This is a genomic window from Brumimicrobium aurantiacum, from assembly GCF_003402975.1.
GTDB classification, from domain to species: Bacteria; Bacteroidota; Bacteroidia; order Flavobacteriales_D; family Crocinitomicaceae; genus Brumimicrobium; species Brumimicrobium aurantiacum.
Genome location: NZ_QURB01000009.1, coordinates 115,343 through 172,816 on the forward strand (window position 1 = coordinate 115,343; position 57,474 = coordinate 172,816).

Annotated in this window: 61 protein-coding genes (2 of these 61 only partly in view); 26 read left to right on the plus strand and 35 right to left on the minus strand. The window is 33.8% G+C overall.

Annotated elements, in window-relative coordinates; genetic code table 11:
* From DXU93_RS13320 to rsgA, 15 genes are all read right to left on the minus strand, one after another.
* On the minus strand, positions 1 to 776 hold the 5' portion of the coding sequence (locus tag DXU93_RS13320; RefSeq protein ID WP_116881796.1) for an ABC1 kinase family protein. Its footprint begins 886 nt before the window's first position; the window shows 776 of its 1,662 coding nt (coding positions 1-776); the start codon lies at positions 774 to 776; the stop codon falls past the left edge of the window.
* Between the two features lie 61 nt (positions 777 to 837).
* Complete coding sequence (locus tag DXU93_RS13325; protein ID WP_116881797.1) at positions 838 to 1,173, minus strand: MliC family protein; 336 nt, start codon at positions 1,171 to 1,173, stop codon at positions 838 to 840.
* Between the two features lie 99 nt (positions 1,174 to 1,272).
* Positions 1,273 to 1,863, minus strand: coding sequence for an HD domain-containing protein (locus tag DXU93_RS13330; protein ID WP_116881798.1), 591 nt, complete (start codon positions 1,861 to 1,863; stop codon positions 1,273 to 1,275).
* Positions 1,864 to 1,996: 133 nt separating this feature from the next.
* On the minus strand, positions 1,997 to 2,632 hold the full coding sequence (locus DXU93_RS13335) for a nitroreductase family protein (RefSeq protein ID WP_116881799.1): 636 nt from the start codon (positions 2,630 to 2,632) through the stop codon (positions 1,997 to 1,999).
* Between the two features lie 2 nt (positions 2,633 to 2,634).
* The gene (locus DXU93_RS13340; RefSeq protein WP_116881800.1) at positions 2,635 to 3,057 is read right to left on the minus strand and encodes an organic hydroperoxide resistance protein; all 423 of its coding nucleotides are present in this window, start codon (positions 3,055 to 3,057) and stop codon (positions 2,635 to 2,637) included.
* Complete coding sequence (locus tag DXU93_RS13345) at positions 3,054 to 3,482, minus strand: MarR family winged helix-turn-helix transcriptional regulator (RefSeq protein ID WP_116881801.1); 429 nt, start codon at positions 3,480 to 3,482, stop codon at positions 3,054 to 3,056. Before DXU93_RS13345 ends, DXU93_RS13340 begins: the two co-directional genes overlap by 4 nt.
* 111 nt (positions 3,483 to 3,593) lie before the next feature.
* Entirely contained in the window at positions 3,594 to 4,298 is a 705-nt protein-coding gene (locus tag DXU93_RS13350; RefSeq protein WP_165851416.1) for a DUF1826 domain-containing protein, read from the minus strand.
* A 20-nt stretch (positions 4,299 to 4,318) separates the two neighbouring features.
* On the minus strand, positions 4,319 to 5,038 hold the full coding sequence (locus DXU93_RS13355; protein ID WP_116881802.1) for a DUF3784 domain-containing protein: 720 nt from the start codon (positions 5,036 to 5,038) through the stop codon (positions 4,319 to 4,321).
* Positions 5,039 to 5,098: 60 nt separating this feature from the next.
* Positions 5,099 to 6,271, minus strand: a complete 1,173-nt coding sequence (locus tag DXU93_RS13360) for a CotH kinase family protein (RefSeq protein WP_116881803.1) — start codon at positions 6,269 to 6,271, stop codon at positions 5,099 to 5,101.
* Between the two features lie 120 nt (positions 6,272 to 6,391).
* Positions 6,392 to 6,982, minus strand: coding sequence for a hypothetical protein (locus tag DXU93_RS13365; RefSeq protein ID WP_116881804.1), 591 nt, complete (start codon positions 6,980 to 6,982; stop codon positions 6,392 to 6,394).
* A gap of 54 nt (positions 6,983 to 7,036) precedes the next feature.
* The gene (locus tag DXU93_RS13370; RefSeq protein ID WP_165851417.1) at positions 7,037 to 7,342 is read right to left on the minus strand and encodes a T9SS type A sorting domain-containing protein; all 306 of its coding nucleotides are present in this window, start codon (positions 7,340 to 7,342) and stop codon (positions 7,037 to 7,039) included.
* Positions 7,343 to 7,360: 18 nt separating this feature from the next.
* Positions 7,361 to 7,519, minus strand: coding sequence for a hypothetical protein (locus DXU93_RS15080; protein ID WP_165851418.1), 159 nt, complete (start codon positions 7,517 to 7,519; stop codon positions 7,361 to 7,363).
* 356 nt (positions 7,520 to 7,875) lie between these two features.
* A complete protein-coding gene (locus DXU93_RS13375) occupies positions 7,876 to 8,202 on the minus strand; it encodes a nucleotide pyrophosphohydrolase (RefSeq protein ID WP_116881806.1) in 327 nt (108 codons plus the stop codon).
* Positions 8,202 to 8,654, minus strand: a complete 453-nt coding sequence (dtd, locus tag DXU93_RS13380) for a D-aminoacyl-tRNA deacylase (RefSeq protein WP_116881807.1) — start codon at positions 8,652 to 8,654, stop codon at positions 8,202 to 8,204. Before dtd ends, DXU93_RS13375 begins: the two co-directional genes overlap by 1 nt.
* A complete protein-coding gene (gene rsgA, locus DXU93_RS13385; protein WP_116881808.1) occupies positions 8,655 to 9,581 on the minus strand; it encodes a ribosome small subunit-dependent GTPase A in 927 nt (308 codons plus the stop codon).
* Between the two features lie 191 nt (positions 9,582 to 9,772).
* Between rsgA and DXU93_RS13390 the strand changes: the two genes are divergently transcribed.
* From DXU93_RS13390 to folE, 5 genes are all read left to right on the plus strand, one after another.
* Positions 9,773 to 12,526, plus strand: a complete 2,754-nt coding sequence (locus DXU93_RS13390) for an outer membrane beta-barrel protein (protein ID WP_165851419.1) — start codon at positions 9,773 to 9,775, stop codon at positions 12,524 to 12,526.
* A complete protein-coding gene (locus tag DXU93_RS13395; protein ID WP_116881810.1) occupies positions 12,501 to 13,244 on the plus strand; it encodes a GLPGLI family protein in 744 nt (247 codons plus the stop codon). Before DXU93_RS13390 ends, DXU93_RS13395 begins: the two co-directional genes overlap by 26 nt.
* Positions 13,245 to 13,432: 188 nt before the next feature.
* The gene (locus tag DXU93_RS13400) at positions 13,433 to 13,786 is read left to right on the plus strand and encodes a T9SS type A sorting domain-containing protein (protein ID WP_116881811.1); all 354 of its coding nucleotides are present in this window, start codon (positions 13,433 to 13,435) and stop codon (positions 13,784 to 13,786) included.
* A 183-nt stretch (positions 13,787 to 13,969) separates the two neighbouring features.
* Positions 13,970 to 14,401: a 6-pyruvoyl trahydropterin synthase family protein gene (locus DXU93_RS13405; RefSeq protein WP_116881812.1), complete on the plus strand. Its 432-nt coding sequence runs from the start codon at positions 13,970 to 13,972 to the stop codon at positions 14,399 to 14,401.
* Between the two features lie 17 nt (positions 14,402 to 14,418).
* Positions 14,419 to 15,012: a GTP cyclohydrolase I FolE gene (gene folE / locus DXU93_RS13410; protein ID WP_116881813.1), complete on the plus strand. Its 594-nt coding sequence runs from the start codon at positions 14,419 to 14,421 to the stop codon at positions 15,010 to 15,012.
* Between the two features lie 2 nt (positions 15,013 to 15,014).
* Here folE and DXU93_RS13415 read toward each other — a convergent pair whose 3' ends face one another.
* The 3 genes from DXU93_RS13415 to DXU93_RS13425 all read right to left on the minus strand — a co-directional run bounded on the left by DXU93_RS13415 (position 15,015) and on the right by DXU93_RS13425 (position 18,217).
* The gene (locus DXU93_RS13415; protein WP_116881814.1) at positions 15,015 to 16,475 is read right to left on the minus strand and encodes a VWA domain-containing protein; all 1,461 of its coding nucleotides are present in this window, start codon (positions 16,473 to 16,475) and stop codon (positions 15,015 to 15,017) included.
* An 86-nt stretch (positions 16,476 to 16,561) separates the two neighbouring features.
* Positions 16,562 to 17,257 (minus strand): inorganic pyrophosphatase, encoded by a 696-nt coding sequence (locus DXU93_RS13420; RefSeq protein WP_116881815.1) that lies wholly within the window; start codon positions 17,255 to 17,257, stop codon positions 16,562 to 16,564.
* 93 nt (positions 17,258 to 17,350) lie between these two features.
* Positions 17,351 to 18,217, minus strand: a complete 867-nt coding sequence (locus DXU93_RS13425) for a M23 family metallopeptidase (protein ID WP_116881816.1) — start codon at positions 18,215 to 18,217, stop codon at positions 17,351 to 17,353.
* A gap of 156 nt (positions 18,218 to 18,373) precedes the next feature.
* Between DXU93_RS13425 and DXU93_RS13430 the strand changes: the two genes are divergently transcribed.
* The gene (locus DXU93_RS13430) at positions 18,374 to 20,752 is read left to right on the plus strand and encodes a choice-of-anchor L domain-containing protein (RefSeq protein WP_116881817.1); all 2,379 of its coding nucleotides are present in this window, start codon (positions 18,374 to 18,376) and stop codon (positions 20,750 to 20,752) included.
* Positions 20,753 to 20,874: 122 nt separating this feature from the next.
* Positions 20,875 to 22,431 carry an apolipoprotein N-acyltransferase gene (lnt, locus tag DXU93_RS13435; RefSeq protein ID WP_165851421.1) on the plus strand — a complete coding sequence of 519 codons (1,557 nt, stop codon included), beginning with the start codon at positions 20,875 to 20,877 and terminating at the stop codon, positions 22,429 to 22,431.
* A gap of 67 nt (positions 22,432 to 22,498) precedes the next feature.
* Here lnt and gldC read toward each other — a convergent pair whose 3' ends face one another.
* Complete coding sequence (gene gldC / locus DXU93_RS13440; RefSeq protein ID WP_116881819.1) at positions 22,499 to 22,846, minus strand: gliding motility protein GldC; 348 nt, start codon at positions 22,844 to 22,846, stop codon at positions 22,499 to 22,501.
* Positions 22,847 to 22,906: 60 nt separating this feature from the next.
* On the minus strand, positions 22,907 to 23,911 hold the full coding sequence (gene gldB / locus DXU93_RS13445; RefSeq protein ID WP_116881820.1) for a gliding motility lipoprotein GldB: 1,005 nt from the start codon (positions 23,909 to 23,911) through the stop codon (positions 22,907 to 22,909).
* A gap of 88 nt (positions 23,912 to 23,999) precedes the next feature.
* Between gldB and DXU93_RS13450 the strand changes: the two genes are divergently transcribed.
* Both DXU93_RS13450 and nadE read left to right on the plus strand, forming a co-directional pair.
* The gene (locus tag DXU93_RS13450; protein WP_116881821.1) at positions 24,000 to 24,815 is read left to right on the plus strand and encodes an outer membrane beta-barrel protein; all 816 of its coding nucleotides are present in this window, start codon (positions 24,000 to 24,002) and stop codon (positions 24,813 to 24,815) included.
* A 12-nt stretch (positions 24,816 to 24,827) separates the two neighbouring features.
* Positions 24,828 to 25,598 carry an NAD(+) synthase gene (gene nadE / locus DXU93_RS13455; protein WP_116881822.1) on the plus strand — a complete coding sequence of 257 codons (771 nt, stop codon included), beginning with the start codon at positions 24,828 to 24,830 and terminating at the stop codon, positions 25,596 to 25,598.
* A 33-nt stretch (positions 25,599 to 25,631) separates the two neighbouring features.
* Here nadE and DXU93_RS13460 read toward each other — a convergent pair whose 3' ends face one another.
* From DXU93_RS13460 to topA, 8 genes are all read right to left on the minus strand, one after another.
* Complete coding sequence (locus DXU93_RS13460) at positions 25,632 to 25,958, minus strand: 2Fe-2S iron-sulfur cluster-binding protein (protein ID WP_116881823.1); 327 nt, start codon at positions 25,956 to 25,958, stop codon at positions 25,632 to 25,634.
* Positions 25,959 to 26,156: 198 nt separating this feature from the next.
* Positions 26,157 to 27,167 carry a type IX secretion system ring subunit PorN/GldN gene (porN, locus tag DXU93_RS13465; protein WP_116881824.1) on the minus strand — a complete coding sequence of 337 codons (1,011 nt, stop codon included), beginning with the start codon at positions 27,165 to 27,167 and terminating at the stop codon, positions 26,157 to 26,159.
* Between the two features lie 18 nt (positions 27,168 to 27,185).
* A complete protein-coding gene (gene porM / locus DXU93_RS13470; RefSeq protein WP_116881825.1) occupies positions 27,186 to 28,892 on the minus strand; it encodes a type IX secretion system motor protein PorM/GldM in 1,707 nt (568 codons plus the stop codon).
* 70 nt (positions 28,893 to 28,962) lie between these two features.
* Positions 28,963 to 29,784 (minus strand): type IX secretion system motor protein PorL/GldL, encoded by an 822-nt coding sequence (gene porL, locus DXU93_RS13475; RefSeq protein WP_116881826.1) that lies wholly within the window; start codon positions 29,782 to 29,784, stop codon positions 28,963 to 28,965.
* Between the two features lie 63 nt (positions 29,785 to 29,847).
* Positions 29,848 to 31,392 (minus strand): T9SS ring complex lipoprotein PorK/GldK, encoded by a 1,545-nt coding sequence (gene porK, locus DXU93_RS13480; protein ID WP_116881827.1) that lies wholly within the window; start codon positions 31,390 to 31,392, stop codon positions 29,848 to 29,850.
* 111 nt (positions 31,393 to 31,503) lie between these two features.
* Positions 31,504 to 32,430 carry a PorP/SprF family type IX secretion system membrane protein gene (locus DXU93_RS13485; protein WP_116881828.1) on the minus strand — a complete coding sequence of 309 codons (927 nt, stop codon included), beginning with the start codon at positions 32,428 to 32,430 and terminating at the stop codon, positions 31,504 to 31,506.
* Between the two features lie 152 nt (positions 32,431 to 32,582).
* A complete protein-coding gene (locus DXU93_RS13490) occupies positions 32,583 to 33,785 on the minus strand; it encodes a formimidoylglutamase (protein WP_116881829.1) in 1,203 nt (400 codons plus the stop codon).
* Between the two features lie 23 nt (positions 33,786 to 33,808).
* The gene (gene topA / locus DXU93_RS13495; protein WP_116881830.1) at positions 33,809 to 36,244 is read right to left on the minus strand and encodes a type I DNA topoisomerase; all 2,436 of its coding nucleotides are present in this window, start codon (positions 36,242 to 36,244) and stop codon (positions 33,809 to 33,811) included.
* A gap of 247 nt (positions 36,245 to 36,491) precedes the next feature.
* Here topA and miaB point away from each other — a divergent pair, with 247 nt between their 5' ends.
* From miaB to groL, 7 genes are all read left to right on the plus strand, one after another.
* Positions 36,492 to 37,913, plus strand: a complete 1,422-nt coding sequence (miaB, locus tag DXU93_RS13500; RefSeq protein WP_116881831.1) for a tRNA (N6-isopentenyl adenosine(37)-C2)-methylthiotransferase MiaB — start codon at positions 36,492 to 36,494, stop codon at positions 37,911 to 37,913.
* A 20-nt stretch (positions 37,914 to 37,933) separates the two neighbouring features.
* Entirely contained in the window at positions 37,934 to 39,199 is a 1,266-nt protein-coding gene (locus DXU93_RS13505) for a sigma-54 interaction domain-containing protein (RefSeq protein ID WP_116881832.1), read from the plus strand.
* Between the two features lie 7 nt (positions 39,200 to 39,206).
* Positions 39,207 to 39,716, plus strand: coding sequence for an LPS assembly lipoprotein LptE (gene lptE / locus DXU93_RS13510; RefSeq protein ID WP_123776141.1), 510 nt, complete (start codon positions 39,207 to 39,209; stop codon positions 39,714 to 39,716).
* Positions 39,716 to 40,990 (plus strand): tetratricopeptide repeat protein, encoded by a 1,275-nt coding sequence (locus DXU93_RS13515; RefSeq protein ID WP_116881834.1) that lies wholly within the window; start codon positions 39,716 to 39,718, stop codon positions 40,988 to 40,990. Before lptE ends, DXU93_RS13515 begins: the two co-directional genes overlap by 1 nt.
* Positions 40,991 to 40,993: 3 nt before the next feature.
* A complete protein-coding gene (gene secG, locus DXU93_RS13520; protein WP_116881835.1) occupies positions 40,994 to 41,302 on the plus strand; it encodes a preprotein translocase subunit SecG in 309 nt (102 codons plus the stop codon).
* Between the two features lie 183 nt (positions 41,303 to 41,485).
* Positions 41,486 to 41,764 carry a co-chaperone GroES gene (locus DXU93_RS13525; RefSeq protein ID WP_116881836.1) on the plus strand — a complete coding sequence of 93 codons (279 nt, stop codon included), beginning with the start codon at positions 41,486 to 41,488 and terminating at the stop codon, positions 41,762 to 41,764.
* Between the two features lie 45 nt (positions 41,765 to 41,809).
* Positions 41,810 to 43,450 carry a chaperonin GroEL gene (gene groL, locus DXU93_RS13530; RefSeq protein ID WP_116881837.1) on the plus strand — a complete coding sequence of 547 codons (1,641 nt, stop codon included), beginning with the start codon at positions 41,810 to 41,812 and terminating at the stop codon, positions 43,448 to 43,450.
* Between the two features lie 92 nt (positions 43,451 to 43,542).
* Here groL and DXU93_RS13535 read toward each other — a convergent pair whose 3' ends face one another.
* Complete coding sequence (locus tag DXU93_RS13535; protein ID WP_116881838.1) at positions 43,543 to 44,544, minus strand: NAD(P)H-dependent glycerol-3-phosphate dehydrogenase; 1,002 nt, start codon at positions 44,542 to 44,544, stop codon at positions 43,543 to 43,545.
* A 450-nt stretch (positions 44,545 to 44,994) separates the two neighbouring features.
* On the opposite strand from DXU93_RS13535, the gene DXU93_RS13540 reads away from it, so the two are divergent.
* The 3 genes from DXU93_RS13540 (at position 44,995) to msrB (ending at position 46,856) form a co-directional block, all read left to right on the plus strand.
* Complete coding sequence (locus DXU93_RS13540) at positions 44,995 to 45,300, plus strand: hypothetical protein (RefSeq protein WP_116881839.1); 306 nt, start codon at positions 44,995 to 44,997, stop codon at positions 45,298 to 45,300.
* A 36-nt stretch (positions 45,301 to 45,336) separates the two neighbouring features.
* Positions 45,337 to 46,134 (plus strand): queuosine precursor transporter, encoded by a 798-nt coding sequence (locus tag DXU93_RS13545; protein WP_116881840.1) that lies wholly within the window; start codon positions 45,337 to 45,339, stop codon positions 46,132 to 46,134.
* 155 nt (positions 46,135 to 46,289) lie between these two features.
* Positions 46,290 to 46,856 (plus strand): peptide-methionine (R)-S-oxide reductase MsrB, encoded by a 567-nt coding sequence (gene msrB, locus DXU93_RS13550; RefSeq protein ID WP_240623463.1) that lies wholly within the window; start codon positions 46,290 to 46,292, stop codon positions 46,854 to 46,856.
* A gap of 1 nt (position 46,857) precedes the next feature.
* Here msrB and apaG read toward each other — a convergent pair whose 3' ends face one another.
* The gene (gene apaG / locus DXU93_RS13555; RefSeq protein ID WP_116881841.1) at positions 46,858 to 47,256 is read right to left on the minus strand and encodes a Co2+/Mg2+ efflux protein ApaG; all 399 of its coding nucleotides are present in this window, start codon (positions 47,254 to 47,256) and stop codon (positions 46,858 to 46,860) included.
* A gap of 226 nt (positions 47,257 to 47,482) precedes the next feature.
* Here apaG and DXU93_RS13560 point away from each other — a divergent pair, with 226 nt between their 5' ends.
* From DXU93_RS13560 to nqrF, 6 genes are read left to right on the plus strand one after another with little or no spacing between them, the layout of a single operon-like run.
* The gene (locus DXU93_RS13560; RefSeq protein WP_116881842.1) at positions 47,483 to 48,844 is read left to right on the plus strand and encodes a Na(+)-translocating NADH-quinone reductase subunit A; all 1,362 of its coding nucleotides are present in this window, start codon (positions 47,483 to 47,485) and stop codon (positions 48,842 to 48,844) included.
* 25 nt (positions 48,845 to 48,869) lie between these two features.
* Positions 48,870 to 50,147, plus strand: a complete 1,278-nt coding sequence (locus DXU93_RS13565; RefSeq protein ID WP_116881843.1) for an NADH:ubiquinone reductase (Na(+)-transporting) subunit B — start codon at positions 48,870 to 48,872, stop codon at positions 50,145 to 50,147.
* A gap of 2 nt (positions 50,148 to 50,149) precedes the next feature.
* Positions 50,150 to 50,869, plus strand: a complete 720-nt coding sequence (gene nqrC, locus DXU93_RS13570) for an NADH:ubiquinone reductase (Na(+)-transporting) subunit C (protein WP_116881844.1) — start codon at positions 50,150 to 50,152, stop codon at positions 50,867 to 50,869.
* A 4-nt stretch (positions 50,870 to 50,873) separates the two neighbouring features.
* The gene (locus DXU93_RS13575) at positions 50,874 to 51,563 is read left to right on the plus strand and encodes an NADH:ubiquinone reductase (Na(+)-transporting) subunit D (protein WP_116881845.1); all 690 of its coding nucleotides are present in this window, start codon (positions 50,874 to 50,876) and stop codon (positions 51,561 to 51,563) included.
* A 20-nt stretch (positions 51,564 to 51,583) separates the two neighbouring features.
* Positions 51,584 to 52,297 carry an NADH:ubiquinone reductase (Na(+)-transporting) subunit E gene (nqrE, locus tag DXU93_RS13580; RefSeq protein WP_116881846.1) on the plus strand — a complete coding sequence of 238 codons (714 nt, stop codon included), beginning with the start codon at positions 51,584 to 51,586 and terminating at the stop codon, positions 52,295 to 52,297.
* Positions 52,298 to 52,301: 4 nt separating this feature from the next.
* A complete protein-coding gene (gene nqrF, locus DXU93_RS13585) occupies positions 52,302 to 53,600 on the plus strand; it encodes an NADH:ubiquinone reductase (Na(+)-transporting) subunit F (protein WP_116881847.1) in 1,299 nt (432 codons plus the stop codon).
* A 155-nt stretch (positions 53,601 to 53,755) separates the two neighbouring features.
* On the opposite strand, the gene purE is transcribed toward nqrF, so the two are convergent.
* Together purE and DXU93_RS13595 are read right to left on the minus strand one after the other, a co-directional pair.
* On the minus strand, positions 53,756 to 54,235 hold the full coding sequence (gene purE, locus DXU93_RS13590) for a 5-(carboxyamino)imidazole ribonucleotide mutase (protein ID WP_116881848.1): 480 nt from the start codon (positions 54,233 to 54,235) through the stop codon (positions 53,756 to 53,758).
* 140 nt (positions 54,236 to 54,375) lie between these two features.
* Complete coding sequence (locus tag DXU93_RS13595) at positions 54,376 to 54,612, minus strand: 4a-hydroxytetrahydrobiopterin dehydratase (protein WP_116881849.1); 237 nt, start codon at positions 54,610 to 54,612, stop codon at positions 54,376 to 54,378.
* A 243-nt stretch (positions 54,613 to 54,855) separates the two neighbouring features.
* Between DXU93_RS13595 and DXU93_RS13600 the strand changes: the two genes are divergently transcribed.
* Positions 54,856 to 55,425, plus strand: coding sequence for a hypothetical protein (locus tag DXU93_RS13600; protein ID WP_116881850.1), 570 nt, complete (start codon positions 54,856 to 54,858; stop codon positions 55,423 to 55,425).
* 5 nt (positions 55,426 to 55,430) lie between these two features.
* On the opposite strand, the gene DXU93_RS13605 is transcribed toward DXU93_RS13600, so the two are convergent.
* The 3 genes in view from DXU93_RS13605 to DXU93_RS13615 are tightly spaced (at most 4 nt apart) and all read right to left on the minus strand, a layout consistent with a single transcriptional unit that may run on beyond the window.
* Entirely contained in the window at positions 55,431 to 55,961 is a 531-nt protein-coding gene (locus DXU93_RS13605; RefSeq protein WP_116881851.1) for a TspO/MBR family protein, read from the minus strand.
* On the minus strand, positions 55,921 to 56,823 hold the full coding sequence (locus DXU93_RS13610; protein WP_116881852.1) for a histone deacetylase family protein: 903 nt from the start codon (positions 56,821 to 56,823) through the stop codon (positions 55,921 to 55,923). The genes DXU93_RS13605 and DXU93_RS13610 overlap by 41 nt, the downstream gene beginning before the upstream one ends.
* Before the next feature lie 4 nt (positions 56,824 to 56,827).
* On the minus strand, positions 56,828 to 57,474 hold the 3' end of the coding sequence (locus DXU93_RS13615; protein ID WP_317126921.1) for a DUF819 family protein. It continues 1,018 nt past the right edge of the window; only the last 647 of its 1,665 coding nucleotides appear in the window; its start codon lies beyond the right edge, outside the window — the gene reads right to left on this strand; it ends in the stop codon at positions 56,828 to 56,830.

Sequence of the window (57,474 nt, forward strand, 5' to 3'; positions counted from 1 at the left end):
GTTAAATCAAGGTCCATTAATTTTAATGGAGAAACCTTAGTTACTTTTACACCCTCAACAAATTCCATTGTTAGCACCTTAGAAGAGCTATAATCTGCAAATGGAGTTGGGATTGAAATGTTTTTTATTTCAGCTAAATTTGCTTTAAGGGTAATTAAGTTTTGCGCTTCTAAATTATAATCTAACTCTTTCAATAAAACATACCTGAGTTCTTCAATGACATTGTGTGCGCCAAAACTTCGGGCTACTTCGCTAAGTTTTTCAGCTTTTTCAGAAATGTCTAAAAGGGTATCCAAATCTTCAATAAAACGCTTGCGAATTCCTGGTCTTTGAATTTTAACTGCAACAACTTCTCCTGAGTGCATAATTGCTTTATGAACTTGCCCTATTGAAGCACTCGCCATCGGATTTGGGTCAAAAAATTGAAAAGCTTTTGAAATTCTAACACCAATTTCCTCTTTAAATATTTCTTCTACTTCCTCATATTTTACTTCATCAACATCGTCTTGTAAAGTTGCCAATGAATCCATAAAATGAGGAGGAAGTAAATCTGGACGTGTTGAAAGAAGCTGACCTAACTTAACGTAAGTTGGTCCCATTTTTTTTAAATCTTCTGTCAACTCTTCCGGAGTATGATCAAATTCTGATGCAATATTTTCCTTATCTAAAGCTTGAATTTCATCACTTGGAAATGAAAAAACATCACTGTTCCAATATTTCAACATGAATTTAAAAAATCGAACGTATTTGTCATATTGATCAGGAAGAATACCCATGTTTTTTGTTTTTAAGTGTTTGAAAATTGTATTGAATATAAACTTTTTTTAGAGAATAGAGTTATTGATTTGAAAACACTTTTTTATCGTTTCTATAAAGATCGAAATGCTCCCCTTTTCCTCTTAACTCATATTGATCATTAGCATACCACATTCCAGATGCTGGTTTTTTACTTTTGAGTTTAATTTTCTCTCCGTTATTTAACTGAATAATCGCCGTATTGTTGATGTTATCGAAAAGTATGTTTAGTGTTCCATCTTCATTTTCAATTTTTGTTTGAACAGTATCTTCATTCTGTTCTGTGGAAATCGTCGTTTTGGCAGATGGAGAATATGTACAACTTACAGAAAGGAGAGTACTTAATGTTAAGACTATAATTGCTTTAATTTTTGGCATTTACTTATTTTATAAATTTTCTTTTTAAGATAATATTATATGATTTAAATAAGGTGGATAGAAATGTAAATGATGTTAAAAAAAAGAAGAGTGCTTAAGTTACTTCTCTAAAAAGCCCTTTTCAACACTGGATTCAATCAAACCTTCAGCAAAATTCCACAATACTTTCGAACCTTCTTTCATCACTTTTTGCTTTTTAAATACTGAATCATGTTTTACGCCAAACTCTTTCCATGTACCACCATCATTTGACACATTTTGTAAAAGCGGTTCTAATCGGTCCAATGACTTTGCAAATTTTGCTTCATTGCTTTCTCCAGCTTCAAACTCTTTCCATATCTGAATAAATTCATCAGCTTGAGATTTTGGTAGAATTCCAAAAATTCTTTCTGCACCTTTTTGCTCCTCTTCTGTGTTAACATGGTCCTTATTGGTGTCGTAAATAAAAGTATCGCCAGCATCGATTTCTACAATATCGTGAATCAAGACCATTTTAATGACTTTAAGAATGTCAATATTTTCATTCGAGTGTTCACTTAATACAAGTGCCATCATAGCTAAATGCCAACTATGTTCTGCATCGTTTTCTCTTCGGTCACTATTAAACAGTTTGGTTTTGCGTTGAATGTATTTGATTTTATCGATTTCTTTTATAAACTCAATTTGCTTCAATAAATTTTCTGATGTCATTTGATCTAATTTTGTATAAAAATAAAAGTAGTATAAAAAAACAATGAGGTTGCTTCAAGTATTTACTTTTGAAACAACCTCATTGTTTGAGTACACGAAAATTGCGGTGTACTGAATCGTGAATTGAAATTAATTACTTTACATCAATCACAAATTCTTCTCTTGGAATTCTTACTTTTTTCATTGGTTTGATCCAATCTTTTTCATCGTCTCCAACTCCAACATAAAGTAAAGAAACACTCTTTAAACCATGTTTTTCTAGTTCCAATACTTCATCAACCAATTTGTTATCAAATCCTTCTGCGGGACAAGTGTCAACTTTTAATTCAGCTGCTTGAGCCAAAGCAAAACCTAATCCAATGTATGATTGTCTTGAAGTGTGAGCGAAGTTTAATTGTTCAGCTTGATTCAAGTAAAGGTTTTTCAATTGATCTGTATAACTGTCAAATCTTCCTTTTGGTAAATCTCTTTCCTCGGTTGTGAAGTCATAAACATCATCAATTCTTTCAGCAGTATATTTATCCCATGCTGCGAAAACTAGAACGTGAGAACAATCTCTCATTGACTCTGGATTTAAAGCTCCAGGAACTAGCTTTTCTTTAATTTCTTGATTTGAAATTGCAATCACTCTGAACTGTTGTAGTCCTGATGAGGTTGGGGCTAGTCTTACAGCCTCAATGATTTTCTCAATGTTTTCGTCGCTAACTTTTTGCTCTGGATTAAATGCTTTTACTGCATGTCTCCATTCTAAACTGTCTAATAATGCCATTTTTATTTATTTGTTGTATTTAATTCTACTTCAATATTTCCTCTTGTTGCGTTTGAATAAGGACAAACTTGATGAGCTTTTTCGGTTAGCATTTCAGCTTCTTCTTGAGATACATCCGGAATATTCACATCTAATTTTACAGCTAATCCAAATCCTCCGTTCTCAATTTGACCAATACTTACATTTGCAGTAACACTCGTTGTTCCTGTTTTGATTTTAGATTTTTGTATTACCAAATTTAACGCACTATCAAAACAAGCCGAGTAACCAGCTGCAAATAACATTTCTGGATTAGCATAGTCATCGTTTGCTCCACCAAGTGCTTTCGGATGTTTTACTTCTAAATCTAGGATTCCATTTTCACTTTTAACATGTCCATTTCGTCCTCCTGTGGCTGTTGCGCCAATTGTATAAATTGTTTTCATGATTTTATTTTTTTGATTACTTTTTCTGTTATCCTTTTTAATTCATTTAATTCCTCCATCGAAATATTTAATGATTCAGCCACTCTTTCTGGAATAAGTTCGGCCATCTCTTTCTTTTCAAAACCTTCTGGTGTAAGCGCTATGGCCACTACACGTTCATCCGTTTTCTTTCGTTTTCGAGTAATTAATTTCTTCGTCTCTAATCTCTTCAATAGTGGAGTTAAGGTTCCGCTATCAAGATTTAATTTTTCTCCAATTTCAGATACTGTTTGTTCTTTGCTTTCCCATAAAACCATCATCACCAAATATTGTGGATATGTTAGATCCATTTCCTTTAAAATTGGTCGGTATTGATTTATGATTTCCTTGGCTAATGTGTACACCGGAAAACAAACTTGATTCGCTAATTTTAATTGATCTGTCATAGATTTAAATTTCTTCTGCGACAAATGTAGTGCAAAATTAAATTGTGCACAATCTAATTTTGTGTTTTTAACTTTTTTTTGTGAAATCTAAATTGTTATAAAACCGAATTATTAGCAGATTAGAAGTAATCTAGGCTGACCTTTATTTTCTTTTGGAGCACGATGAATACTGGGTAGGGTAGGGCTGTTTGGATGATCAATGGCTAATTTCCATAGCTCTCCAACCTGTAGTTTTTTAGGTTGAACATTCTTTTTCATTTCATAATGCAAATCGAAGAAATTTTCCTCCAAAAATATTTCAAAAGCTTGGTTTTCGTCTGTGTGAAGTTCTTTAAGTGCTTCTCTATATTTAGGAATATTAATTTTTTGTTGAACATCCTCATTGGCAACTATTTCACTTGCTGCACCATAATAAGTGCAAAGTATCGTTGCTCCAGGAATAGGTGAGCGATCAACATGGAAAGAGTAAACATCTGTAGGAAAAAATGGGAAAACATCGTCTCTATCGTATTCCTTGATCACATTAATGATTGGGTCTGCACCATTATTCTCTAAAAATATAAAGTCTGAAATCAAGTGCTTTCTAGCGAGATCTCCTTTTTTACTCAATTTTAAATTCTTCAGAACAGAAAGCTTCAATTCTACTATGCTTTCAGATGAATCAACTTTATCAATGATTTCTTGAAAATCACCTTCGAGTGTGCGTTGCCATCCGATAGCATTGATCTTTCCTTTGAAAGGTGTTTTAAAAAAATCTTCAAAATTCTTTACATATTGAATCTGTTGTTCAATGGTGGTAGGCTTTTCTTTACTCAAGGCTTTAAAGTTAGTTCTATTTATTGCTCACTTTTCAGTGCTTGAAGTTGTTCAAATAATTTTTCATTCGATTTTTCTTTCGCAGAGTAATAAATTTCTTTACCATTTTTAAGGTGAATCACGACAATTGGAAGTTTACTGGAGTTTAGTAGAAGTTTTACCTTTTCTCCATCCACTAACTTGAAATAACCTTTATAGATTCCTCCTAAAGCGTAACCATTTATTTTTGCACTTGTTTCTGGTTTCTTGTGAATAAGTTGAAAACTTTCAATTTCTGACAACTTTAAATCAACACTATACATTCCACTAATTTCGATTCTATCCGTATGAATTGTAAGTTTATTTTCTCGTAGTCCCAGAAACATAAGTACAAGTGTAAATATTAGAACACCTAAAAGAATAAAGACTCCAGCTTTGTTTCGTCGTTTACTTAATGAATCATGGTATTTACTACTTTTTAAAATAAAATAGATATAGGCTAAAATTGGATAGCAAACAGTAAATATTCCGCTGTATAATGCATTTCCGAATTGGTGAATTGAGAGTCCAACAATTAGAAGAGTGAAGGCGAGTATAATGTGAAAACGTTTGAAAAAGGATATGAATGAATGTAAGTCAAACTTCTCTTTTTCTTCATCACTCATTGTATTATAACCGGCAAGTAGGAGTCCGGCATTTTTAGGAGTAAGGATAAAAGCTATTCCTAAAAAGAGTATACTTAATATTACAGTTGTGATCATGCTGTTGTTTTTAAGTTCATAAATTGTAGTGCACAGGTGTTCACCACAAAGTTACAATTTTTATTGTTGTTTGTATTTGAAGGACTCATCAAGCTGTTTTAGTCGTATTTCCACAAACTCAATCATCAAGTCAAGCTCTTGCTGATAACTGTTGTCATCGTAATACCATTTATCGTTTAACGGCCATACTTCAGCATTCTTTTTTATCTCCTTTCGAATAATCTTGTCATTTTTCTGAATATGTTTTTTGAAATTCTCAATTGAAAAAATGTCGTTTTCTCTTAATTCTTTCCATCGAGAAGCTAGCATTTCAGAATATCCAATTGATTCGATTTCCATCAACCTTCGAATCAAAACAGAGCGTTTACAATCTAATTCTCGTTCCATCATGTTTTTTTCATTGTCACCATCTCGTCCAAAAGAATGGTCGTAATCCCAAATGGCAATTCTAAAAGGAGTACTAGCATCTATTTTATACAAATAGAAATTTTTCATGATGCCATCGCTATTATTGGAGAATAAAAGTAAAAGATTCCAGTCTATTACATTTTCAATATCAATCCATTCACTAATCTTATCTGAAAACTCTTCATCTGAAGAATGAAACAAGAATGTTTTAAACTCTTCTAGATAAGCTGTTTTGTCTCGGTAGTTAATTTTAGGAAATTTCTGATCATAATAGTTAGAAGCATTCTCTTCAGTGAACTCTTTTTCTTCTTTGAAAATAGGAGGCTCCTTGAAAATCATTGCCATGGTGTCCTGTTTCTCTAATTCCACCATTCCGCCATTAATTTTCTCCATTAAAACATATAAACCTTCATATTTATTATTGACTTTTACATTGATATAGCTCGTTTGAGCAGCAATGTTTTTTTCGCTCATTTCACGAAAAAGATCAAAACTAATTTTATGTCGCATGAAAGTTTTATCAATATAATTCGCATTTATAATCCAATCATCATCTTTAGGTAAATCAGGAAAAGAAAATTTATCATCTAATTCTAAAGAGAATGAATGTTTGAAATATTTACTTGACATTCCTCCTCTAAATTTTATCTCTCCATTCAGGGTATCTGTTTCCTCATTATGCGTAAAAACAATTTTACAATTTTCTTTTTCATCCCAACTGAATTCACTTTCTTTTAAAATATGAAGTTCAGGAATTTGGTCTTCTTGACAAGCGTTGAAGATACATATGGCCAAAATGAGAAATAGAAGTATGCTTACTTTCATATATGAATAGTCATTTTAAGGGAATAAATCCACTGATTGTATTAAGCTTATTATAAATTTAAAATTAATGATAAAGTTGAGTTAAGGGTGAATTGTCTGGATATAATTTAGCACCTTGATTTAGGTTTTTAAAATCTCCTTGAGTTTAGATCTTGCCAATGCAATCTCATAATTAAATATGATAATCATTATTAAATATGGTGATAAGATCAACAACCAAGAGAAATCAATAACTTCCTTTTCTTCTGCTTTACTTTCTTCAAAATAGTGTGCGACTTCCCTAGCAGTTTGTTCATCGATTGAATTGTCAGTAAGCAATTCCTTTACTTGATCATAATATAAGGGTTCGTCATTATTTTTGGAGAAATCAACTTGATTAAATAATCCAAATATGATAAAGAAAACGATAAAGGTTAAAACTAATTTGTGTGGTATTATTTTAACCATAACAATACTACCCGCTCCGTTGTTATCTACTGTTTCTCCTGAAACAATTGGAATAAAAGAATTGTACCCCTTTTTGAAAATTCTCCTAAATTGAAATTTATCCTTCTTAATATTTCCTTCAAAATCTTTTATTGAGTCTTTGTTATTTTGGCCAAATAAAAGATCACTCCAAACGATATTGTCTTTAATGTTTTGTTCTATTTCTATTTTGCTCAAAGATGATTTAAAAACTTCCTTTGAATAGGGAATAAGGTGTATTTTCATTTTGGTAACTTGAAGCCTTTAATTGCTGATTTTCGAATTGTAAAGGTAAGAAATCTATAGTTTAATTAGTTTTTTGACAAATTGATTATACTTAAAATAATAAACGCCTTGTGGTAGAAGTGTTAGATCAAAAGTTATTTCATTTTCATGGAAAGACACCAAATGAACTCGTTGACTTTGGTCTTTTCCTGATACATCAATTAATTTAAACGCATTGATTTTTAATTCTTCTTCCCCTAAACTTAAAGTTATAATATCATGGGCAGGATTAGGATATAAGTACGTTCCTACATCATGATTATTTTGAATTGATTTAATCTTTGAGTGTGTAGATCTTCCATCATAATCTGTTTGCTTCAACCTATAATATGATATTCCTTAAATAGGATGGGAGTCAGTTGATGTATATTGAATTATAGAAATAGAGTTTCCAGCTCCCTTAACTTGATTTACATCCTTCCAAGTTAAACCATCTTTTGATCTTTCAATGGTGAAGTAATCATTGTTTATATCAGATAATGTGCTCCATTCTAACACTACATTGCCATTCAATATCGTAGTATCAAAATAGTTTAAATCTATAGGTAAAGTGGCTGAATTATCTTTGATCCATAGCCGTAATGATTGACTACTGGCGATTTCACCAGAAGAGTAAGTCTCTCGCTGCTGATTGATTCTGGGTTGCCAGTGAAAAGTTGAGGCGTTGCCATGCGGATGAAATATTTTTCTATGTAGTTCGTTTGACGTAGGACTAGTTCCTGTAGCATTTGCAGTAAAGGCAGTTGCACCTTAAATTGGTAGTAGAGGTTTTAAATTTATAGAGTAAAAATAGGGTGAAGTTTTTAATTATGCTATTTCTTGTAATGTTAAATTATCCACTTTATTAAACTTCGTTATTTAAGTTTGTCGTTGTTATGATGTCTTTCATGGTCTCTTTTCGTCTTTTTGTCTAAGTTTTTTGAAAGTGCTTCTGAAAGGTCAACACCAGTTTGATTGGCAATGCAGGTCAAAACAAAAAGTACGTCGGCCAATTCATCACCAAGGTCTTTGTGCTTGTCACTTTCTTTTTCACTTTGCTCTCCGTATCGGCGAGACATTATTCTTGCAACTTCACCAACTTCCTCCATCAAGACAGCTGTATTGGTAAGTTCATCAAAATATCGAACGCCATGTTCTTTTATCCAATCGTCAACCGTTTTTTGTAATTCTGTGATGGTCATTATATTTTGTTTTTTGTGTCTATTGTTATTGTCACAGGACCGTCGTTTACCAATGATACTTTCATGTCAGCGCCAAATTCGCCACATTGAACAGGGCAGCCACTGTTTACAGCCAATAGGGTTTTAAATTTCTCATACATTGGTATCGCTTTGTCTGGCTTTGCTGCATGTATAAAACTAGGTCGATTACCCTTTTTTGTCTTCGCATGAAGTGTAAATTGAGATACCACTAAAAAAGAACCTTTGATATCTTGGATGTTGTGATTCATTTTTCCACTCTCGTCAGAAAAAATGCGTAATGTACTTATTTTTTTACACAACCATTCTAGGTCATCATCATTGTCATCTTCACCAATTCCAAGAAGAACAACAAGTCCTTGATTGATTTCTGCGACCTTGTTGCCGTCGATTTCAACATTGGCTTCTGTAGTTCTTTGAATTACTGCTTTCATTTATCTGTATGTTTGTGATTGATCTTCATTCATTAAATCTAGGTAGGTCTTATAACGTGTTGATTCTATTTCTCCATTTTCTACAGCATCTTTGATCACACAATGTGGCTCGTTGATGTGTTGACAATTATGGTATTTACATTGGTTTAATAAAGCCCTCATTTCTGGAAAATAATGACTCATCACTTTTTTATCAAGATCGATTACTCCAAATGCACGAATACCTGGAGTGTCAATAATATAACCACCAGTTTGTAATTTGTGCATTTCTGCAAAAGTTGTCGTGTGTTGTCCTTGTAAGTGATGAATAGAAATTTCTGCTGTTTTGATATTTAATTGATTGTCTAGTGCATTGATTAAAGTGCTTTTTCCTGTACCACTATGCCCAGCAATCATCACTTGTTTGTCTTTAATTTCATCTCTTAAAAAATCAATATTTGTTTTGTTTAAAGCTGAAATTTTTTCGCATGGATAACCGATTTCTTCATATAACTCCATAACATTTTCTACTATGGGTAAATGTTCATCCATGTAAACATCCATTTTATTGAATAAAAGAGTAACAGGGATTCGGTAGGCTTCAGCAGCTACTAAAAAACGGTCAATAAAAGCCAAATGTGTTTCTGGGGCAACAAGTGTAACTAAAAGATATGCCCTATCGACATTAGCCGCTAAAATGTGGGTTTGTTTAGACAGGTTTATTGACTTTCGAACAATGTAATTTTTGCGGGGTAAAATTTCAGAAATCATTCCTGTACCGTCTTCATTTTCTGTAATCATAACTTCATCTCCAGCAGCAACAGGATTCGTTGATTTAATTCCTTTTAAGCGAATTTTTCCACGAATTCCCGCATTGATGATTTTTCCGTCTTCAAGCTCAATGATATACCACTTTCCTGTCGATTTGATTACTTTCCCTTTTTTCAAATTCTTTTAGTTTTCTTTGTTGCCCTCAAAATTAAAGAAAAATTCCTACTATCTAATTGTAAAAAGTGAAGCTTAGTATTTATCCTTGAGATATTCTGTTTAAAATGAAAAAAATGCACTTTATCATTTTTATCTGTATAATACACTGATTTAAATTACATTTGATTTGTAATTATACAAAACAGATGAAGATGAATAAATTACTGGCCTTATGTATCATCTTGATCACTTCCTTTTCCTATGCACAGGAAATGAAGTTTTCAGGTGTAGTAAATGATACAATTAACGATCAACCTCTCGAAAATGCAGTTGTAATGGCTGTTAGACTATCTGATAGTAAACTTTTAGGATTTACAAGAACCGAAGCAGATGGAAGCTTTAATTTAAGTGGAGTTATTATCGATACGATGGAATTGGTGGTTTCTCACCATAAATTCGACGAGAAACGATATTACATTATTGGATCAGAAGAAAATAACGAAATTCACATTCCAAATATAATTTTGCCAGAACAAGCAACTCAACTCGATGAGGTTGTGGTATATGCCAACAAAGAGCCTATCTATTTTCGAGGAGATACCTTGGTTTATGTTGCCGATTCTTTTGCTACAAAAGAAAATGCCATGGTTGAAGATTTATTAAAAAATTTACCTGGTCTTGAGGTAGATGATGATGGAAATGTAAGCTCACAAGGTCAAAAAGTAACAAAAGTATTAGTTGATGGAGATGAGTTTTTTGGTTCTGATCCCACAATTGCAACACGTAACCTAACGGCAGATGGAGTGGAGAAGGTAGAAGTTTATGAGGCTGAAGATGAAACTTCAAGTAATTCGGAAGAAAAGATTCAAGTATTGGACGTGAAACTAAAGGAAGATGCCAAGAAAGGATATTTCGGTAAGGTCGCAGGTAGTGGAGGATTTAACTCCGAATATTTTAAAGACTTACCCAATGGAAGTGGGTTTTATGAAGGTGAAGTATTGGCCAACTACTTTAATAAAGACTTAAAAGTTTCTGTTTTTGCTTTGGGATCTAATACTCCAAATACCGGTTTTAGTTATCGTGATGCTTCAAGATTTGGATTAACCAACGAAATGAATGGTGGATGGCGTTCCACAATGGGAGGAAGTAATTTAAATGGTTTGCCTGAAAACTACAAAGGTGGATTTTACTTCTCTAATAAATTGACAGATAAATTAAAGTTAGGTGTTAATTATACCTATAATGATAGCCGTTTAACAACTGAACAAGTTACCAATTCAGAATACTTTTTTACTGATACAACTTATTCAAAACAAGATTCTTCTTTTAATGAGCAAATGCAACAGTCTCATACAGTAAATTTCAATCTCGAATATGATTTAAATAAATCGACAAAATTGAGTATGAAGTCAAACCTAACTGTTAGAAATGAAGAGTCTTTAAATACAAATGAAAGTAATTTCTTAAATACTGACGGACAACGTTTCAGTGCTACAAATGTTAGAAACGAATCTAAAGCTGATGGCTTAGAAGGAAATGTTGAATTGGAATTAAATAAAAAGTTCAAAAAACGATTTAGAGAACTAGATGTTCTTTACCAATTTGGTTATACTGAAATGGAAAGGAACAATGGACTCAATTCTGAGTTGTACTATGGTCAATTTGCTACTCCTGATTCTATTTTTGACCAACAAAGAAATATTGAAAATAATACAACAGGTCACCGAGTAACCATCGATTATGTAGAACCAATCACAAGAAGCTTCAGACTAAAGTTTCAATATAAGTTAGATTACTTTTATGGTCAACAAGCAACTTCAACATTCGATCGAACACCTACTGGTTATGATGCTTATGCAAGTTTGTATAGTAATGACTTCAGTAATACAAGAATGGAAAACCGTGGAGCGCTTGGTCTTTTATTTAAAGGTAGAAAACAATCCATCGAAATTGGATCAAGGGTTAGAAATGTAATGATTGATAACTTGAATAATGAATCAGGTGAAGTAATCAATCAAAATGTTGACAATATTTTACCATATTTAGAATATTCTTACAATTTCTCAAACGCTCATAAATTAAGATTTGTTTATTCAACATATTCTAGTCAGCCTAGTTTAGATCAATTACAGCCTGTGAGAGACAATTCAAATCCAAATAGTTTGGTTATTGGTAACCCAAATTTACAACCTAATTATACACACAATATGAATTTGAATTACAATAAATGGAATGCTTTGAAGCAAAGTTACCTTTATGCAGGTGCATATTTTAATTATACCGATAACGCCTTTTCAAATTCAGTTTACTATTCACCAACAGGACAATCTGTTTCAACAGCAATTAATGTAGATGGAAACATGTATGGAGGATTTTATGCTGGAGGAGGAATTCCAATATTCAAAAAGTTATTGAGTCTTCGACCACAAGCATCAGGAAACTATTACAAATCAAATTCTGAAATTAATAATGTAATGAACACCATAGAAAATTATAGTGTTGATGGTGAATTAGGAATTGAAATGCGAACAGACACAATAGAGGTTAGTATAAGTGCTGGTTTGAGTTATAATGATCCACGCAGTAGTTTGTCATCTGGTTTAAATGAAGCCTATACTGTTCAACGTTACAAAGCCTCTGTGTTCTATGAATTACCTTGGAGATTCTTTATAGAGAGTGATGCTGTTTATGAGATTAATTCGCAAAGAGCAGAAGGATTTAATGCTACACCATTTATTTGGAATGCTAAATTAAATAAACGATTCCTAAAGACAGGAAACTTGGTTGTTCACGCTTCTATATATGATATTTTTAATCAAAATATTGGAATTTCAAGAAATGTTGGAACAAACATAATTACAGATGTTCGTAGTAGAATCATAGCACGTTATTTTATGATTGGTGCTACATTGAGATTTAATAATAATAAAACTAAAGCAGATGAAGGCAGAGGTCATTGGTTCTAAATTGATTGCAATTATTGCATTTTTATATATTTCAACTTGGTCTTTTGGTCAAGTCGTTACTTCGGGTGAAATCATGTATGAAAGAAGAACAAATCTTGAAAAGCGTTATGAAGGCACTCAAACGATGGGTAGAAATAAAAGTTGGCAAAAAAAGCCGAAAATAGATGAGTTTATTCTTTATTTTACAGATTCAACTTCATTGTTTGTCCCTCAATTACCAGCAATTGGAGATGAAGACCGTGAATGGTCAACAATGAAAAATACAACTTTTCAGAATTTTAATAAAGATGAATTAAAACGAAAGTTTAGTTATTATGGAGCTCAGATTTTCTTGTCAGATTCTTTAAAAAGACGCGAATGGATCATCACAGGAAATAGAAGAGAAATTGCAGGTTATGAAACCAAACAAGCCCTGTGGGAAGCAAATGATTCAACAAGGATCTACGCTTGGTATTCAGAACAAATAAAGCCTTCTGTAGGACCAGAGTCATTTAACGGATTACCTGGTACTATATTAGGTTTGGCTATTGAAGATGGAGGTGTAGTTTATTTTGCAAAAGAGGTGAAACCATTATCTAAACCTAAGTTTCATAAAGACATGCCAGAAGGAAAAGAAAAGGATACCTACAACAATGAAACACTCTTGGAAATGTTGAATGAGTTATTCTCTGATGGTGAAAGAGGAGGTAGAATAATGGATGATATATTTATATGGTAGACTTTTCTAGTTTAGATGTTTAGTTAAAGACAAATTAATATCTCCAAAACGTTACCAAAATAGGTCTTTATGTTAACCATTCGTTATGTAGTTTAAACTTCCGTTAAGTCATTAAAAACCATTGTTTTTCAATAAGTTTGTGCAGTATATTTGCAGCAAATAATTATAAATAATAAAAACAAAAAACAATGAAAAAGTTAACAATTATTGCGGCAATGTTGATCGGAAGTATTGGAGTGTCAATGAGTGGAGTTGGTGAGCCGGTAAAGACCATCACTGTAGATAGTTCAAAAAGTGAAATTAAATTTGATGTAAATGCTTCAAAAGCTCAAATCTTAAATGTAAGTGTTCAAGGAGTAGAAGAAGATTTTACGAGTATCGCTTTGATTGATCAACGTGGAAAATCAATTTTTTACAGTTTTGTAAAATCAGATAATGAAACATTTGAAATCAATTTGAAGAATTTAACTCCAGGAAAATACTACGTAAAATTAAATATGGATAGTGAAATCAGAATGAAAACCCTAATTGTTCAAGGGTAAGAATTCTTGTTTATTAACAAACTTAAATCAAAAAACACTATATGAAATAACCAAAACTCATATTGACATATTACATTAATTTATACAACGCTTGGAGAAGGCGTTTTTTTTTGCTTTTTATTTAACGACAATAAACAATTTTCTTTCTACAACGTTTACTATCTTTGTAGCAAATTTTTAGAATTGAAAACAGTTTATATTACACGTAAAGAGCATTTCAACGCAGCCCATAAACTATGGAATGATGAATGGAGTGATGAAAAAAACGAAGCCATTTTTGGAAAATGCAGCAACAAAAATTGGCATGGACACAACTTTAATATTTTTGTTACCGTAAAAGGAGTCCCTTGTGAAGACACAGGGTTTGTAATGAACTTAAAAGACTTAAGTAAAATTACAAAAGAGTATGTTGTAGAAGCTTTAGATCATAAAAACCTAAATTTAGATGTTCCTTTTATGAAAGGAATTTTAGCATCCACAGAAAATTTGGTGATGGAAATTTGGGATCAAATAGAAGAGCCTATTGCAAAAGCTGGAGGAATCTTGTCTAAAATTAGATTAGAAGAAACGGAAAACAACTATGTAGAATATTACGGTGGAAAAGAACCATTCTAAATTTTAAATTGATTCCAATGGAAAATAAATTCGAATACAATCAAGAAATTACAGATAAGCTAACAGATGTTTATAAAGAGGTTATTAAGGATTTAGGAGAAGATCCGAATCGTGAAGGACTTTTAAAAACTCCTGAAAGAGTTGCTAAATCTGTTCAATTCCTTACGCAAGGATACCAACAGGATCCTGATGCGATTTTAAGAAGTGCCTTGTTTCAAGAAGACTATTCTGAAATGGTGATTGTAAAAGACATCGAAGTTTATTCTCAATGTGAACACCACATGTTGCCTTTCTTCGGAAAAGCACATATCGCTTATATTCCTGATGGAAAAATTGTTGGGTTAAGTAAATTACCTAGAATTGTAGATGCTTACGCCCGTAGATTACAAGTGCAAGAACGTTTAACTTTAGAAATTCGTGATTGTATTCAAAGAACTCTTGAACCTAAAGGAGTGGCCGTAGTATTGGAATGTAGTCACATGTGTATGCAAATGCGTGGCGTTGAAAAGCAAAATTCTTCCACTACAACTTCTGCATTTAAAGGATTGTTCTTGAACAACGACAGCACAAGAAAAGAGTTTATCAATTTGATTCAAGCAAGATTACATTAATTTTATTGCTGTATATAAGTAGATATTCGAATCTCTTGCTTCAATTTGTTTTGAGCATCAATTAATTTGTCGATAGAAATAAATCGTCCATCTCCCAGGTTAGATGCTTCCTTCATGCTGATCTCTGAACTAGAGTTGGTTTTGATACCGACAACGCTTAAAGAAATATCATATTTAACTAAGTGTTTTTCAATCTGTCTTTGGTAGTTTCCAGAGCTTTGATTGAAAGCACCATCAGTAATAATGATGAGTTGATTTTTACCATCCTTAATCATATTTCTCCTCACTTCTTTGTATCCTAACTTGATTCCTTTGCCACCAGCAGTTTTACCTGAAATTCTCAAGTCTTCTACTATTTTTGAGATTTCAACTTTTCTGTCTCCAGCAGTTGGAGTCAATAATACTTCTGCGTCTGAAGAGTAGGAGACCAAACCAATTTTATCCTCTGGACGTAACATGCCGATCAATTGGTCTAAAGAATACTTTAAAAGTTCCTCTCTTCCATACCTATTCATTGATGATGAAACATCAAGGACGAAAACAACATTGATTGGTTTAAAATATTGAGAATCGAAATTGTCTTTATCTAACTTTTCAAAAGCTGGAACTTCTACCATTGGCTCTTCAATAACACTATCTTTTTCTTCAGTTAAGATTGTCGACAAATCAACTGTTTCTTCAGGAGTTTCTTCAATGATAATTATGCGTTCCTCTTTCTCCTCTTCAATTGGATCTGGTGTGTTTTCTACAATAATTTCCTCCTCCTCCTTCGGTTCTGGAGTAGGTTGTTGTTCTTTTGGAGTTAAAGCAAGAACAATTCTGTTATTTTTAAAATTCACATACTCCGCTTCCTCAGCAGGATAATATCCATCGTAATGAGCATAGAAATAAGTAATTCCTAAAGGCAGTTTAATTTTTAAATCACCTTTTTTACTTGTCGTCCAGTTCCCAAGCGCTTTACCATTTTGGATGATCGCAACTTTAGCTTTACCCAGTTCCTTTCCTGTTTCCTTATCAATTGTCTCGACAGTTAACATAAAGTCCATTGGATTGCCTTGTGCTGGACTCTGTCCAAATGTTGGACAAGAAGTAAAGCTGCTAGAATAGGGGGGAGTTAGAATTTTTCCTGAAACAACTAATTCAGTAGGCTCTTTGGTATTGCTAGTATACACTGGAATTTTATAAGAGAACTTTCCTTTTTTACGCTGTTTAATATGAACGCGGATAATTGAAGTGCTGTCGGGTTGGATATGGTCTTTTCTTATAATATAACTAGCTTCCATAGGAGGATTAACACTCAATATATAGACCTCTTTATTACTTGTGTTTTTCAAATAAAAGTCTACAAACCTTTGAGAATCGCCTTCCAATTCCTCAAAATCAAACGATGTTTTATCAAAGATGATTTGTGCATTTAGATTAAAATTAATTGCAAGTAATAAGAAGAAAATAATTGTTTTCATATAGAATAAAAGTAGGAAACTAATAAGAATAAAAAAAGAGGAAAGATTACTCCTTCCTCTTAAATAACGTATTTTTTAATAAAATATTAGACTTTCTCTTTTAAGAAAGAAGCTAATGCTTCAGCCAATGTATCATCAGCGTCTCCATGCTTTTCTTTATAATCAAGTGCGCTTCTACGGATTACTTCTTTAGCTTCATCAGCTCCATAAGTATGTGTGATTTCAACTTTTTTAGAAGCTCCTCCTAAATCTTTATAAGTAAGGAAGAAGTGTTGAACACGGTCTAAAACTTTTTGTGGTACTTCGTCAATAGAAGTCATGTCTCCATAAAATTGGTCATCTTTTAAGACAGCGATGATTTTATCATCAGCTTCACCACCATCAATCATTCTAAAACCTCCGATTGGAATAGCTTCAGCAATGATATTACCACAATTTACTTCACGTTCAGAAAGTACACAAATGTCTAATGGATCATCATCTCCAACAATGTTTGTTCTTCCCGTTTTTTCATTTGCATATTCAGCAACGTGTTTGTCACACAATGTTTGTGGAACAAAACCATACATACACGGCATGTGATTAGAAAACTTTTGAGGACGATCAACCATAAGATATCCACTGTCTTTGTCAACTTCATATTTAATCGCATCAGAAGGAACGATCTCAATAAAAGTGTTGATCAATTCTGGTTGTTTTTCTCCAATGTTGATTCCGTGCCAAGGGTGAGAAACAAATCTTTGTTTTAAGGCTTGTGTTAATTTAGATACTTCTTCTTTCATATATTGTAAATTCAAGTAATAATCTTTCTTTTAAAGGATTGCAAAAATACTCAAAAAAATGAATTTAGAAAACCTAGCTTTTTTGTTTCAGGTTTACTGTCCGAATGAAAAGTAATTTAGTGGGTCCAATGGTCCATTGTCACTCCATAATTCAAAATGTAAATGCGGTCCAGTAGTACGTTTTCCAGTATTTCCAACAATTCCAATCGCTTTTCCTCGTTTCACTTTCTCTCCAACTTTCACAAAAGATTTTTGCGCATGTTTATAAACTGAGATGATTTCATTTTCATGACTTAAAATAATGGTATGTCCATCTTCATCATTATAGGAAGCATGTAACACAATACCATCTAAGCAAGCTTTTATTTGTTCATCTTTTTTTGTTACGATATCTACACCAGGATGATTAGGAATTCTGTACTTACTACTAATTGTCCCAGAAACAGGATCATAAAGAAATAGTTGATCAAACAATTTTACATTTTTTGAAGTTTGTTTGGCTACACTTTCTTTTAAGTTTTGATCGAGTTCTTTTTCAACTTTTGAAATTGAAGTATCTGTAATAACAACTTCAGATTGATCTATTTTTCCTTCGTTATTTTTGGTGTAAATTGAATCAATCGACACATTTCCAAGAATTACTTGCTGTAAATTTGAAATGTAATTCTCTTGATTGATAACGATTTTTTCTAATTCGTTGACTCTGATCGCTGTAGCTTCAATTTTTTCTTTATTCCTGTTTTTTATATTCTCAGGAAGTAAATAGCCCAATGGAGTGAAAGAGAAGATTAAGAAATTAATAAAAAATAAAACGATGACCACTAATACTGAAATACTGATGAATTGAACCCTGTTGATTACAACTCTCCAATCCTCCTCGAATGTAACGGGGTCCATACCCACGATTCTAGTTGATCTTTTAAACCAATTTTTCTTCTTTTTTCTCTCTGGACTCTTCATTCTGTAACTGCAAAGTTAATGTTCATCTGGGGATATTCTAGCTTATTTTCGCTAATTTAGTTAAAATGGTTTTTGTAAGGATTTTTTTATTTAAAATTAAAGCCTTAAATTGTGTTAATTCAACAACCTTTTGTATTTTAGAACGTTTAATCATTGATGAAGAATTTTCTTACTGTACTGTTTTTATTCATATTGAGTCATTCATTTGCTCAATTGCAAACTGCTGGAGGACAAACTCCTGATCAGTTGGTTCAAAATGTACTTTTAGGACCTGGTGTTTCGGTTTCAAATGTGAGTTACTCAGGTGCCACAAGTGCCATTGGAACTTTTAATGCAACTAATGCAAGTATAGGTATTGATGAAGGAATAATCATGACTACAGGTACTATATATCAAGGTCCTGATGGACCGTTCGGACCTAATGATGTTCCTAATTCTGGTTTAGATAACAATTCTGGAGGATATGGAAAACTTTCAGAATTGGTTAACACCAACACCTACAATGCAACTTTATTAGAGTTTGATTTTATTCCTTTATCTGATACCGTTCGATTCAAATATGTTTTTGCATCTGAAGAGTATCCAGAATTTGTAAACCAAGGATATAATGATGTTTTTGCTTTCTTTATTTCTGGTCCAGGAATTCAAGGTGGTACTCAAAATATGGCGATTATTCCAGGAACTACCCAACCTGTTTCTATTGACAATGTTAATAGTAATTTAAATAGTAATTACTTTGTTGATAATGGAAATGGAAGTCAATCCCCTTTCAACAATGATCCGTATTATGTGCAGTATGATGGATTTACAGTGCCACTAGAGGCTGTATCTAAAGTTCAATGTGGAGAAACCTATCATTTGAGAATAGCTATTGCAGATGCGGGAGACCCTATTTATGATTCAGGAATATTTTTAGAAAAGAATAGTTTAACCAGTGTACAGCCCGTTCAAGTAAGTTATCAATTATCAAGTGATCCTTATGGTGACGGACAAACAATGGCACAAAATTGTACAAGTGTTGAGGTTAAAGTTGAAAGATCTGGAACTTCTGTAAATCAAGCCTTGTCGATACCTATTACCCTTTCTGGATCGGCTGTTGAGGGACTTGATTATTCAAACGTACCCAACAGTGTAGATTTTGCTCCTGGTCAAACAGTGGTAACTTTTAATATCGATGCTTTAAATAATCCAGGTTTGGCAAGTGTCGCTAATCTAGTTTTACAATTTGAAATTAATGACCCCTGTGGGAATAATAATTTTCAAACAATTGAATTGTTTATTCGACCCGTTGAACCTGTATCAGTTTCTGTTGATGTGCCAGAAGTAATTTGTCCCGGAGAAACGATAGAGCTTATCGCAGATGCTCAAGGAGGTGGAGGAGGTTACACTTACCAATGGAATACTGGTGCAACAACGCAATCGATTACGGTCAACCCAAATTCAACACAAACTTATTCTGTTCAAGTGACGGATAATTGTTTAAATGAAACGGCCACAACTACAGTTGAAGTGGAAGTGCCAGTGTATGATCCTCTAACAATTTCTGCAACCAATGATATTGTAGAACAATGTCCTTATGTTCCTTATGACTTGGTGGTTGAAGCTATAGGTGGTGCAGGTGACTATAGTTATGAATGGACCAACCAAACTTCAGGTAATGTGATTGGTACAACCCCGGCAATTAATGTTTCCGCTCCAGCAACGACAACCTATAAAATAGTAGTAACAGATCAATGTGGTGAGAGTGACTCCACAACCGTTACAATTACTATTTTGAGTCCTCCATTATTACTTGATATTACTCCAAGTCAAGAAATTTGTCCAGGAGATTCTGTTCTAATAAATGTTGATGCAACAGGTGGATTTGGGAATTACTACTACAATTGGCCGCACTCTGGAGATACTGTATCAAGTGTTTGGGTAAAACCAAATCAGACTACAACATATAGAGTAATTGTTAAAGATGATTGTCAAACCTTTCAAGTTGAGGCGGAAACGAAAGTTGTTGTTGTAAAACCAGACGCTAACTTTAGTGCAATCACTACTCCGATGTATATTGGATTGCCAATTACTTTTCAGAATTTAACCAATAACGGAGATACTTATTATTGGGATTTAGGTAATGGAGAAACCTCAACAATGGTTCATCCTAATAATACTTATGACATTCCCGGAGATTATGAAATAACATTAATTGCCACAGATAAAAAAGGTTGTATCGATTCGATTACAAAAATCATTACAATTTTAGATGAAGTTTATATTTATGTTCCTAATACATTTACACCAGGTGGAACAGATCGTTTCAATAACTTTTTTGAAGTGAGTACTGTAGGTGTTGTAGATTTAAAAATTGAGATTTTTAATCGCTGGGGAGAATTGCTTTTTGAAGCTTATGATGTGGATTTTAAATGGGATGGATCTTTTGGAGGTAAGTACATTCAAGATGGAACTTATGTCTGGATTATTGAATATCAAACGGTGCACAGTATAGAGAAGAAGGTACTCAGAGGACACATCAATGTACTGAAATGAAAAATCTACTCTTTTTAGCGCGAAACATCTAGGGTATATTATCTTTGTAAGAATCGAATTATTCTATTATGAAGTTTTCTCGTTTACAAAGGTATCTATTAAGCATACTTAGTGGTCTTTTAATGACAATATCCTTTCCTCATACAGGAAGTTTATTCCCTTTAGTTTTTTTAGCATGGACTCCTCTTTTATTAGTTGAGCATAATATCTACCGTCAAAATTATCGATCAGGCAAGGTCTTAATACATGCATATATTACTTTCTTAATTTATAATATAGGTTCAACCTACTGGATCTATTATGCCATAGGAGGAGAAGTTGGTGCTATAGCTGCGTATTTTCTAAATGGATTTATCATGGCGACTGTGTTCTTGTTATTTCATTGGACAAAGAAGTACGTTGGACAAAAAGAAGGCTATATTGGTTTATTGTTTTTTTGGATAAGTTTAGAGTATGTCCATTATCATTGGGAATTAAGTTGGCCATGGATTAATATCGGAAATACCTTCGCTATTGCACCAGAAATAGTTCAATGGTATGCATATACAGGTGTTCTTGGTGGAAGTTTATGGATTTTACTGGTTAACCTTTTAATTTTTAAGATACTCAACAACGTAGTTTTTGGGAAAGAATCTTTAAAAGTTCAAACTCCATTAATATATGTAACAGCAGGATTGATTATCATTCCATCAATAATTTCATTTTGGAGTTATTCTACATATACTGAGACACAAAATCAAGTGGAGGTTGTTGTAACTCAGCCAAACGTAGATCCTTATAACGAAAAGTTCTCATCAGATGTAAAAAAACAAGTAGATAAATTCATATCAAAGGCAGATGAGTTAATTACTGAAAACACAGCAGTAGTATTAGCACCTGAAACAGCTGTTTCTACTCCTTTTAATGAGGCAACATACAAAAATAATCCTGTGATGAATTACCTTCAAAAAAAGGTGAATAGTTGGGGGAATACAGCTCTTTTTACAGGAGCATCAACCTATAAAATTTTCGATCATAAAAATAGTCGAGCCTCAAAACCAATTAATAATTCAAATGATTTTTATGAATCGTATAATACTTCAGCTTTGATTACAAAGCGAAAGCCTACAGAATTTGTACACAAATCTGAATTGGTTTTAGGTGTTGAAAAAATACCATTTTCGAATTGGTTTCCATGGTTAGAAAAACTCTCTATTCAAAATGGAGGAACCTCAGGTACACTTGGTGTTGAGGATGAACCAAAAGTGTTGAAGACAAATGGATTTACTTTTGCACCAATTATTTGTTATGAATCTGTTTATGGAGGTATGATTGCGGCTCAATGTAGAAAAGGGGCGGAGGCTATTTTTATTATTACCAATGATGGTTGGTGGGAAAATACTGCCGGACACAAACAACATGCAAGCATAGCAAGATTAAGAGCGATTGAAACAGAAAGGTATGTGGTAAGGTCAGCCAATACCGGTATTTCAAGTGTTATTAATCAAAGAGGAGATATTGTAAAAGCCACAGAATATTGGGTGCATGATGGTTTTCGTGAGAATATACAATTGAATGCAGAACCTACATTTTATGTGAAATACGGTGATGTTATGGGACGTTCATTTAGTTTCATAAGCTTATTGATTCTTGTCCTTACAGCAGTTCGATACCTGAAGCGATTTGGAACTTCTATTTAAGTAGATAGAATAAAAAATGCCCGAATTCATTCCGAAAACGGGCATTCTCATAAGTGATTCTTTTTTCTTATTCAGGGAGAATCTCCATTTTCTCCGCAAAGTGATAACAATAATCTCTTAAATCTTCCGTGATATTCTTTTCACCTGTTGCTTTTTCGAATGTATCAGCCATGGTAACTAAGGTTTGATGGAAGAATTGCTTCATTTCTTCAATCGATAATTCCTTGGTCCAAAGGTCAATTTTCATTGTATTTTTCTCTTTTGGATCCCATACAGATAAAAACATCGCACTTGCTTCAGCATTATCTATATTCCCATCTTGAGCCGACCAATTCATACGAACAGGTACACTATTTTCATTTGTACCTACTTTTACTGAAATTTCAGAGGTCTTGGTAATTTTATCTTCACTCATAATCTATACCTTTTAAGGTTCTGTATTTAATTTTATATATATTCTAACAATCAAATAAGTTTAATCTATTTCGTAGGCTTGTAAAACAGTATTGTATTTTGTATTTAATAATTCAGGCAAAGATAAGGCTTTGTTTTTAGCCATGAAGGCTTTTACAATTCGATATCCTAAAAATTGTCCTATTCTATCAGGTGATTCACTAGAAAGTCCTACAGTAGTTGGTCCTTCGTTTAAGAAATTGGTTCTTGTTTGAAGTTCACTTTTGAATAACATTTGTTGTTTTACGAGATAATCCCAAACCATCTTTTCGTTATCGATTGCCCATTGATATTGGGCGTTATTATATCTCAAAATATAACGATCTTCTTCTTTTGGAAAAACGGCTTTCAAAACATAAAGAATTTTACCCGCTTGGACGATATGTTCAGCTAATTTACTGTCTAGTTCGTCAAATAGTTGTACTTGTATCCAATTCAGCAAAACATCTCTTTCTAAATATTGAATATCCATTCTATCTCTTTGCCACTGATAAAATCCTTTTTTGGGAATAGATTGGATGACCTTTGATTGCGGGGAAATATAACTTTCTAATCCAACTGCGATTTGATTTTCAGAGCATGTAATTTGGCTAAACAATTTATTTATATAAAATATTGTTTCTGGAATTAAGGAATCTCCGAAATGATATTTCAAGTATTTAAAACCATCTATAATTCTCTTTTCATGTTTAGTAATTTCTGAATAGATTTTACTTTTTTCATTCTCTAAATCAGAAATATATTCGGAAGAATAGAAATTATATACGGTTTTATAAGAGCTGTCAGTAATGTTTTCTCTTATGTTTTTACTCAGTTCATAGAGGAATAACTCACCAATTTCATCTTCGAAATCAGCCATGATTATTTTTACTGAATCGATTGGCTTTTGATGAAATGATTGATCAACGTTGATAAAATCAATATTAATTTCATCTTTTGGAAGTTTAACGTCTAGTGGATTTGATGTACAACTGTAAAAAAGGAAAGCAAAAGCAAGAATTGCATAAATTGATAATCTATAGTTCATTAAATATGATTATTTTTGTGAATAGTACGATATACGGAATAACTCTTGTATTGAACTATCAAATTGAACATTAACTAAAATCAAAAATATGAAAAAAATTCTGACTTTATCACTATTCGCTGGATTGATGTTTACGGCTTCTGCTCAAGATGCAGCAGATAAAAAAGTTATGGCTGGTCTTTCTTTAGGTGGAGCTATTAATTTAAATGATCCACAAACCAACACAATGGATGCTAATGTAGGAGGAGATTTTGTTGTAGGAATGGCATTAGATTGGAATTTTTCAAAAAACATTGCACTTTCTACTGGGTTGGAATTTGATTTTAATCGCTTTAAAACAACATTTAAGGACAATGTTTACTTCGATTATAATGACAAAGATATTCGTCAATTCAAAGATTATAACTCTGAAAGTACTGAAGATAATTTCTTCTTCGTTAATGAACGAAAACATAAAAGTATTTACTTGAGTATTCCTGTTATGTTGAAGTTTCAAACAAATTATATGGGTTACATGAGATATTACGGAAAGTTTGGTTTACGTAATAGCTTTTTATTAACCACTAGAACCAATAATACAGGAAATGCTTATGATTCAAATGGGACTTCCTTGGATCAAACGGAATTGGATGATATGAAATCTCCAGGAGTAATGTCTTTCTATAAAGGTGCTATTGGTATTTCAGGAGGAGCAGAGTATAATATTTCTGGGAATACGGTTTTAGTAGTCGAATTAGGTTATTATTACGGTTTTTCAGAAGTCTTCCAACAAGAAGGATCTTTATTTGGTGATGATGAAAAAGGATTGTCTTTATATAATATTAATGCATCCAACGGAAGAGATTACTATGCACCGAGTTTAAATCAAAGTCAATTGTTATTGAAGGTCTCTGTTTTATTTTAAAAAGATATTTAAATGAATTGTGAAAAAGTAGCCAGTCATATTATTGACTGGCTTAATAATTATATAAAAGATGTACCAGTAAAAGGCTTTATTGTTGGTGTATCTGGTGGTGTTGACTCTGCATTAGTTTCAACTTTATGCGCCCATACCAAACGAAAAGTCATTTTACTGAATATGCCCATACGTCAATCTGAATCTGAATATTTAAGGTCTCAAAATCAAATAGATGCTTTAGTTAGTAGGTTTCCGAATGTAGAAGGTCAATTGGTTGATTTAACTGCGACTTTCGAAAGTTTTGAGCAAACGATGGGGGATAAGGTTAAAAGTGATCTTTTGGCCATGGCAAATTCACGTGCAAGGATAAGAATGACTACCTTATACGCTATTGGACAAGCCAATAATCTCTTAATTGCAGGTACTGGTAATAAGGTAGAAGATTTTGGAATTGGTTTTTTTACAAAATATGGAGATGGAGGTGTAGACCTTAGTCCCATTGGAGACTTAGTAAAATCTGAGGTTTTTCAATTAGCGAAATATCTTAATGTAAACCAAGATATATTAGATGCTAAACCTACTGATGGATTGTGGGGAGACGAAAGAAACGATGAAGACCAAATTGGAGCCACTTATGATGAACTAGAATTCGCAATGGCGTTTGATGGTGACATCAATAGCTTAAGTGATCGTAAAAAGGAAGTATTGGCTATTTATAAGCGTTTAAATAGTATCAATCAACATAAAATGGTTCCAATACCTGTTTGTCAATTAGATGGTGTCAAATAAAGAGGATTCGCTCTTATTTGACTACCATTATTATTAATTAGATTCAGGCGCCAATCTTAATGTGATTTGATCGATATCCTCAGTGATTTCGATCTGACAACCTAATCGACTATTATCTTCAACGAAAAATGCTTGATCCAACATGTCAAGTTCATCATCACTTTGTTCTGGTAATTCATGATCGGATTCTAAGTAACATTGACAAGATGCACACATAGCCATTCCGCCACATGTTCCTTCTACTGGAAGTTCATATGATTTACATAGTTCCATGATATTCATGTTCATGTCTGTAGGCGCCATTAAAGTGTGTTTCTTGGCATCTCGATCTATAATATAAACTGTAATGTTATCTTCCATGATTAATTTTTGTACAAAAATACTGATTTATCCTTTTACTAAGTTGATAAAATAACATTTTACCTTTTCAATTAATTATAAAATCTTTATGTTCTTGTGTTTCTTTCAAGAGTATTATTACTTAACTATATATAAACAATTAGATATAAAAAAAGCCCTAGTAATTAAATACTAGGGCTTTTCTGTAAGTTTTATTGATTAATAACTCCAAACATCATGTTCTATGTTTCGAATTTCCTCTGTAATTCTCTGTGACTCCATCAAAGCATCAACTCCAACTCTGTATTTTTCAATACTACGGTCGTATACATTTTCTTCTTTGTAAATGTAAGAACTAAACCTTCTTTTCATGAAATAATCATCAAAACTCATCCATCTAGAACCGTTTTGTTCATTATATACAAAGTAGTTGTTGAATACATATCTACAGTCAGTAGGGAAGTACAACCAGAACATAATTTCTGTTCCATTAATTGAACCATTACTTTGGTCAACATTATATTTAACTGGAGCTAATCCTAAAATACGAACATCCATTACTGATCTTTGCTTATCGAAAATCCAGTCCTCTTTAAGTCGGTACTGAATGATATCTTTAGATGTAAACCAGTTTACTTCTCTTTCTGGATAAACCAAGTTTCCATTAACATCAACTGAATCCTCACCATAAACGTTTAATAATGCATCAATTGGTTGAGGACCTAAGGTTGCCAAATAATTGTTAATCTCATCTCGGTACTTCGGATCATTCTCATACGTTCCACCAGGGGTAGAAGGTAAGATAGGATATTTAAACTTATCTCCATCCTCAATTGAGAACCTAACAAGGTTATAATTTGAGTATAAAGTTAAGTCTCCTGATAAAATATGTTGACGAATAATTGTCCATAAACTCCATCTGTTATCATTACGAACCCATTGTGATTCGCCCGTAAGAACGTCTGGTGGAGTAATTTCATCCAATGGGAAATATAAAGGACGATTAATCTTTTCACGTAGATCAATTGCTCTCCAAACACGTTTACTCCAAATAGCATCCGCTTCACGAATGTATGGATAAGGAATTAGTCGTTTGGTTGGTATATTTGATTTTAGGTATGCCCCATCAATAACTCCCGTTTCCGTTCGACTATTTATTGGACCTCCATTAACTTGAGCAATACTACTCATGCTAAAAATCAAGATTGTACAAAGCAATAAATTCTTCATGACTTTTTAATTTTACTATTATTTTACTTTAAACACAGCGTTTTGTCTGTTAACTCTTCCGCTTGGTTCTCTGTAACTAGCAGTTACAGTAATGGTAGCACCTGATTTAGCATTAGTCAATACTCTCATTGCTTCACCACTTAATTGATTACCATTACCTGTTGCTCCTCTTGGAACACCTGTCGCTGTTACTTCATATTTTACTACACTAAATGTAGCTTTTAATGGAATCTCTGGTGGATAACCAGCGAATAACTGTCTAGAAGCTCTAACTTGACCTGTAGTAAGTGTTTCACCATCTGCATAACGACCTAATCTAATCGCTGGTTTTGGTAAATTCATTACACGGAATTCAAAACTTCCTAGGTTACTAGATGATCCATCTTCAGCTACACCTGCAATATTGATAGTTGCCGTTCTTCCTGAACCAGGAGTTGCGATATATCCATTTCCAGACTTACTAAGTGAAACGTTACCAGCTCCAGATAATGAGTAATTAGGGAATCCTGATGCAGCACCTTCTACTACGTTAGAATAACCTCTATACAATACGTTCATTTCTGGTAAAGAAACTGTACCAGATGGTTTACCAACTGTATAGTTGAAGTCCCAGTTTTTAAATACTGTTTCTCCTTTTTCTTTAACACCAATTTGTCCTGTAACTCTATAACTACCAGGTGTACTTGTTTCTAAACGAATATCACCTGTTGTATTCTTCCAATTTGCTGGTGTAGAGTCATTGATTCCATACTTTAATGGTGCAACTTCATTTGAATCGTATGCTGCAATCATAACTTTAAGGTCTAATGAATCTCCAGCATTAACGTATCCAGTACGTGCAAATGGAAGAGCTTCAATTTTGTTAAAGTTGAATGTTGGTGCATCTACCTTTGATAACATAAACTCGGCTGCTGTACTCTCACTGTTTAAAACATCAAGTTTTAATGCAGTAAACATCGCTGCTGCTGCAACTACTGGTGCATGATCAAACATTGCTGATGGCCACGGTACCATTGTCGCTTCTCCAGCATTCGATACTTCAATCATTTCTGGAATTGTCATAGATTTATAATACTGTGCAATTCTAGCAGTATCTTCTGGATTAGCTGTTAATAATGCATCTTTTAAACCTGATACATCTTCAGGAGCAGTGAACGTATAAGTTTTCTTACCTACAGTGTAATTAGCCATTAATTCAGCTACATTATTTCTGTATTCGTTCATCCTTTTAACAATCGCTAGACCTCTTTCTTTTGGTTGTTTTGGATTACCTCCGATAAACAATTCAGTAGGTACATCATAGTTATCCATTGCTTGAATTTGATTCAATGGCATTAACTCTGTAATATTACCATCTTCATCAATTTTGTCTTTGTTAACCCAGTCTTTTCCTTCAACTTTGCTAATCATATCATTTGACTCAGAAAGAATAAAGTGAACTACTTTTTTCGTTTCTGCATTTAATGAATCAGCTTTTCCTTGCCATAAATCGATGATTTTTGTATCACCTTTTTCTAATGCTAATGCAGCTCTTTTACTTTCGAATGTTCCATAAACGTCACCGATTGATTTGTCGATGATTTCACCACTAGATTCTAGTTTGTCATTTATGGTTACAAAAGCTGCTATAATCTCCTTAGACACGTTAAGTGCCAAAAGAGCAGTCAATACGAGATACATCATCCCGATCATCTTCTGTCTTGGGGTTTCTTTTCCTCCTGCCATTTGTAATTAAATTTTAAGAATTAATTTATTAATAATGTTCCGAATATTACTATTCGTGAAACAAAGCCTATTATTTGTTAATAGTCATTGCTTTTAACATGTTACCGTAAACATTATTTAAGTCCGTTAAGTTCTTAGCTAACATTGACATATTCTCTTTGTAAAGTTTAGTGTCTTTTGCAGACTCTGAAAGATTAGTCATCATTTCAGTAACTTGACCTTGGAATTTCTCTGTAGCTTCTAAATGAGCAGAAGACCCTTTTAATTGTAATTCATATACATTGTTCAATGCAGATAAGTTTTTAGATACTTTTTGCATTTGCTCACCAAATGATTGCCCTTCCTCTGTAGAAGATGTCATTCCTGATATTGCAACAGAAGCTCTTTCGTATGATTCTGAAAGCTTAGCTACTTTATCAGATGCAGATTGTAAACTATCAACATAAGAGTCAGTTGCTGCAGCAGCTGAAGTAACGCCCTTCAATTGTGCTGCATTATCTCCTAATGCTTTCATTCCTTCACCTAAACGCTCTAATAAAGAACTATCTATTTTCGCTTCTTCAAGCATGTTATCAAGTTCTCCTGTAATTCCAGAACCACCGTTTCCTCCAGTTCCACGACCTCTTCCAGCCTGAATTTCTGCTGGATCGAAATCCTCATCATTACCTAAAGCTAATTCTGGATATACCAATTCCCAGTTTGGATCTTCATGTATCGGTTCAAATGCAGAGAAGATAAAGATAATCGCTTCTGTTCCTAGACCTACTACAAGCATTGGTCCCGCACCTGGCCAGTGCATGATTTTAAATAATGCACCAAGTATTACTACAGCTGCACCAATACCATACAATTTTGCCATAAAATTTTTCCATCCTTTACTTCCTGGTTTCATAATTTACTAATTTTTAAGGTTTAACTTTTATTATTTATTTGTTTTATTTACTTGTTTTAATGATTATCTTAATTGAAGATCTTGATCTAATTCTTCACCTCCTTCTTTTGAGAAATCTTTTCCACCTCTACCTAGGTGTGATGCAACTGATCTAAATCCAATGTAAGATTTAGCTGTATCACGGTACTCATAAGTTCTTGTACCGTTTTGTAGATAATATCCTATATCTTTCCATGAACCACCACGTATTACTTTACGCTTCATTGCAGGTGGATCCCAGTCTAATGCGTTGTAACGGTATTCAGAGTTTTGATCATGCGATAACTCATACATAGATTCGTCATAAGCTGTTTCACACCATTCTGATACATTTCCTGCCATACAATATAGTCCAAATCCGTTTGGATTATAAGAGTATGCTTTTACAGTTTGCGAACCACCATCTTGTTCGTAACGACCTCTCATTGGTTTAAAGTTTCCTAAGAAACATCCTGCAGTGTTACGAATGTATGGTCCACCCCAAGGATAAGCAGATAAATCTAAATCACCTCTTGATGCTCTTTCCCATTCAGCTTCACTTGGTAAACGGAAATCATGAACATACATTTCTCCCATTGATTCCAACCATCCATTTAATAATTGTGTTCTCCAAATATTAAATGCTTTAGCTTGTGGCCATGTTACACCAACTACAGGATAGTTGTCGTATGATGGATGCCAGAAATACATTTTAGTCATTGGATCATTAAATGCATATGTGAAGTCTCTAATCCATACCAATGTATCTGGATATACATTAATTGTTTCATCAATTACAAATCTTTGTCTGTCTTTGTGACCACGAATTGCATTGTTTTGACCAATTTTATTGATTTTACCTAAATCTTCATCACGACCTCTTGGTTCTTCAGTAAAAGGGTGCTCTGCTGAACGCAATGTTCTGTGATCTAAATCAGTTTTAACACCTTGGTTGTTGTACCCATTAGGTTTAATGTTTACTTTTCCTTTACGCGCTGCCTCAACTAAATCGATCCAGTAATATTTGAAATTTAATTTTCTAATATCAATTTCCTTACGCTTATAAAATCTTTGCGCAGAAGGATAATACATTTCAGAAAGTAATGGAACTAACATTGGGTCTTCATAAGAAAACTCACGGTCCCAGTTCAAAGAGAATTTTTCTATGTTTTGAAAACGATCACTTGATTCGTATTCAACCCATTCCATGATTCCTTCATCATAGTATTCATCTTGATAGTTAAGGAAACGATCTGCTTCTTTATCTTCTTCAATGTTTTCGTAAATCATCTTTCTTGCGATCGAATCTCTTACCCAGTGAACAAACTGACGGTATTCATTATTCGTTATCTCAGTCTGATCCATATAGAATGCAGAGATCGTCACTGTCTTCGAAATGGTTTGATGCATAAAAGGTACATCTTCATCATTTTGTCCCATGATATAAGAACCATGTGGAATGTAGACCATTCCTAATGGAACTTCAGGGTAGTATACCTCTCTACCTTGTACTCCAGTTAAATGTCCTGATCTTGTGCTACAAGAACCAAGCATTAAACTGATTAAACCTACTATTAATAATTTCTTCATTCTACCTTGTTTTTACTTTCCAGTTAATCACGAACAATTTAAAGGTCTTTTTAACTTTATGGTTATATAACGGAAAAGCTACCGAAATGGTTACAGATTATTTTTAAGTTTTTATAAATACCTTGGATTTTTAACCACAGTAATTGGAATTTTTGGTAATGGATAACAATACTTAACCATTAACTCATGTGAACCCGTAGATACACTTGAAATTCTATTTACTGTAATGTCATATGAGTATCCAAATGTAAATGAGTTCCAATTTAAACCTAGCATAACAGCTAGTGCGTCAGTAGTTCTGTATGTTAGTCCACCATAGAATGTGTCATCCCATATTGCACGGAAGTTCACATCTGCACTGACGAATTTCAAATCTGAACGAATCATACCATTTGCTTCAACACTTAATTGATCTATATCAAATGCTTTGTTCATTCTGTACCCTCCCATTGCATAATAGTGGCGTGCAGTATTGAAATTTAAATCAGTGATTTCAGCTGCTGGTAAATGCGTTGATGAAAGACCAGCATACCATCCAGTATGCGACATGTAATATAATCCAAAATTAGCATCAAAAGTAGCTTGAGATTTTGCTTGAGGCAATGAACCATCAAATGGATTACCATCAGGTGTTACCCATGTTGGACTCATACTAAAACTATTTAAGCCTAAAGCTGCTCCAATACCTAATGTACCGTTTGCTAGAGATAAGTGATAAGAATAGTTTAACGTAACGTTGTTTTGTCTTGAATATCCAATTGCGTCATGGTAAAATGAAATACCTGCAGCACTTGGTACATAGCGTGATATATTAGCTTCAGCATTCGCAAGTACTGAATTAGGAGCTCCGTTAAATTGATCCCATTGATTTCGATAAATCATTGTTCCGCAGACTTCATGTCCCATTCCTACTCCAGTAGCCCCAGGGTTAATACTCATTTTATCAAAAATAAAATGTGTCAAAACTTTATCCTGCTGTGCAAAAGTACTAGTTAAGCACGAGGAGATTAAAATTGAAATAAGTACGAGTTTCTTCATATATAGCTTTTTTTCAATGGTTTAGCATTTGATGAGTAATTAGATTACTTCATCAGTCGACTAAAGTAGTTAAAAATCTGTAAATAGGAAATAATTTAAATAGGAAATCATGATTTAATTTAAATTTCTCTTAAAAATTATTTGATATGTACTTAAACCATCTTTTGGTAAGTTTTCCACCATAAATCGGGGATTTCTCCTTGCATAGATTCTTGATACGTTTCGTAACTACATGGGATCATCTGATGTCGCATGAATTTCGAATTTTTTGCACCTGGGTAAGGTACTTCGATCCACCATCTGCCTGATTTATCACTTTTGTAAAAAATTATCTCTTCGTTAAGTTCTTCCAAGTATACCCTGAATTTTGTATAGCTTTTCTTACTACCAATAGGGAAGTCACCTTTCCGTTGTGCATACCCTTCATTGAAATACCATATTAATTGGGCAACTAACTCGTCAGTAACTAAGTTGTGATTACTATAGTAGTTAAATATTCCAAAGCTAGATAGTTTATCACTTATGCCAGCATATCTAGTGAGTTGACATGCTTCGTGTGCAAAGATACCATTTGGAGCTGTGTAATTTGAATTCTGAAGGTCACTAGCGCGAATGCTGGTTAAATCAAAACTAAGTATATCAGTGTTACGCATAAATGGTTCTGAAACTTGTATTGATCTATTAATTTCTCCTAATCTACAGACGTCAAAATATAAATCATTGAAAAGATCAGCTGTTTTACCCGAAATGTAATGTCCTTGAGCACCAATATTAGTATAGTTGAATAGATAACATGGCTTGTGTAGAAGTACGTGACTTAACCAGCCATCATGTGTTAACGGAGTGTTGATGTCACCTAAATCTAACTGGTTATCTATTGTTGTGAGATTTACCATTTGTTCCAGTTGCTCATACGCTTTAAAAATGGAATTGGTTAAATCCTGTGTTCCTCCAACAACAATTGGTATAATCTCTTTTTTGATTAACTCTTGACAAACAGTGGATATGGCGTATTGGGTGTCTTTAAAATTTTGTCCTGGAATTATGGTTCCTAAATCATAAATTTTGTGACTCCAATTGGAGCCTGCATATAAACGGTAGAACTGAGTTCTGAAATCGTTAGAATATTTACTATCCTTGTGCTTTACGTTATTTCTGAATTCAGGGACATAAATAATGGCGATACCTTCTTTATTTAATTCTGGAAAATGGTCTTCAAAATGAATTTGAATTTGGTTTCCGAGCATTAAGCTCTCGAGTTTTTCTGTTTGATTAACACTTTTGAAATATATTGAAATGTCTTTCATGGTTGAAATTGCAAAATGAAAATAAGGAGAAAGTAAAAACTGTCGCATGAAATACGACAGTTTTGAAATATTTATTTTTTCTTAGTTGTCTTGGTAGACTTTTTTGCTGAAGCCTTTTTAGTAGCTTTTTTCTTTGTTGTTGTTTTCTTTTTCGCTGTTGACTTCTTTGCAGTTGTTTTTTTCTTGGTCGTTTTTCCTCGTCCTTTCTTTGCAGGTTGATTTTCAGAAATTTCAATGCATTCCTCGTAAGTAAGTTGTTTTACTTTTTCTTCGTCATCTTTAATTTCCTTCGGAAGTTTGAAGTTGTTTTTACCAATCTTTAAATACGGTCCCCAACGTCCTATTAGAAGCTGCATTGTGTCATCCTCTGGAAAAGTCTTGAGTAGTTTTTTAGCATCCTCAACTCTTTTGTTTTTAATGAGTTCAATAGCTCTATCTAATTCGATGTCCATTGGATCATCCTCCTTGATAGAAACGAACTTACCGTCGTGCTGAACATAAGGTCCAAACCTTCCAATATTTGCCTTAACTATTTTGTCCTCAAATTTACCAAGCTCTCGCGGTAACTTGAATAAATCCATAACCTCTTCAAAAGTTATTGTTTCTATGGATTGGTTTGGGCGTAAACTTGCAAATTGTGCTTTTTTCTCTCCTTCGGTATCACCAATTTGTGCCATCGGACCATAACGACCGATTCTTACGATAACTTTTTCACCAGTTTTAGGATGTTCTCCTAAATATCTCTCACCTGAAGCACGTTCAGAATTTTCTAATGTATCTTCAACTGTTTTGTGGAATGGGTCGTAGAAACGTTGAATCATTTCTGTCCATTCTTTTAATCCATTGGCGATTTCATCAAATTCTTGTTCAACTTGAGCAGTAAAGTTGTAATTAAGGATTTCTCCAAAATGTTCTACAAGGAAGTCGGTAACAACCATCCCTATGTCTGAAGGAGAGAGTTTATTACGGTCTCTTCCTGTTATTTCAGTAGCAACTTCTTTCTTTACACCTTCATCATTCAAAGTGTAGATCATGTACTCTCTTTCTGTACCTTCGCGTTCCTTTTTCTCAACATAGCCTCTTTTTTGAACTGTTGAGATTGTTGGTGCGTAAGTTGATGGTCTACCGATACCTAATTCCTCTAATTTTTTTACTAATGAAGCTTCAACGTATCGAGGAGCTGCTTTGGTAAATCTTTCTCGGGCAATGATTGAAGTTGCTGTGAGTGTTTCACCCTCTTTTAAATCAGGAAGTAAACCTTCTAATGCTTTATCATCTTCATCTTCATCATCCATTTGTGATTCAAGATAAACTTTCAAGAACCCATCAAATTTGATGATTTCACCTTTAGTCACAAATAAATCCTCTATTTCCTCAGCACCAATCTTAATTGTCGTGCGCTCAAGTTTGGCTGGACTCATTTGTGAGGCGATAGATCTTTTCCAAATTAAATCATATAATCGATTTTCATCATTCCCTTTATTCACAGACGAAACGCCAAAATCTGTTGGTCGGATTGCCTCGTGAGCTTCTTGGGCTCCAGCACTTTTGCTTTTAAATTTCTTTGGGTTACTGTATTCTTTACCGTAATCTTTGATGATAGTGTTTTTAGCGCCTTCCATTGCTGTTTCAGAAAGGTTAACACTGTCTGTTCTCATATAGGTAATTAAACCAGCTTCATATAGTGTCTGTGCAACTCTCATTGTTCTAGAAACACTAAACCCTAGCTTTAAACTTGCTTCCTGTTGAAGGGTAGAGGTTGTAAATGGAGCACTTGGATTTTTTGTTCCAGGTCTCTTCGTTACGTCTGTAACCTTAAAGTTAGCATTGTCACAATTCTTAAGGAACGCCTCAACTTCTTTGTCCGTACCAATGTTATGTGCTAAGGTTCCCGATATTTTATCTTTTCCTTGTGTGAAATCTCCGACTACCCTAAAATAGTTTTCAGGAGTGAAGTTCATTATTTCTCTTTCACGTTCTACGATTAAACGAACGGCAACAGACTGAACACGTCCTGCAGATAAACTAGGTTTTACTTTTTTCCATAAAACTGGTGAGAGTTCAAAACCTACCAATCTATCCAAAACTCTTCTTGCTTGTTGAGCATTTACAAGTTCTTGATTGATTTCTCTTGGTTCTTGAATTGCTTTTTGAACGGCAGTTTTAGTAATCTCGTTGAAAGTAATTCTTTTGGTGTCTTTCTTGTCTAGTTTTAAAGTTTCGTATAGGTGCCATGAAATTGCCTCTCCTTCACGGTCCTCATCGGTAGCGAGCCATACTGTCTCTGCTGCTTTCACATTTTTCTTTAAGTCTGAAACGACCGATTTTTTGTCTGTACTGACTTCGTAATTTGGCTGAAAGTTATTTTCGATATCAATCGCCACACCTTTTTTAGCAAGGTCTCTTACATGTCCGTAACTAGACATAACAAGAAAGTCTTTACCCAAATAACCTTCGATTGTTTTTGCTTTAGCAGGTGACTCAACGATCACTAAATTTTTTGCCATATCGGTATTTGTTAATTTTTTTGTGAAATTGAATGCAAAATAACTTCAAATTAATGCGAAATACAAACTTTCTACTGTTTTTACTTCAATTAGTATTAAAAAAGCACTACTTACTAAAGTAAAAAAATAATGATTTTCACTTTTTCTTAATGCTTATACTCAATAATTATTAAAAATTAGCTACTGACATTTTGACACGTAGAGAAGAAAGTATATCTTTGCACTTCATAAAATTGAAAGTTTACCAATGGGAATTGTTTTAGATAAAGATATGGATGAGGCGCGTCAAGGAGAAGCGATCTCAATGGATTCATCAAAAGGAGGGAAGAAACTCTATTTAGAAAGTTATGGTTGTGCAATGAATTTCTCAGACAGTGAGGTTGTTGCATCTATTATGACCAACCAAGGTTTTTCCACAACACAAGATTCAGAGGAAGCTGATGTTGTTCTTATTAATACATGTAGTATTCGTGAGAATGCTGAGCAAAGAATAAGAAATAGATTAACTCAATTCAATAAAGCAAAACGTCAAAGACCAGGAATGGTGATTGGTATTTTAGGTTGTATGGCTGAAAGGTTGAAAAAGAATTTGCTTGAAGAAGAAAAGTTGGTCGATTTAGTAGCTGGTCCAGATTCATATCGTGATTTACCTGGGTTAATTTCGGAAGTCGAAGGAGGGCAAAAAGCGGTGAATGTTTTACTTTCTCGAGATGAAACTTATGCTGATATCAATCCAGTTCGTTTAGATAAAAATGGTGTTACTGGATTTGTAAGTATTACTCGTGGTTGTGATAATATGTGTTCGTTTTGTGTTGTTCCATTTACGCGTGGTAGAGAAAGAAGTAGAGATCCACATACCATCGTTCAAGAATGTGCAGCATTGTTTAACGCGGGATATAGAGAAGTTACTCTATTGGGTCAAAATGTTGATTCTTACCGTTGGAATATGACGAGTAAAGGTGATATCAAGGACGAAACTAAACCAACAACGAATTTTGCAGAATTGTTAGTTATGGTTGCTGGAGTTCATCCAGAATTAAGAATACGTTTTTCAACCTCTCATCCTAAGGATATGACAGATGATGTATTGTATGCAATAGCAAATCATAAGAATATTTGTAATTATATTCATCTACCTGTTCAGTCTGGAAATAGTGATATTTTGAAAAAGATGAACCGTGGTTATACGCGTGAATGGTATATGAATCGTATTGATGCTATCAAGAGAATTATTCCAGATTGTGGAATTTCAACTGATATTATTTCTGGGTTTTGTGGTGAAACAATAGAAGAACATCAAGATACTTTATCTATAATGCGTGAAGTAGAGTATGATTCTGCTTATATGTATAAATATTCTGAACGTCCAAAAACTTTAGCTGAAAGAAAGTATGAAGACAACATCCCTGAAGATGAAAAACAAAGACGATTAGAAGAGATTATTGAGTTACAACATGGTCATAGTTTAAAAATACATAAGGCTCAGATTGGTCAAATTCAAGAAGTCTTGGTTGAAAAAGAATCTCGACGTTCGTCTGAGCAATTGATGGGAAGAACTGATAAAAACCATAAAGTGATTTTTGATCGTAAAGACGCAAAAATTGGTGATTATGTAATGGTGAAAATTACAGATTGTAATAAAGCTTCTTTACGAGGTGAGATTGTTTAATCTAAAACCTTAATTGAAATATGAATATTCAACAGATCAAACAACGATTTGGTATTATAGGTAATTCGCCAGGACTAAATCGTGCGTTGGAAGTTGCTGCTCAAGTAGCTCCAACTGATATTTCTGTGTTAGTGACTGGAGAAAGTGGAACAGGAAAAGAAATTATTCCTCAAGTGATTCATCAATTAAGCACAAGAAAGCACGGAAGTTATATTGCAGTCAACTGTGGTGCAATTCCTGAAGGAACAATTGATTCTGAATTATTCGGTCATGAAAAGGGGGCTTTTACTGGAGCGAGTGGAAGTAGAAAAGGATATTTCGAAGAAGCTGATGGTGGAACAATATTCTTAGATGAAGTCGCTGAATTGCCACAACAAACTCAAGTTCGATTATTAAGGGTTCTCGAAACAGGTGAGTTCTTGAAAGTTGGATCTTCTCGCGTAATTAAAACAAATGTTCGTGTTGTTGCTGCGACCAATGAAAATATGGCCGAGGCGATTCGAAAGAATAAATTTCGTGAGGATTTGTTGTACAGGTTAAGTACTGTTCCTATTAAGTTGCCACCCTTACGTGACCGTAAAGATGATATTCATTTATTATTTAGAAAATTTGCTGCTGATTTTGCAGAAAAGTATAGGATGCCAAATATCAAATTGTCATCTGAAGCAATAGTGGCTTTGGAAAAATATCCTTGGCCAGGAAATGTTCGTCAATTAAAGAATATAGTTGAGCAAATTTCTGTAATTGAAAATGAAAGAGAAATTACGTTAGATAAGATTAATTACTACCTGCCTGATGATGAAGTGACAGGTGTCCCAGCAGTAGTTGGTGGGAAATCACAAGGGAGTGATGATTTTTCTGACCGAGAATTAATCTATAAGTTCTTATTTGACATGAAACGTGATATGAATGAGTTGAAAAAACTTGTCATTGAAATGTTGAATGGCGATAAAGAAGTTGATCTAACAGGTACTCAACGTGATGTACTTAATCGAGTATATTCAGATATATCTAACGAAGATAGTAAGCGATTATTGGAATCTGGTGTTAGAGATGAAGTGCGTGAGGAAAATAAATATCCAGATCAAGAAGAAGTGACAATTGTAGATAGCGACTATCAAGATCATGTTGAGGTAGAGGAATCACTTTCATTGGAGGAACGTGAAATGGAATTTGTGAAGAAGGCATTGGAGAAACATCATGGAAAAAGAAAAGATGCAGCCAAGGAACTTGGAATCTCTGAGCGTACTTTATATAGGAAGATTAAAGAATACGATTTAAAATAATGCTCAGATGAAAATACTCCTCTTTTTAATGACTTCAATTTTGCTTACTTCATGTTGGCCAACTAGTCTTTCGTTTCAGGATGGAAGTGTGCCTCCAGAATGGCAACGATTTATGGTAACGACTCTAGAGAGTAAAGCACCTAATGCGCCGATTAGTTATGCTAATGAGTTGTCAGAACTGATTAAGGACGGAGTTCAAAATAGAGTAGGGTTAAATTTAGTTAGTTCTGAAGCTGACGATCCTCAAATTACGATTACTGGAAGTGTTGATTCTTATAATATAACTCCCTTGTCTTTACAAGAAGATGCTTCTGATGTTAAGAATAGACTAACGATTCGCTCTAGTTTTCAAATTTTCATTACCTCACCAGAAGAAGATGTGATGGAGTTAAGTTCCTCTCGATTTGCTGATTTTGATGCTTCGCAAGATGTCGGGGCAATCCAAGCAGAATTATTGGAAGAAATCAATGATCAAATTGTGCAAGATGTTTTAAATAAGTTACTTTCGAACTGGTAATGTTAAATTTTGAAGAAATATCTCAAAGGATTCAGAATCCATCCTCAATTCAAATTGAAGATTTAGACAGTTTAAAAGAATTGGCTAAACGCTATCCATATACTTCAGTTTTTTCACAGCTGTATTTGAAAGGGTTGGCGATGCATAATACGATTCAATTTGAGGTTGAATTAAAGAATCATGCATATAAAATTCCAGACCGTACTCAATTATTCTTATTGGTTAATTCTGTTGAAAAGGAAGAATTAGAGTCATACGAAGAAACTACTGTTCAAACCGAAGCGCCTGAAAATGATGAAGAGTCTGATCAAATTACTTCAGGAGTTGCTGAAAAAGAAGTTTCTGAAAGTGAAGAACTAGGAGATTCAGATTCAAAAAATGAAGATGATCATCTAGAATTAATAGATGCTTCGACAGATGAATCTGATTCGGAAAAGGAATTAATCGAAGAACATGAGGCGGAAACAGATTCAGTTAATTCTGATACTCAGATGGATGAAGTTTCTGAATTGGAAGCCCAAAATGATGAGTTACAAAAAGATATTTCAGAATCCGCTGAAGACGAGGAGTCTGAACCTACATCTAGTTCATCAGATATTGAGACAAAAAAAGAGCTTGAGTCTAATCCTTTACGGAATATCAATGATTTAGAAAAAGATATACTAGCTCATGCAGTGAGTTCTTCCATTTTCATTGAGGTTGACGAGTATGAAGGTGAGACTTACCAATTTGAAAAGTTAAAAAAACTTGATGGAACTACCGAGGAGCAAGATACATCAGTTGATGTTGAATTTGAATTGCCTTTAGTAGAATCTGATGATGAAGCGGAAATAGAAGAAGAGGAAATAGAAGTTGATGAGACAATAAAGACAACAACTGAAAATGAAGAAAAACGTTCTTTTACTTCATGGATGGGAGGTTATCTGCAAGAAGACGAGCCTAAGGGAAAAACATCAGTTAAAAAAGCAGATGAATCTGTTGATTTGGCAATAAATGAGGAAAATACACCTCAAAAAGCAAACGAAAAAGAAAAAAATAAAGAAATTTTAAGTCAAGAAAAACGAAAATCTGAGTTCTTTTCACCTGTTAAAAAAGCGCGTGAAAGTCTTGATGAATCAAGGCTTCCAGTAAGTGAGACACTTGCGAAGATTTACGTAGCTCAGGGTAATTTTCCAAAAGCAATTGAAGCTTATGAAAAATTATTGTTGAAATTTCCAGAAAAAAAGAGTTTCTTTGCACTTCAAATTGAAACTTTGAAAAGAAAACTAAATTAAAATATGGGAACTTTATTAACTATTCTAATTGTCATCGCAAGTATCTTACTTGTATTACTTGTTTTAATGCAAAATCCAAAAGGAGGTGGATTGTCAACTGATTTTGGATCTGCTCAACAATTGGGAGGTGTAAAACAAACGAATGACTTTATCGAGAAAGCAACTTGGAGTTTAGCAGGTGTAATAGCAATATTGAGTATTTCAATGACTTTGATGTACCATGAGCCTACAGCGGCGCCAGTTGATTCAACACAAGAAACAGAGCAATCTGCTCCAGCACCAGCTTCAACATCAGGAGAGCAAGGAGAGTAATAGCATATACGACTTGAAAAAAAGTCAGTATTCATAGGTATTTAAAATGTCAGTGTGTCATATACACTGACATTTTTTTTGCTCTATATTTTGGCTTTATGACAAAAAGTACATGATTTCAGATTGGCATAAAATTGGTCAAAAAACAGATTGAAAAATTTAAACAAATTAAAATTAATACATATGTCAACATTAAAACCATTAGCGGATAGAGTGCTCGTAGAGCCAATTCCGGCAGAAGAGAAAACAGCGAGTGGAATTATCATTCCTGATGCAGCCAAAGAGAAACCTTTGAAAGGGACAATTGTAGCTATTGGAAATGGTAAAAAAGATGAGCCTATGACTGTGAAAGAAGGCGATACTGTATTATATGGCCAGTATTCTGGAACAGAGATTAAGCTTGAAGGTAAAAATTACTTAATTATGAAGGAAGCTGATATCTATGGTGTATTCCAAGGGTAGATTAATGCTAGCTAAAGACAATTATTAATTAAAAAACATTAGAAAATGGCAAAAGAAATCTTATTCGACGAAAAAGCAAGAGAAAAATTAAAAGATGGAGTTGATGCATTAGCAAATGCTGTAAAAGTAACATTAGGACCAAAAGGACGTAATGTTGTAATTGGAAAAAAATTCGGTTCTCCACACATCACGAAGGATGGTGTTTCTGTAGCTAAAGAAATCGAATTGAATGATGTTGTTGAGAATTTAGGAGCTCAAATGGTAAAAGAAGTTGCTTCTAAAACAGCTGATATTGCAGGTGATGGAACAACTACAGCAACTGTGTTGGCTCAAGCAATCATTACTGCTGGATTGAAAAACGTTACTGCAGGTGCAAATCCAATGGATTTAAAAAGAGGTATCGACAAGGCAGTTAAAGTAATTGTTGCTGAATTGAAAAAACTTTCAAAAGAAGTTGGTTCAGATAATGACAAGATCAAACAAATTGCTTCTATTTCAGCGAATAATGATGAAACAATCGGAGCATTGATTGCCGAAGCAATGAAGGTTGTAGGTAACGATGGTGTAATTACTGTTGAAGAAGCAAAAGGTATCGAGACAGAAGTTAAAACTGTTGAAGGAATGCAGTTTGACAGAGGTTATTTATCACCTTACTTTGTTACGAATACAGAGAAGATGATTGCTGATTTAGAGAATCCTTATTTGTTGATTTGTGATAAGAAAATCACAAGTATGAAGGAATTGTTGCCAGTATTGGAACCAGCAGCTCAGTCAGGACGTCCATTGTTAATTATTGCTGAAGATATTGATGGAGAAGCATTGACTACTTTAGTTGTGAACAGAATTAGAGGTTCATTAAAAGTTGCTGCAGTTAAGGCTCCAGGATTTGGAGATAGAAGAAAAGCTATGTTGGAAGATTTAGCAATTTTAACTGGGGGTCAAGTTATCTCTGAAGAGAAAGGATTGTCTCTAGAATCAGCAACACTTGAAATGTTAGGTTCTGCTGAGAAAGTTGAAATTGATAAAGACAACACAACAATTGTAAACGGAGCAGGAGATAAAGATGCAATTGAAAGTCGCGTTGCTCAAATCCGTGCACAAATGGAGACTTCTACATCAGATTACGACAAAGAAAAAATGCAAGAACGTTTGGCTAAATTAGCTGGAGGAGTTGCTGTATTATACGTTGGAGCTGCGTCTGAAGTTGAGATGAAAGAAAAGAAAGACCGTGTAGATGATGCATTAGCTGCAACACGTGCTGCTGTAGAAGAAGGTGTAATTCCTGGTGGTGGAGTTGCATTATTAAGAACTTTGGATGGATTGAATGATCTTAAAGGTGATAATGATGATGAAACTACAGGTATCGAAATCGTTAAGCGCTCCGTTGAAGAGCCATTGAGACAAATTGTGAAGAATTCAGGTAATGAAGGAGCAGTTATTGTTCAAAAAGTACTTGAAGGAAAAGACGACTATGGTTATAATGCAAGAACTGAGAAATTCGAAAACTTACTAGAAGTTGGTGTATTGGATCCAACAAAAGTGACTAGAATTGCAATTGAGAATGCAGCATCTATCGCGTCTATGTTGTTGACAACAGAGTGTGTGATTGTTGATGAGCCAGAAGAGGAAGGTTCAGCTGCACCAATGGGTGGAGGAATGCCAGGTGGAATGCCAGGAATGATGTAATCCTTACTGAATATTATTAAACAAAAATGGCGGTCATAATTTGACCGCCATTTTTAGTTTATATCTTATGTAAAGCTATTTTCAATTTTACTTTAGCTTAACCTATCCGTTAATATCTTCATTTCAATAACTGGAGAGATTCTTTCATAAATAATGTTGTAAACAGCCTCAACGATTGGCATCTCAACATTGAACTTCTTATTGATTTCCATTACAGATTTTACTGCGTAATAACCTTCAGCAATCATGTCCATTTCCATTTGTGCTATTTTCACTGAATATCCCTTTCCTATCATAAATCCGAAAGTTCTGTTTCTTGAAAACTTAGAATAGGCTGTTACGAGTAAATCTCCAAGATAGGCGCTACTTTTAACATCTCGATGTATTGGACTGACTTCATCAATGAAGTTTTCTATTTCTTGAATTGCATTTGATATTAATACGGCTTGAAAGTTGTCACCATAACCTAACCCAGCACAAATTCCGGAGGCAATTGCATATACATTCTTTAGGATTGCCGATAGTTCAGTTCCGAATAAATCATCAGAAGTTGTCGTTTTGATGAAACGTGTTCTGAACTTGTCAGCCATTTCATCTGCAATATCTTCATCTTGACAAACTATGGTAAGGTAAGATAACCTTTCTAGCGCAACTTCCTCAGCATGACAAGGTCCAGAAATGATACCTATATCATCGTATGGAGTATTGAAGGTTTTGTGAATAAACCTTGCAGGAATAGCATGGTATTCTGGAATAATTCCTTTGACTGCTGAAAATACAATTTTTCCTTCAAACAATGCTATGGGAAAGTCTTGAAACAGTGAAGTTAAGAAAGCCGATGGGGTTGCTAAAATAATGATATCCGAACTAGTAACTACAGACTCAAGATCTGTCGAAACATTTATCTTTTCTGTTTTCAGTTCAACACCTTGAAGGTATTTAAGGTTTCGTTTGTATTTTGAAATGTGCTCTACAGCCTCTTCATTTCTCATCCACCAATATACCTTCTCAACATTTTCAGTGAGGATTTTAACTAATGCAGTCGCCCAGCTACCTCCACCAATTACACCTATTATTTTTTTAGACTTGTCCATATACTATCTACAAAAATACATTTTCTATTCGAAGGTGACGTTTTTTAGAGCTTAATCTTGATAAATAAAATAAAGATAAACTGATTTATTTTACTGTATATACCATCTATTTAATGTGTGAAAGTAGACGTGTTTTTAATTAATGTGTTGATTTTGAGTGTTGAAATATATAGTTCAAATAAAATTATTACATTCATTTTTATTTTGAATTGTTAAAATAGAATGTTTATATTTATAACTCAATATTGAAGAACTTGGTTCTTGTAAACGTTTTGAAATTAATCGATTGAAAATTGATTAAATAAATTTGGTTTTAATCGCCATTTTTTTTGTTTTTCTTCCTCATTTTTTGGGGTAAAAAAAATAGTAAAATTATTGTTTTAAAGGTTTGGTGATTGCACTATTTTAATACTTTTACAACAATATTTAAAACTGTCAAATAATAGATTTATGAGTAATAGCAAGCCTAGAGTTGTAAAAGATTATGCTAAAATTGATAAGGCCGTAAAACAGCAAATCAAATTAAATTACCCTGAAGGGTTTGAAGGTAATCTAATCAAGTTTAAGAATAAAGAAGGGAATACTGTTAGTGCATTGCCTTTTGAAACTGAGGATTATTATTACTTGGTTCGAATGACAGTTAGTCAAGCTCAAGAAATTATTGAAGATGATGATGATTATGATGATGACGGATTCTTAAAAGAAGATATTAAAGAAGAATACGAAGATGACTCTATTAATGAAGAGTTTGAATAGTGTTTTTTCTTTTGCTATTCAGCATTTAGTTTAAAGATGATATATAACGAAAATGATGTAAATACATTAATAAAAAGACGACGTGAAGTCGTTTTTTTAGTTTTAACAGGACTGTTTCTAGGCTCTTTGGTGATGCTCAATATTCTAGGAGTTAGCCGATTTATTGATTTTTCAGATTATGTTGGTATTCCAGAGGGAAGCGCCATAAGTTTTTCCCTTGCGATTGGTGTCCTCCCTTATCCGATAACCTTTTTATGTACAGATTTTATTTCCGAAATTTATGGACGTAAAAGAGCTAATACTGTAGTCTGGGTAGGACTACTCCTTAACATCTGGGTGCTTTTTATAATATGGTTCGGTGGCTGGTTAGACGCACCAGAAACTTTACAAGCTGACGGAACTTTATCTATAGGTATAAAAGAAGGGAAAGCAGTGGTTCCCCAAGGTTATGCTTTTTACGCCATTCGAAGTTTGGCTTTTGGAGCTACTTTAGCCTCAATGATTGCATATCTAACAGCACAATTCGTAGATGTACACATCTTCCATTTTTTAAAACGAAGAACCAAAGGAAAAAAGATGTGGTTGCGTAATAATGCTTCTACTTTAATGAGTCAATTAATAGATTCAATTGCAGTAATTTTGATAACACATTATTTCGTTAGTGGTATTCCAATCGATCCTGACAAATCAACAAACTTGCAATTGCTCTCGTTTATTATTAGTGCGTATTTGTTTAAAGCTATTGTGGCTTTAATCGATACTGTTCCATTTTATTTCGGTTCTAAGTATTTAAAACGTTATTTAAAAGTTGAAGATGAAATCTCAGCGGATTAATTAAGATTCCATCCGAGTTTTAAATATAGAACTAGAAGATGTTTTAAGTATTTAACAATTGGCTTTGAAACATTTCATTTGATGTTTTGTTTGTTCTAAAGTTAATTGCAAATCATGATTTGTTTTGTTGGTTGACTAGATTAAAACTTTAAAGTATGAAAAAAAATATTGAAAGATATCTTGATCAAAGTTTACTTTTATTGACTGCATTCTTTATGTTGTCGTGTAACACAGAAAACAATAACCCATTATCTGAATTTAGGGATGTCAAGCAAACAAATATTGTAATTCCACAAGGTTCTGTAAAATCAAATGTACAGGAAGATACAATTCGAAAAATAAAAAAAACAGATGCTGAATGGAGGGCTCAACTAACAGATGAGCAATATAGAATTGTTCGTGAGGCGGGTACAGAGCAAGCGTTCACTGGAAAATATTGGAATTATAAAAAGGCAGGCGTTTATCATTGTGTGGCCTGTGACTTACCTTTATTTGAATCATCTACTAAATATAAATCAGGAACAGGTTGGCCAAGTTTTTATGCGCCGATTAATGAACAGGTAGTTACAGAAGTTGAAGATCGTTCGCATGGTTGGAGTAGAGTAGAAGTGGTGTGTACAAGATGTAATGGTCATTTAGGACACGTTTTTGAAGATGGTCCAAAGCCAACAGGATTGAGATATTGTTTGAATTCAGCGTCCTTGAAGTTCGAAGAAAAGTAAATTAATTGAGTTTCCCTCCGTACTCTAAAGAGAATCTAGGAACGTCTACTTTGAAATCCACTGTTTTATTCCCCTCGTCGTTAATTGTTGAAAAATTATAATATCCTTCCATGAATCCTAGACTCGATGATAAATCACAACCCGAAGTGTAGGTGTGTGTTTCACCTGGTTCTAAAACAGGTTGTTCGCCTATAACACCTTCTCCTTCGATTATTCTTGTTGGAGCAAGTGAATCAACAATTCTCCAATATCTTGAGATTAGTTGCACTCTGTTATGACTTAAATTTTCAATCTTAATTGAGTAATTAAAAAAGTATAAATTCTTTTTCAATTGCGTTAAATCGGATCGAAATAAAGCAGTAACAGTTATTTTTATGCCTTTAGTAATGGCGACATTCATGATGCAAAATTTAATTTGTAATTAAAGATTAGGTTAAATTACTGAATAAAAATAAGAATTTGAGTTGAAACATCAAATTATTTGGGTTATCAACGTCGAATCCTATGTTTTATTATTTAGAACCAGTCTAAATTAACACTCTCTCATTCTAAAGCATTCTTAACTGCTCCTAAATTCCAACAAATTTATATTTTTGTGTCCTACAAAATTAAATGTCTATATAAACATGTCAAAGGCGGTTAGACTTAAAAAAGGACTTGATATCAAGTTGCTCGGTGAAGCCGACCAGGTTAAAGTTGAGGCGAAAAGCCCAACGATGGTCGCATTAAAACCTTCTGATTTTCATGGATTAGTTCCAAAAGTCGTTCTAAAAGAAGGAGAAAAGGTAAAACGTGGTGAAGTCGTGTTTTACGATAAATACAACAAGGATGTAAAGTTTGTATCCCCAGTAGCAGGGACCATCTCAGAGATTTTGAGAGGTGAGAAAAGACGTATTTTAGAAGTACGTATTTCTGTTGCTGCTGAAGATGAAGCTGTACAGGTAGAACCAGTTGATCCATCCTCTATAGAGAGAGATGAGATTAAATCTATCATGTTAGCGAACGGACTTTGGCCATTTGTAAAACAACGTCCATTGGATAAAATTGCTGATCCAGCAGTTACTCCAAAATCAATATTTATTTCAGCGTTTGATTCTGCTCCTTTAGCACCAGACTATGACTTTATATTGCATGGACAAGGTCAGTTTTTCCAACACGGTTTAAATGCGTTAGCAAAGTTAACGGATGGAAAAGTAAACCTTACTTTAAACGGTAAAGGTTCTCCTGATGAGTGTTTTCAAAATGCTAAAAATGTTGAAATCAACAAGATTTCAGGGAAGCATCCAGCAGGAAATGTTGGAACTCAAATTCATCATTTCGATCCTATTGATAAAGGGGAGTTTGTTTTTACATTGAATCCACAAGATGTTGTTACTATCGGTAAATTCTTTGCTGAAGGTAAGTTTGATGCATCAAGAATTGTTGCGTTAACGGGGTCAGAGGCTGATTCTAGAAAATATTATAAAACTGTAATAGGTGCGAACGTTAATACAATTGTTGAAGGTAATTTAACAAATGATAATGTTCGTGTCATTAGTGGTAACGCTTTAACAGGTGAAGCCATTGGTGCAGATGGATACCTAGGATTTTATGATGCTCAAATAACTGTATTACCTGAAGGAGATGACTATAAGTTTTTCTTATCAGAAGGATGGTTGTCACCTGGTTTCGATAAATATTCAGCAAATCGTTTATTCCCAACTTGGTTAATGCCAAATAAGAGAAAGCGTTTAGATACAAACCTTAATGGTGAGGAACGTGGATTTGTTGTTACTGGTGAAATGGAAAGAGTATTGCCATTTGATATATTACCAATGCAATTAATCAAAGCAATTATGGTAAATGATATTGATGCAATGGAGCAATTAGGTATCTATGAGATAGCACCTGAGGACTTCGCATTGTGTGAGTATGTTTGTACATCTAAAATAGACATTCAGGAAAAGATCCGTGAAGGTTTAGATGTGATCGAAGAAGAATGCATGTAAGTGTTAAATTATAAATTTTAGGAAATTGAAAGCATTAAAAAAAGTCATTCAAAATCTTGACCCAAAGTTTGAGAAGGGTGGTAAGTGGGAGAAAATGTATCCACTTTATGAAACACTCTCAACTTTTTTGTTTACGCCAAAACACGTAACAAAGAAAGGGGCACATATTCGTGACGGAGTTGATTTAAAGCGTACCATGTTTATGGTAGTTATCGCAATGATTCCGGCTTTGTTGTTTGGTATATACAATACAGGACACTGGCATTACGAATTACAATCTTATTTGAATCCAGAACAATATGGCGCTTATAGTGACTATTTAACTGGGTTTGGAGATAAAGTAGTATATGGATTATTTCAAGTATTACCACTTGTTATTGTTTCATACGGAGTTGGTTTAGCAATCGAGTTCATATTTGGATTTGTTCGTGGACATGGTCTTCACGAAGGATTCTTAGTATCAGGGATGTTAATTCCTTTAATAATGCCTGCTGATGTTCCATTATGGATGGTAGGTGTAGCAACAGCTTTTGCTGTAGTTATCGGTAAAGAGGTATTTGGTGGTACAGGAATGAACATCGTTAATATCGCTTTAACAGCGCGTGCGTTCTTATTCTTTGCTTATCCAACTGCTATGTCAGGAGATAAGGTATGGAAATCAGGAACAACTGATGTTATTGCCGCAAACGACGGTATTTTACCTGATGGAGCTTCAGGTGCGACAGCACTAGGTGATTTAGCTTCATTTGTTGGTGATGCACCTGTAGTAGCAGGAGAAACCATCGCTGAAAACGCTTCAAGCGCTGAGTTAATTCAGAAATTTGAAGGAGCTTATGATCCATTACACGCAATTATTGGAATGATCCCTGGTTCAGTTGGAGAAACTTCAATGATCGCTATTTTACTAGGAGCTGGTTTATTATTGTATACCGGAGTTGCTTCTTGGAGAATTATCCTTTCTTTCTTTGCAGGTGGATTCGTATTTGGTTTATTAATGAACCTAATTGGAGCTAATGCTTATATGGATTTACCAGCTTATTACCATTTAATCATAGGAGGTTTTGCTTTTGGTGCAGTATTTATGGCAACAGATCCTGTTACAGCATCACAAACTCAATATGGTAAGTTATGGTATGGATTCTTAGGTGGAGGTTTAGCGGTATTGATCCGTGTATTGAACCCTGCATATCCTGAAGGAGTAATGTTAGCAATCTTGTTTATGAACATTATGGCACCATTAATTGACCATTATGTAGTTCAAGCAAATATTTCTAGACGTAAAAAACGATTTAAAACAGCTTAGTAATGAAGGTTAATAAAGACGGAAACGGTTATACTTTTGCCTTTTCAATTATATTGGTTATAGTTGTAGGTGTGATTTTGTCATCACTTTCAATTGGATTAAAACCATTGAAGAAAGCAAATGTAGAGGTAAAAAAGAAAATGAGTATTTTATCAGCGTTAGGTGTTGAATCAACACGTAAGGATGGAAGCGATAAATACGAAAAATACATAAAAGACAGTTATGTAATTTCTCACAATGGAGTTTTACAAGAGAATCTACCAGAGGAAAAGCAAGCATTTAGTTTGGATGTGCAAAAGCAATTCAGAGATAAAACAATCAAAGTTGAAGATAGATTATATCCAATTTTTGAAGCGGAGAAAGACGGAACGACATTGTTTGTTTTGCCAGTAGTAGGTAAAGGACTTTGGGGACCAATTTGGGGATTCGTTGCTTTGGCTGATGATTATGAAACTATTGTAGGTACGTCATTTGATCATAAAGGTGAAACTCCTGGTTTAGGTGCAGAAATTGCACAAAGTTTCTTTGAGGATCGTTATATCGATGAAAAAATCGCAATTAATGGTTCATTTACTCCAATTAGTGTAGTTCAAAACGGTTCTGGTTTTGAAGACCAAAAAGTAGATGGAATTACTGGAGGTACTATTACTTCTAAAGGAGTCGAGAAAATGGTAAACGAGACCATGGAAGTTTATTATAAATATTTCAGTAAAAACAAATAATACAATGAGCACAACTGAAGAAAAAGTAAAAGCTCCAAAAGAGCCATTGTTCTCTAAAAAGAACAAGAGATTAATCACAGACCCTTTATCGGATAACAATCCTATTACCATTCAGGTACTTGGTATTTGTTCTGCTTTAGCTATCACAGTTCAAGTTGAGCAAGCTTTTTGGATGTCGGTATCGGTTATTTTTGTAATGGTTTTTGGTAACCTTATTGTATCGTTACTAAGAAACTTGATTCCTTCACGAGTTCGTATTATCGTACAGCTTGTTATTGTAGCCTCACTTGTAATTATTGTAAATGAATGTCTGCAGGCCTTTGTACCTGATGTATCAGAAAAACTTTCTGTATTCGTTGGGTTGATTATTACAAATTGTATTATCATGGGACGTTTTGAAGCATTTGCTATGTCAAACAAACCTTTCCCTTCTATTTTGGATGCAGTAGGTAATGCAATTGGTTATGCTTGGATCTTGGTATTGGTTGCTTTGATTCGTGAGGTATTCGGTTCAGGAAAAATCTGGGGTGCAGCCATCTTTGGTAATAACCTTCCAGGTGAAGAAAGCGGACTTTACGCATTGGGTTATGTAAATAATAATATGATGATTTTGCCTCCAATGGCCTTAATCGTTGTAGGTGTTATTATCTGGATCCAACGTACAAGAAATAAAGATTTAGTTGAAGAACATTAATAAGAGATAAGATATAAATTATGGAAAGTACATTAGATATATTCGTAAAGGCGATTTTTACAGAAAATATGATTTTCGCCTATTTCCTAGGAATGTGTTCTTATTTAGCTGTATCAAAAACAGTTAAAACGGGAGTTGGTCTTGGACTTGCAGTAATATTCGTATTGGTTGTTACTGTACCGATGAACTATTTATTAGAAAATTATGTGTTGAAAGAAGGAGCATTGACTTGGTTAAATCCAGAGTATGGTTTGAGTGGTTCAAAAACTATTGATTTGAGCTTTTTATCTTTCATTATGTTTATTGCAGTAGTTGCTTCAATCGTTCAGCTGGTAGAGATGCTTGTTGAGAAATTTGCACCTACTTTATATGGAGCATTAGGAATCTTCTTACCGTTGATCGCCGTAAACTGTTCTATTCTTGGTGGAGCATTGTTTATGCAAGATCGTCAATACTCAACAATTTTAGATGCAACTTCATTTGCATTTGGTTCAGGTATTGGATGGTTTATAGCTATCGTTTCATTGGCTGCAATACGTGAAAAAATCCGTTATTCAAATGTTCCACCTGCATTAAGAGGTTTAGGAATTACTTTTATCGTAACAGGATTGATGGGTATTGCTTTCATGAGTTTTATGGGAGTAGAATACGGAAAGAAAAAAGATAGTAAAACAAATACTATCAGTGGAGGAGCAGTTGAAACTTCTCAAATTATTAATGATATAAAACAATAGAATAATGGGTTTATCAATTTTAATTACGGTAGTATTCTTCTTAGCGGTAATTTTATTGTTGGTTTCGATGTTGCTTTTTGTGAAAGCAAAGTTGTCTCCTTCAGGAAAAATTAAAATTACAATTAACGGAGAAAAAGAACTAGAAGTAGACGGTGGAGGAACTCTATTGAGTACTCTTGGAACCAATGGAATCTTTTTACCTTCAGCTTGTGGAGGTGGTGGTACTTGTGTTCAATGTACTTGTCAAGTTCATGAAGGAGGAGGAAGTATTCTTCCAACTGAGGAACCACATTTCTCAAGAAAAGAAATTAAGGAAAACTTTAGATTGGGTTGCCAGGTTAAGGTAAAGGAAGATATGCAAATTGAAGTTCCAGAAGAAGTTCTTGGAATTAAAGAATGGGAAGCGAAAGTTGTCTCAAACTACAATGTTGCTTCTTTTATTAAGGAATTTATTGTTGAAATTCCTGAAGACATGGATTATAAAGCAGGTGGATATATTCAGATTCGTATTCCTCACTGTGTAGTAGACTTCAAAACAATGGATGTAACTGCACATCCTGAAGATCACCCAGGTCAACCAGATAAATTTAAGGCAGAATGGGATAAGTTTAAATTATGGCCTCTTCAAATGAAAAATAATGAAGATACTGTGAGAGCTTACTCTATGGCTTCTTACCCTGCGGAAGGTAGAAGAATTATGTTGAACGTACGTATCGCTACTCCACCATTTGACCGTAAGGCAGGTGACTGGATGAAAGTGAACCCTGGTATTGCTTCATCTTATATCTTCAACTTGAAACAAGGTGATACTGCAATTATTTCAGGACCTTATGGAGAGTTCTTCATCAATGAAGAATCAGATGCTGAGATGTTATATATCGGAGGTGGTGCTGGAATGGCGCCAATGCGTTCTCACTTATATGAATTGTTCAAAACAATGAGAACTGACCGTAAAGTAACTTACTGGTATGGTGGTCGTTCAAGAGCAGAGTTGTTCTATATTGAGCACTTCCGTGAATTGGAGAGAGAATTCCCTAATTTCAAGTTCTACATGGTATTGTCTGAACCTTTAGAGGAAGACAACTGGAAAGTGAAAAAGGATATTCATGACGAAGAAGGTGATGGTTTCTTAGGATTCGTTCACCAGGCTGTTATTGATCAATACTTGAAAAAACATGATGAACCAGAAGATATCGAATTTTATTTCTGTGGTCCACCATTAATGAACCAAGCTGTTCTTACAATGTGTGACGAGTGGGGTGTTCCACCAGAGAATGTATCATTTGATGATTTCGGTGGTTAATCAAAATCAAAATTATACAAAAGCGTTTCTTCGGAAACGCTTTTTTTTTGACCACTATTTATACTATGAGTATTCCCTCCAATATATTTAGTCAAAAAAAAATGAGATACAATTCAATGCATCTCATTTATTAAAGTTTCTTATGAAAGAATGTACTACATATCTTTCGCTGATTCAATCACCTTTTCTTTTAATTCACCGATATATTCAACTAGTCTATCCATTAATTTAGGCTCGTTAACAGCAACAATCTTTGCTGCTAATATTCCTGCATTCTTTGCTCCATCCAAAGCAACAGTTGCTACAGGAATTCCACCTGGCATCTGTAAAATAGAAAGTACAGAGTCCCATCCATCGATTGAGTTTCTTGATTTAATTGGAACACCAATCACTGGGAGTGGTGTTAAAGAAGCTGTCATTCCTGGTAAATGAGCTGCACCACCTGCACCGGCAATAATTGTTTTTATGCCTCTAGTATGTGCATTTTTACCATATTCAAACATCTTTTCAGGAGTTCTATGTGCAGAAACTATGTCCATTTCATATTCAACACCTAAATAATCTAAAATATCTGCAGCTTCCTGCATAATCGGCAAATCTGATTTGCTCCCCATTATTATTCCAACCTTCGCCATAATTTGTTTTTTGGCAAAGATATATATTTATCGTTACTGAAGCTCCAATTGAATCTTATCAATTTGGCATTCCATACATTAATTTCCGAGTACTTTATAGAATTGTTTCTAAGCAATAAGTTTTTATGACAGTATTTGTATTAATATATCTCATTAATTCGCTTAGACATTTTATAGTCTATTTCTGTTACTGTATTACCTTCTTCGCTTGTTGTAAGTTTGATATTTACTTTATTATAACTGTGCATTAAAATGGTAGGATGATGGTCCATTTCTTCTGCAATCTTTCCAACTTCATTTACAAATTTCAAAGATTCCTTGAAATCTTTAAAATCAAAATCTTTTTCTAAATTATTGTGTTCCATTTTCCAGTTCATAGTATGAGTATTTGAATGATTGCTTTAATTTACGAAATGTAATCTTGTAATCAAAGTGTAATTACTTCATCAGAGTAATCTTTATACTAATTTGAATAATTAATTTTACGCTTCTTAAATTTGGAGTCTTTCAATATCAAAAGCTATCCTGTTAAGATTTTTTACAATGATAAAAGTGTATTAATCTACTATTATGACTATCTTATAACATTATAAGCAAAGAAAATATATATTTGTAAGCATATGAAATGGATTGGAGAACGTATCAGCTTTGTGGATAAGAAAGAAAGTGTAAGCTTTGTAATTTATCCACCGAAAATGGGAAGGAAAAAGGGATTATTAATTACTTGGTTTATTCTATGGTTACTCATAGGTGGTTATGTAACCTCTCAAATGTTTAATGATTATTCTGATCAAGAGAAGTTGGCCTTATTCATATTTATGGCCTTTTGGTTGTATTTTGCCATTCGTGTATTTAGAACAATGCTTTATTTATTTTTTGGTCGAGAATACATCAAACTTGACAAAAATTCTTTACGTATAAAGCGTACTATTGGAACATATGGTAAATCAAAGCAATATTTCATTGAAAACATTTCTAAGTTCTCCATGATAGTTCCTAAAGAAAATTCCTTTCAAAAAGTATACGATGATTCTCTATGGGTGAGAGGATCGAATAAAATCCAATTTGAATTTTTTCAAAAACGCATTTCTTTTGGTAGAAAGCTTGAAGAGAAGGATGCCAAAATGATGTTTCAAATACTTACAAAAAGAATTGAAAAGTATTTGAATGCGAAGAAGAAACAAGCTTAGTAGTTTTAATTTAAAACCACAATTGCCAAGTTTAAAGCCGTTGCAAAAGTAACCCATAAAAGGTATGGAATTAATAGAAATGCAGAAAGTCTATCCAACCTAAAGAAATGGCGAATCAAAATAATTATGAAAGCCAGAATAATAAAGATGATGACCAAAGCTAGGTTAATCAGGTGATACTTAAAAAAGACGGGTGTCCAAGCAAGATTAAATAGGAAGTGAATGATAAAGATGACGATTCCTCTTTTGGCAAATTTCCTAAAGATAGGGTAACGGACAACTGCAACCATTTGCCAGATAATGGCTAATGATCCTCCCATAAGGATGTAAAGGATAGTCCATGCTGGTCCAAATAACCAATTAGGTGGTGTGAAAAAAGGCTTTTCTAATTGTTCATACCAATCCTCGAAACCTGACATTGAAGATAAGCCACTCAATGTTCCAAGACCTAAACAGGCCAATGAACAAATGACTATTTTCCACCATAGTCCGTTCTTAAAAGAAGATGTATTGTGCGGTCCTGTATGTATTTGCATGTGCTTCTATTATGTGTTTAATTTCTTTTGAATATCCACCACCCATACTTATGACGAGGGGTAGATTTAATTCTTTCGCTAAGTTGATCACTATTTCATCTCTTCGCTTACATCCTTTGATGCTTACATTTAGCCGACCTAACTTATCCGTATCTATAATATCTATTCCTGATTGGAAAAACAAAAAATCTGGATTAAAATCTTTTAAAATCTCAGATAATGAACTTTCTAATAAGTAAATATACTCATTATCTTCGATTCCATCGGCTAAGGGAATATCTAAGTCAGACTTTTCTTTTTTTAATGGGTAATTGTTTCCTCCATGCATACTGAAGGTGAAAACATTAGGATTGTCTTGGAATATTTGAGCAGTTCCATTTCCTTGATGAACGTCTAAATCAATGATTAGAATTTTATTGGCTTGCTTCGTATCTAATAACCATTGTGCTGCAATAGCTTGATCATTAAGTAAGCAAAATCCCTCACCACGATTTGTAAATGAATGATGCGTTCCTCCTGCAATATTCATGGAAACTCCATTTACAAGTGCGTATTCACAACATTTTCTGGTTCCTTCCATAATGAGTTTTTCACGTAGGATTAATCCTTCATCATGAATAAAACCTGTTTTTCGTTGAGCTCTACGGTCTAATTTTAAACCAAATAAATCATTGACATATTGCTCGTCATGAACTGCTAAAATGTGCTTTCTATCGATTATTTCAGGTTTAAAAAATGCGTCTTCTTCAATAGTACCTTCATGCAGTAATTGTTGAGGTAATAACTCATATTTTTCCATCGGGAATCGATGTCCCTTTGGGATTATATGGTAATATGAAGGATGAAATGCAATTTTTAACATGACTTTACATCGGTGCAGCCAATCTCATTAATTCAGCTGCTGTTATCGCTCCAAAAGTTCCTATGAAATATCCCACAACAGCCATTAAAACCCCAACGGTTGTTAATGCAGGGTGAAATGCATTGGCCACAATAGGAGCAGAGGCAGCACCTCCAACATTCGCTTGACTTCCTACAGCCAAGAAGAAGAATGGAGCTTTAATGATTTTAGCGACAACAATTAAAAGTAATGCATGGAAAGCCATCCAAATTAATCCGACGAAAATAAGTAATGGCTTATCGAAAATCATTGAAATATCTACTTTCATTCCAATAGTAGCAACAAGAATGTAAAGGAAAACTGACCCGATTTTAGAGGCTCCAGCACCTTCATAGTTCTTCGCTCTTGTAAAACTTAACATAAGTCCATAAAGTGTTGAAATTACAACCATCCAAAAGAATTGGCTAGAAAAAGTATTACCTTTTCCATATTGCTCCAAGAAGAATTCAGACAAATATGTTCCTAAAAAATGTGCTAAAGCAACACCACCGAAAACCAATCCTGTAATTACCATATAATCGGTCAAGGTTGTTTTACGATCTACTTCTTTTTGGAAATCTTCAACTTTTACAACTAATTCATCAATTGCACTACTATCTGCTTTTAACCAAC

Excerpts from the sequence above, each read along its gene's own strand:
- DXU93_RS13325 (WP_116881797.1), bottom strand. The coding sequence starts at position 1,173 with ATGCCAAAAATTAAAGCAATTATAGTCTTAACATTAAGTACTCTCCTT.
- DXU93_RS13330 (WP_116881798.1), bottom strand. The coding sequence starts at position 1,863 with ATGACATCAGAAAATTTATTGAAGCAAATTGAGTTTATAAAAGAAATC.
- DXU93_RS13335 (WP_116881799.1), bottom strand. The coding sequence starts at position 2,632 with ATGGCATTATTAGACAGTTTAGAATGGAGACATGCAGTAAAAGCATTT.
- DXU93_RS13340 (WP_116881800.1), bottom strand. The coding sequence starts at position 3,057 with ATGAAAACAATTTATACAATTGGCGCAACAGCCACAGGAGGACGAAAT.
- DXU93_RS13345 (WP_116881801.1), bottom strand. The coding sequence starts at position 3,482 with ATGACAGATCAATTAAAATTAGCGAATCAAGTTTGTTTTCCGGTGTAC.
- DXU93_RS13355 (WP_116881802.1), bottom strand. The coding sequence starts at position 5,038 with ATGATCACAACTGTAATATTAAGTATACTCTTTTTAGGAATAGCTTTT.
- DXU93_RS13360 (WP_116881803.1), bottom strand. The coding sequence starts at position 6,271 with ATGAAAGTAAGCATACTTCTATTTCTCATTTTGGCCATATGTATCTTC.
- DXU93_RS13365 (WP_116881804.1), bottom strand. The coding sequence starts at position 6,982 with ATGAAAATACACCTTATTCCCTATTCAAAGGAAGTTTTTAAATCATCT.
- DXU93_RS13375 (WP_116881806.1), bottom strand. The coding sequence starts at position 8,202 with ATGACCATCACAGAATTACAAAAAACGGTTGACGATTGGATAAAAGAA.
- dtd (WP_116881807.1), bottom strand. The coding sequence starts at position 8,654 with ATGAAAGCAGTAATTCAAAGAACTACAGAAGCCAATGTTGAAATCGAC.
- DXU93_RS13390 (WP_165851419.1), top strand. The coding sequence starts at position 9,773 with ATGAATAAATTACTGGCCTTATGTATCATCTTGATCACTTCCTTTTCC.
- DXU93_RS13395 (WP_116881810.1), top strand. The coding sequence starts at position 12,501 with ATGAAGGCAGAGGTCATTGGTTCTAAATTGATTGCAATTATTGCATTT.
- DXU93_RS13400 (WP_116881811.1), top strand. The coding sequence starts at position 13,433 with ATGAAAAAGTTAACAATTATTGCGGCAATGTTGATCGGAAGTATTGGA.
- folE (WP_116881813.1), top strand. The coding sequence starts at position 14,419 with ATGGAAAATAAATTCGAATACAATCAAGAAATTACAGATAAGCTAACA.
- DXU93_RS13415 (WP_116881814.1), bottom strand. The coding sequence starts at position 16,475 with ATGAAAACAATTATTTTCTTCTTATTACTTGCAATTAATTTTAATCTA.
- DXU93_RS13420 (WP_116881815.1), bottom strand. The coding sequence starts at position 17,257 with ATGAAAGAAGAAGTATCTAAATTAACACAAGCCTTAAAACAAAGATTT.
- DXU93_RS13425 (WP_116881816.1), bottom strand. The coding sequence starts at position 18,217 with ATGAAGAGTCCAGAGAGAAAAAAGAAGAAAAATTGGTTTAAAAGATCA.
- DXU93_RS13430 (WP_116881817.1), top strand. The coding sequence starts at position 18,374 with ATGAAGAATTTTCTTACTGTACTGTTTTTATTCATATTGAGTCATTCA.
- lnt (WP_165851421.1), top strand. The coding sequence starts at position 20,875 with ATGACAATATCCTTTCCTCATACAGGAAGTTTATTCCCTTTAGTTTTT.
- gldC (WP_116881819.1), bottom strand. The coding sequence starts at position 22,846 with ATGAGTGAAGATAAAATTACCAAGACCTCTGAAATTTCAGTAAAAGTA.
- gldB (WP_116881820.1), bottom strand. The coding sequence starts at position 23,911 with ATGAACTATAGATTATCAATTTATGCAATTCTTGCTTTTGCTTTCCTT.
- DXU93_RS13450 (WP_116881821.1), top strand. The coding sequence starts at position 24,000 with ATGAAAAAAATTCTGACTTTATCACTATTCGCTGGATTGATGTTTACG.
- nadE (WP_116881822.1), top strand. The coding sequence starts at position 24,828 with ATGAATTGTGAAAAAGTAGCCAGTCATATTATTGACTGGCTTAATAAT.
- DXU93_RS13460 (WP_116881823.1), bottom strand. The coding sequence starts at position 25,958 with ATGGAAGATAACATTACAGTTTATATTATAGATCGAGATGCCAAGAAA.
- porN (WP_116881824.1), bottom strand. The coding sequence starts at position 27,167 with ATGAAGAATTTATTGCTTTGTACAATCTTGATTTTTAGCATGAGTAGT.
- porM (WP_116881825.1), bottom strand. The coding sequence starts at position 28,892 with ATGGCAGGAGGAAAAGAAACCCCAAGACAGAAGATGATCGGGATGATG.
- porL (WP_116881826.1), bottom strand. The coding sequence starts at position 29,784 with ATGAAACCAGGAAGTAAAGGATGGAAAAATTTTATGGCAAAATTGTAT.
- porK (WP_116881827.1), bottom strand. The coding sequence starts at position 31,392 with ATGAAGAAATTATTAATAGTAGGTTTAATCAGTTTAATGCTTGGTTCT.
- DXU93_RS13485 (WP_116881828.1), bottom strand. The coding sequence starts at position 32,430 with ATGAAGAAACTCGTACTTATTTCAATTTTAATCTCCTCGTGCTTAACT.
- DXU93_RS13490 (WP_116881829.1), bottom strand. The coding sequence starts at position 33,785 with ATGCGACAGTTTTTACTTTCTCCTTATTTTCATTTTGCAATTTCAACC.
- topA (WP_116881830.1), bottom strand. The coding sequence starts at position 36,244 with ATGGCAAAAAATTTAGTGATCGTTGAGTCACCTGCTAAAGCAAAAACA.
- miaB (WP_116881831.1), top strand. The coding sequence starts at position 36,492 with ATGGGAATTGTTTTAGATAAAGATATGGATGAGGCGCGTCAAGGAGAA.
- DXU93_RS13505 (WP_116881832.1), top strand. The coding sequence starts at position 37,934 with ATGAATATTCAACAGATCAAACAACGATTTGGTATTATAGGTAATTCG.
- lptE (WP_123776141.1), top strand. The coding sequence starts at position 39,207 with ATGAAAATACTCCTCTTTTTAATGACTTCAATTTTGCTTACTTCATGT.
- DXU93_RS13515 (WP_116881834.1), top strand. The coding sequence starts at position 39,716 with ATGTTAAATTTTGAAGAAATATCTCAAAGGATTCAGAATCCATCCTCA.
- secG (WP_116881835.1), top strand. The coding sequence starts at position 40,994 with ATGGGAACTTTATTAACTATTCTAATTGTCATCGCAAGTATCTTACTT.
- DXU93_RS13525 (WP_116881836.1), top strand. The coding sequence starts at position 41,486 with ATGTCAACATTAAAACCATTAGCGGATAGAGTGCTCGTAGAGCCAATT.
- groL (WP_116881837.1), top strand. The coding sequence starts at position 41,810 with ATGGCAAAAGAAATCTTATTCGACGAAAAAGCAAGAGAAAAATTAAAA.
- DXU93_RS13535 (WP_116881838.1), bottom strand. The coding sequence starts at position 44,544 with ATGGACAAGTCTAAAAAAATAATAGGTGTAATTGGTGGAGGTAGCTGG.
- DXU93_RS13540 (WP_116881839.1), top strand. The coding sequence starts at position 44,995 with ATGAGTAATAGCAAGCCTAGAGTTGTAAAAGATTATGCTAAAATTGAT.
- DXU93_RS13545 (WP_116881840.1), top strand. The coding sequence starts at position 45,337 with ATGATATATAACGAAAATGATGTAAATACATTAATAAAAAGACGACGT.
- msrB (WP_240623463.1), top strand. The coding sequence starts at position 46,290 with ATGAAAAAAAATATTGAAAGATATCTTGATCAAAGTTTACTTTTATTG.
- apaG (WP_116881841.1), bottom strand. The coding sequence starts at position 47,256 with ATGAATGTCGCCATTACTAAAGGCATAAAAATAACTGTTACTGCTTTA.
- DXU93_RS13560 (WP_116881842.1), top strand. The coding sequence starts at position 47,483 with ATGTCAAAGGCGGTTAGACTTAAAAAAGGACTTGATATCAAGTTGCTC.
- nqrC (WP_116881844.1), top strand. The coding sequence starts at position 50,150 with ATGAAGGTTAATAAAGACGGAAACGGTTATACTTTTGCCTTTTCAATT.
- DXU93_RS13575 (WP_116881845.1), top strand. The coding sequence starts at position 50,874 with ATGAGCACAACTGAAGAAAAAGTAAAAGCTCCAAAAGAGCCATTGTTC.
- nqrE (WP_116881846.1), top strand. The coding sequence starts at position 51,584 with ATGGAAAGTACATTAGATATATTCGTAAAGGCGATTTTTACAGAAAAT.
- nqrF (WP_116881847.1), top strand. The coding sequence starts at position 52,302 with ATGGGTTTATCAATTTTAATTACGGTAGTATTCTTCTTAGCGGTAATT.
- purE (WP_116881848.1), bottom strand. The coding sequence starts at position 54,235 with ATGGCGAAGGTTGGAATAATAATGGGGAGCAAATCAGATTTGCCGATT.
- DXU93_RS13595 (WP_116881849.1), bottom strand. The coding sequence starts at position 54,612 with ATGAACTGGAAAATGGAACACAATAATTTAGAAAAAGATTTTGATTTT.
- DXU93_RS13600 (WP_116881850.1), top strand. The coding sequence starts at position 54,856 with ATGAAATGGATTGGAGAACGTATCAGCTTTGTGGATAAGAAAGAAAGT.
- DXU93_RS13605 (WP_116881851.1), bottom strand. The coding sequence starts at position 55,961 with ATGCAAATACATACAGGACCGCACAATACATCTTCTTTTAAGAACGGA.
- DXU93_RS13610 (WP_116881852.1), bottom strand. The coding sequence starts at position 56,823 with ATGTTAAAAATTGCATTTCATCCTTCATATTACCATATAATCCCAAAG.